At 60.7% G+C, this 55730-nt stretch carries 60 protein-coding genes and 1 pseudogene (1 of these 61 running past the window's edge); 45 read left to right on the top strand and 16 right to left on the bottom strand.

All coding sequences use genetic code 11. The features are described 5' to 3' along the window. Positions 1-830, bottom strand: the 5' portion of a protein-coding gene (locus tag P1U48_RS13375) for a recombinase family protein (protein ID WP_090271131.1). The gene continues 55 nt to the left of window position 1, outside the view; the window shows 830 of its 885 coding nt (coding positions 1-830); it begins with the start codon at positions 828-830; its stop codon lies off the left edge, out of view. Between the two features lie 244 nt (positions 831-1074). Between P1U48_RS13375 and P1U48_RS13370 the strand changes: the two genes are divergently transcribed. Next, positions 1075-2124 carry a hypothetical protein gene (locus tag P1U48_RS13370; protein WP_008282910.1) on the top strand — a complete coding sequence of 350 codons (1050 nt, stop codon included), beginning with the start codon at positions 1075-1077 and terminating at the stop codon, positions 2122-2124. Positions 2125-2297: 173 nt separating this feature from the next. Here the strand turns inward: P1U48_RS13370 and P1U48_RS13365 are convergent, their stop codons facing one another. Both P1U48_RS13365 and P1U48_RS13360 read right to left on the bottom strand, forming a co-directional pair. Beyond that, on the bottom strand, positions 2298-3617 hold the full coding sequence (locus P1U48_RS13365) for an MFS transporter (RefSeq protein WP_301069564.1): 1320 nt from the start codon (positions 3615-3617) through the stop codon (positions 2298-2300). An 8-nt stretch (positions 3618-3625) separates the two neighbouring features. Next, a complete protein-coding gene (locus P1U48_RS13360) occupies positions 3626-3886 on the bottom strand; it encodes a metal-sensing transcriptional repressor (protein ID WP_007120627.1) in 261 nt (86 codons plus the stop codon). A 501-nt stretch (positions 3887-4387) separates the two neighbouring features. On the opposite strand from P1U48_RS13360, the gene P1U48_RS13355 reads away from it, so the two are divergent. The 12 genes from P1U48_RS13355 (at position 4388) to P1U48_RS13300 (ending at position 12533) form a co-directional block, all read left to right on the top strand. After that, positions 4388-5116 (top strand): HupE/UreJ family protein, encoded by a 729-nt coding sequence (locus P1U48_RS13355; protein ID WP_301069562.1) that lies wholly within the window; start codon positions 4388-4390, stop codon positions 5114-5116. A gap of 17 nt (positions 5117-5133) precedes the next feature. Next, entirely contained in the window at positions 5134-5757 is a 624-nt protein-coding gene (locus P1U48_RS13350) for a hypothetical protein (protein ID WP_007121517.1), read from the top strand. A 655-nt stretch (positions 5758-6412) separates the two neighbouring features. Then, the gene (locus P1U48_RS13345) at positions 6413-7852 is read left to right on the top strand and encodes a multicopper oxidase family protein (protein ID WP_301069561.1); all 1440 of its coding nucleotides are present in this window, start codon (positions 6413-6415) and stop codon (positions 7850-7852) included. A gap of 40 nt (positions 7853-7892) precedes the next feature. Further along, positions 7893-8348 carry a DUF411 domain-containing protein gene (locus P1U48_RS13340; protein WP_301069560.1) on the top strand — a complete coding sequence of 152 codons (456 nt, stop codon included), beginning with the start codon at positions 7893-7895 and terminating at the stop codon, positions 8346-8348. A 66-nt stretch (positions 8349-8414) separates the two neighbouring features. After that, positions 8415-8549, top strand: a complete 135-nt coding sequence (locus P1U48_RS13335) for a hypothetical protein (RefSeq protein WP_301069559.1) — start codon at positions 8415-8417, stop codon at positions 8547-8549. Positions 8550-8703: 154 nt separating this feature from the next. Continuing rightward, positions 8704-9129, top strand: coding sequence for a cytochrome c (locus P1U48_RS13330; RefSeq protein ID WP_037929512.1), 426 nt, complete (start codon positions 8704-8706; stop codon positions 9127-9129). Continuing rightward, positions 9126-9722 carry a DsbE family thiol:disulfide interchange protein gene (locus P1U48_RS13325; protein ID WP_301069557.1) on the top strand — a complete coding sequence of 199 codons (597 nt, stop codon included), beginning with the start codon at positions 9126-9128 and terminating at the stop codon, positions 9720-9722. Before P1U48_RS13330 ends, P1U48_RS13325 begins: the two co-directional genes overlap by 4 nt. Continuing rightward, a complete protein-coding gene (locus tag P1U48_RS13320; RefSeq protein WP_301069556.1) occupies positions 9719-10231 on the top strand; it encodes a TlpA disulfide reductase family protein in 513 nt (170 codons plus the stop codon). The genes P1U48_RS13325 and P1U48_RS13320 overlap by 4 nt, the downstream gene beginning before the upstream one ends. Positions 10232-10313: 82 nt before the next feature. Beyond that, positions 10314-10604 carry a hypothetical protein gene (locus P1U48_RS13315; protein WP_301069555.1) on the top strand — a complete coding sequence of 97 codons (291 nt, stop codon included), beginning with the start codon at positions 10314-10316 and terminating at the stop codon, positions 10602-10604. Then, positions 10604-11308 (top strand): SCO family protein, encoded by a 705-nt coding sequence (locus P1U48_RS13310; protein ID WP_301069554.1) that lies wholly within the window; start codon positions 10604-10606, stop codon positions 11306-11308. The genes P1U48_RS13315 and P1U48_RS13310 overlap by 1 nt, the downstream gene beginning before the upstream one ends. After that, positions 11305-11796: a hypothetical protein gene (locus tag P1U48_RS13305; protein ID WP_301069553.1), complete on the top strand. Its 492-nt coding sequence runs from the start codon at positions 11305-11307 to the stop codon at positions 11794-11796. The genes P1U48_RS13310 and P1U48_RS13305 overlap by 4 nt, the downstream gene beginning before the upstream one ends. Beyond that, complete coding sequence (locus tag P1U48_RS13300; protein WP_301069552.1) at positions 11793-12533, top strand: cytochrome c biogenesis protein CcdA; 741 nt, start codon at positions 11793-11795, stop codon at positions 12531-12533. Before P1U48_RS13305 ends, P1U48_RS13300 begins: the two co-directional genes overlap by 4 nt. On the opposite strand, the gene P1U48_RS13295 is transcribed toward P1U48_RS13300, so the two are convergent. The 7 genes from P1U48_RS13295 to P1U48_RS13265 all read right to left on the bottom strand — a co-directional run bounded on the left by P1U48_RS13295 (position 12530) and on the right by P1U48_RS13265 (position 18852). Next, on the bottom strand, positions 12530-12826 hold the full coding sequence (locus P1U48_RS13295) for a hypothetical protein (RefSeq protein ID WP_301069551.1): 297 nt from the start codon (positions 12824-12826) through the stop codon (positions 12530-12532). The two genes, P1U48_RS13300 and P1U48_RS13295, sit on opposite strands and share 4 nt — an antisense overlap. Before the next feature lie 116 nt (positions 12827-12942). Next, positions 12943-13599, bottom strand: coding sequence for a permease (locus P1U48_RS13290; protein ID WP_301069550.1), 657 nt, complete (start codon positions 13597-13599; stop codon positions 12943-12945). 125 nt (positions 13600-13724) lie between these two features. Beyond that, entirely contained in the window at positions 13725-14498 is a 774-nt protein-coding gene (locus P1U48_RS13285; protein ID WP_301069549.1) for a glutaredoxin, read from the bottom strand. Between the two features lies 1 nt (position 14499). Beyond that, complete coding sequence (locus tag P1U48_RS13280) at positions 14500-15369, bottom strand: DUF305 domain-containing protein (RefSeq protein ID WP_301069548.1); 870 nt, start codon at positions 15367-15369, stop codon at positions 14500-14502. A gap of 99 nt (positions 15370-15468) precedes the next feature. Beyond that, complete coding sequence (locus P1U48_RS13275) at positions 15469-15885, bottom strand: ion channel (RefSeq protein ID WP_301069547.1); 417 nt, start codon at positions 15883-15885, stop codon at positions 15469-15471. Between the two features lie 11 nt (positions 15886-15896). After that, entirely contained in the window at positions 15897-16319 is a 423-nt protein-coding gene (gene cueR / locus P1U48_RS13270; RefSeq protein WP_114276286.1) for a Cu(I)-responsive transcriptional regulator, read from the bottom strand. Between the two features lie 13 nt (positions 16320-16332). Then, positions 16333-18852: a heavy metal translocating P-type ATPase gene (locus P1U48_RS13265; RefSeq protein WP_301069546.1), complete on the bottom strand. Its 2520-nt coding sequence runs from the start codon at positions 18850-18852 to the stop codon at positions 16333-16335. 138 nt (positions 18853-18990) lie between these two features. On the opposite strand from P1U48_RS13265, the gene P1U48_RS13260 reads away from it, so the two are divergent. Then, a complete protein-coding gene (locus P1U48_RS13260; protein WP_301069545.1) occupies positions 18991-19197 on the top strand; it encodes a cation transporter in 207 nt (68 codons plus the stop codon). 203 nt (positions 19198-19400) lie between these two features. On the opposite strand, the pseudogene P1U48_RS13255 reads toward P1U48_RS13260, so the two are convergent. Together P1U48_RS13255 and P1U48_RS13250 are read right to left on the bottom strand one after the other, a co-directional pair. Next, positions 19401-19724 (bottom strand): annotated as a pseudogene (locus P1U48_RS13255) (cytochrome c); the annotation flags it as partial. Between the two features lie 35 nt (positions 19725-19759). Continuing rightward, positions 19760-20886 (bottom strand): IS3 family transposase gene (locus tag P1U48_RS13250; RefSeq protein WP_301069544.1). Its coding sequence is split into 2 segments (ribosomal slippage): positions 19760-20622 and positions 20622-20886, totalling 1128 coding nucleotides; the frame shifts between segments, so codons are not numbered across the junction. 154 nt (positions 20887-21040) lie between these two features. Here P1U48_RS13250 and P1U48_RS13245 point away from each other — a divergent pair. The 6 genes from P1U48_RS13245 to P1U48_RS13220 all read left to right on the top strand — a co-directional run bounded on the left by P1U48_RS13245 (position 21041) and on the right by P1U48_RS13220 (position 26019). After that, positions 21041-22075 (top strand): IS110 family transposase, encoded by a 1035-nt coding sequence (locus tag P1U48_RS13245; protein WP_301069543.1) that lies wholly within the window; start codon positions 21041-21043, stop codon positions 22073-22075. 485 nt (positions 22076-22560) lie between these two features. Beyond that, a complete protein-coding gene (locus P1U48_RS13240) occupies positions 22561-23145 on the top strand; it encodes an EF-hand domain-containing protein (RefSeq protein ID WP_301069541.1) in 585 nt (194 codons plus the stop codon). 147 nt (positions 23146-23292) lie between these two features. Continuing rightward, positions 23293-23679 (top strand): DUF302 domain-containing protein, encoded by a 387-nt coding sequence (locus tag P1U48_RS13235; RefSeq protein ID WP_301069580.1) that lies wholly within the window; start codon positions 23293-23295, stop codon positions 23677-23679. Between the two features lie 38 nt (positions 23680-23717). Next, positions 23718-24404, top strand: coding sequence for a VTT domain-containing protein (locus P1U48_RS13230; protein ID WP_009820182.1), 687 nt, complete (start codon positions 23718-23720; stop codon positions 24402-24404). Between the two features lie 96 nt (positions 24405-24500). Then, complete coding sequence (gene lgt, locus P1U48_RS13225; RefSeq protein ID WP_301069540.1) at positions 24501-25424, top strand: prolipoprotein diacylglyceryl transferase; 924 nt, start codon at positions 24501-24503, stop codon at positions 25422-25424. Positions 25425-25455: 31 nt separating this feature from the next. Further along, positions 25456-26019 (top strand): RNA polymerase sigma factor, encoded by a 564-nt coding sequence (locus tag P1U48_RS13220; RefSeq protein ID WP_009820180.1) that lies wholly within the window; start codon positions 25456-25458, stop codon positions 26017-26019. A 46-nt stretch (positions 26020-26065) separates the two neighbouring features. Here P1U48_RS13220 and P1U48_RS13215 read toward each other — a convergent pair whose 3' ends face one another. After that, the gene (locus P1U48_RS13215) at positions 26066-26752 is read right to left on the bottom strand and encodes a DUF6629 family protein (protein ID WP_301069539.1); all 687 of its coding nucleotides are present in this window, start codon (positions 26750-26752) and stop codon (positions 26066-26068) included. 356 nt (positions 26753-27108) lie between these two features. Between P1U48_RS13215 and P1U48_RS13210 the strand changes: the two genes are divergently transcribed. The 6 genes from P1U48_RS13210 to P1U48_RS13185 are packed head-to-tail and all read left to right on the top strand — an operon-like array spanning position 27109 to position 34921. After that, positions 27109-29475, top strand: coding sequence for a heavy metal translocating P-type ATPase (locus P1U48_RS13210; protein WP_301069538.1), 2367 nt, complete (start codon positions 27109-27111; stop codon positions 29473-29475). A gap of 15 nt (positions 29476-29490) precedes the next feature. Then, a complete protein-coding gene (locus tag P1U48_RS13205; RefSeq protein ID WP_301069537.1) occupies positions 29491-30939 on the top strand; it encodes a YfcC family protein in 1449 nt (482 codons plus the stop codon). A 23-nt stretch (positions 30940-30962) separates the two neighbouring features. After that, positions 30963-32192, top strand: a complete 1230-nt coding sequence (locus P1U48_RS13200) for an arginine deiminase (protein WP_301069535.1) — start codon at positions 30963-30965, stop codon at positions 32190-32192. Between the two features lie 23 nt (positions 32193-32215). Then, positions 32216-33217, top strand: coding sequence for an ornithine carbamoyltransferase (gene argF / locus P1U48_RS13195; RefSeq protein WP_301069534.1), 1002 nt, complete (start codon positions 32216-32218; stop codon positions 33215-33217). 3 nt (positions 33218-33220) lie between these two features. Then, a complete protein-coding gene (arcC, locus tag P1U48_RS13190) occupies positions 33221-34132 on the top strand; it encodes a carbamate kinase (RefSeq protein ID WP_301069533.1) in 912 nt (303 codons plus the stop codon). Positions 34133-34150: 18 nt separating this feature from the next. Next, positions 34151-34921 (top strand): SDR family oxidoreductase, encoded by a 771-nt coding sequence (locus P1U48_RS13185; protein WP_301069532.1) that lies wholly within the window; start codon positions 34151-34153, stop codon positions 34919-34921. A 46-nt stretch (positions 34922-34967) separates the two neighbouring features. Here the strand turns inward: P1U48_RS13185 and P1U48_RS13180 are convergent, their stop codons facing one another. From P1U48_RS13180 to P1U48_RS13170, 3 genes are all read right to left on the bottom strand, one after another. Next, positions 34968-36002 (bottom strand): type II glyceraldehyde-3-phosphate dehydrogenase, encoded by a 1035-nt coding sequence (locus P1U48_RS13180; protein ID WP_301069530.1) that lies wholly within the window; start codon positions 36000-36002, stop codon positions 34968-34970. A 5-nt stretch (positions 36003-36007) separates the two neighbouring features. Continuing rightward, positions 36008-37348: a cyclopropane-fatty-acyl-phospholipid synthase family protein gene (locus tag P1U48_RS13175; protein WP_301069528.1), complete on the bottom strand. Its 1341-nt coding sequence runs from the start codon at positions 37346-37348 to the stop codon at positions 36008-36010. A 242-nt stretch (positions 37349-37590) separates the two neighbouring features. Continuing rightward, entirely contained in the window at positions 37591-38532 is a 942-nt protein-coding gene (locus tag P1U48_RS13170; protein WP_301069527.1) for a sigma-70 family RNA polymerase sigma factor, read from the bottom strand. Between P1U48_RS13170 and P1U48_RS13165 the strand changes: the two genes are divergently transcribed. From P1U48_RS13165 to P1U48_RS13075, 19 genes are all read left to right on the top strand, one after another. Next, positions 38516-39406 carry a DMT family transporter gene (locus tag P1U48_RS13165; RefSeq protein ID WP_301069526.1) on the top strand — a complete coding sequence of 297 codons (891 nt, stop codon included), beginning with the start codon at positions 38516-38518 and terminating at the stop codon, positions 39404-39406. The two genes, P1U48_RS13170 and P1U48_RS13165, sit on opposite strands and share 17 nt — an antisense overlap. 220 nt (positions 39407-39626) lie before the next feature. After that, entirely contained in the window at positions 39627-40253 is a 627-nt protein-coding gene (locus P1U48_RS13160) for an RNA polymerase sigma factor (RefSeq protein WP_301069525.1), read from the top strand. 221 nt (positions 40254-40474) lie between these two features. Beyond that, a complete protein-coding gene (locus tag P1U48_RS13155; RefSeq protein ID WP_301069524.1) occupies positions 40475-40678 on the top strand; it encodes a hypothetical protein in 204 nt (67 codons plus the stop codon). A gap of 76 nt (positions 40679-40754) precedes the next feature. Beyond that, complete coding sequence (locus P1U48_RS13150; protein ID WP_301069522.1) at positions 40755-42437, top strand: DUF3141 domain-containing protein; 1683 nt, start codon at positions 40755-40757, stop codon at positions 42435-42437. 6 nt (positions 42438-42443) lie between these two features. Then, positions 42444-42623: a hypothetical protein gene (locus P1U48_RS13145; RefSeq protein ID WP_301069521.1), complete on the top strand. Its 180-nt coding sequence runs from the start codon at positions 42444-42446 to the stop codon at positions 42621-42623. Further along, a complete protein-coding gene (gene fabI, locus P1U48_RS13140; RefSeq protein ID WP_301069520.1) occupies positions 42616-43458 on the top strand; it encodes an enoyl-ACP reductase FabI in 843 nt (280 codons plus the stop codon). The genes P1U48_RS13145 and fabI overlap by 8 nt, the downstream gene beginning before the upstream one ends. Then, positions 43455-44057, top strand: a complete 603-nt coding sequence (gene petA / locus P1U48_RS13135; protein WP_301069519.1) for a ubiquinol-cytochrome c reductase iron-sulfur subunit — start codon at positions 43455-43457, stop codon at positions 44055-44057. Before fabI ends, petA begins: the two co-directional genes overlap by 4 nt. 39 nt (positions 44058-44096) lie before the next feature. Then, positions 44097-44792, top strand: coding sequence for a CBS domain-containing protein (locus P1U48_RS13130; protein ID WP_301069518.1), 696 nt, complete (start codon positions 44097-44099; stop codon positions 44790-44792). A gap of 60 nt (positions 44793-44852) precedes the next feature. Further along, entirely contained in the window at positions 44853-45833 is a 981-nt protein-coding gene (locus tag P1U48_RS13125; protein WP_301069517.1) for an NAD(P)-binding protein, read from the top strand. Positions 45834-45939: 106 nt separating this feature from the next. Further along, complete coding sequence (locus P1U48_RS13120) at positions 45940-47103, top strand: phosphatidylserine/phosphatidylglycerophosphate/cardiolipin synthase family protein (RefSeq protein ID WP_301069516.1); 1164 nt, start codon at positions 45940-45942, stop codon at positions 47101-47103. 184 nt (positions 47104-47287) lie between these two features. Beyond that, the gene (locus tag P1U48_RS13115; RefSeq protein ID WP_301069514.1) at positions 47288-47455 is read left to right on the top strand and encodes a hypothetical protein; all 168 of its coding nucleotides are present in this window, start codon (positions 47288-47290) and stop codon (positions 47453-47455) included. A 113-nt stretch (positions 47456-47568) separates the two neighbouring features. Next, the gene (locus tag P1U48_RS13110; RefSeq protein ID WP_301069513.1) at positions 47569-47934 is read left to right on the top strand and encodes a DUF5676 family membrane protein; all 366 of its coding nucleotides are present in this window, start codon (positions 47569-47571) and stop codon (positions 47932-47934) included. Beyond that, positions 47931-49313: an MBL fold metallo-hydrolase gene (locus P1U48_RS13105; RefSeq protein ID WP_301069511.1), complete on the top strand. Its 1383-nt coding sequence runs from the start codon at positions 47931-47933 to the stop codon at positions 49311-49313. Before P1U48_RS13110 ends, P1U48_RS13105 begins: the two co-directional genes overlap by 4 nt. Beyond that, positions 49310-50818 carry a thymidine phosphorylase family protein gene (locus tag P1U48_RS13100; RefSeq protein WP_301069510.1) on the top strand — a complete coding sequence of 503 codons (1509 nt, stop codon included), beginning with the start codon at positions 49310-49312 and terminating at the stop codon, positions 50816-50818. The genes P1U48_RS13105 and P1U48_RS13100 overlap by 4 nt, the downstream gene beginning before the upstream one ends. Further along, positions 50815-51762: a ribose-phosphate diphosphokinase gene (locus tag P1U48_RS13095; protein ID WP_301069509.1), complete on the top strand. Its 948-nt coding sequence runs from the start codon at positions 50815-50817 to the stop codon at positions 51760-51762. Before P1U48_RS13100 ends, P1U48_RS13095 begins: the two co-directional genes overlap by 4 nt. 56 nt (positions 51763-51818) lie before the next feature. After that, positions 51819-54113 carry a copper-translocating P-type ATPase gene (locus tag P1U48_RS13090; protein WP_366142892.1) on the top strand — a complete coding sequence of 765 codons (2295 nt, stop codon included), beginning with the start codon at positions 51819-51821 and terminating at the stop codon, positions 54111-54113. A gap of 15 nt (positions 54114-54128) precedes the next feature. Further along, positions 54129-54398, top strand: coding sequence for a DUF2933 domain-containing protein (locus P1U48_RS18205; RefSeq protein WP_366142888.1), 270 nt, complete (start codon positions 54129-54131; stop codon positions 54396-54398). Continuing rightward, entirely contained in the window at positions 54398-55051 is a 654-nt protein-coding gene (locus P1U48_RS13080; protein WP_009820154.1) for an isoprenylcysteine carboxylmethyltransferase family protein, read from the top strand. The genes P1U48_RS18205 and P1U48_RS13080 overlap by 1 nt, the downstream gene beginning before the upstream one ends. Positions 55052-55136: 85 nt before the next feature. Next, a partial coding sequence (locus P1U48_RS13075; protein WP_301069504.1) for a ferric reductase-like transmembrane domain-containing protein occupies positions 55137-55730 on the top strand: 594 nt, incomplete at its 3' end.

The raw sequence follows: 55730 nt of genomic DNA, 5'->3' as shown, positions 1-55730 counted from the left end.
GGCTGCCACTTGGACCTTCCGCGCGGTGTCCGCTCACGCATAGTCTCCAGCCGATCACAGATGGCCTGTAGGGTCATGTCGGGTTTGGCGCCCTTGATGCCTGCGACAATGGCGGGCAGGCGATCGTCCGTGTCGCGGCGATTTGCCCGACCGACGACCGTCGTCGGCAGAAAACCGTCGCGGACATAGGCGTTCACGGCGCGCAACAGGCGGCTTTGCGTCCAACGCCGCGCCTCGGGCAAGGGGCCGTTGATGATGCGCAGCACATCCTCCCAAGCCATATCAGGGCGCAGCCGGCGTACATGCGGTACCCAGTCTTGCGCGGTCTCGTTTAGTCGTTCCATATATCCGTCCTGCCGCGCCAGCCGCACCTTGCGCTGTGCGGCAGGGTCTCGCGCGCGCAGGCCCGGATTGCCGCCCACGCGTCCTTTGGTCTTTGCGCTCGCCAAGCCGGCCTTCGTGCGTTCCCGGATCAAGGCACGTTCAAACTCGGCCGCGGCCCCCAGAACCTGCAGCGTGAACTTGCCCTGCGGCGAGGCAGTGTCGATCGGGTCTTGAATGGAGCGAAAGAACACGCCCTTCGCCTCAAGCTGCTCGATCACCTCCAAGAGATGCGACAGCGATCGCGCCAGACGATCAATGCGCACGACAACCAGCGTGTCGCCCTTGGCCACGCGCTCCAACACGCGCGCAAGGACCGGCCGCGCACGATTTCCGCCCGAGGCCTGTTCTTCATGGATCTCGGCGCAACCCGCAGATTTCAGGGCCTGCGACTGGGGCAGGGGGGTTTGATCCTCGGTTGAAACGCGCGCGTAGCCTATCAATGGCATCAAAACAGGCCTTTTGCAGTTTCATATAGCGCCAATAAACGACCGTTTGAAAACGAATGCAAGGGCGTGCACTGTGGCGCTGCTCAGCAGAGAACCCTTGGTTTCCATACGCTGAGCGCGATCAGCGAGCTCTCGCAGACCATCGCGCGCCCGTGCTATATAAGGTGTGCAGGCGCACTCTGACAAAACACTTTGGTAAAATGCAAAAGTGCGGTATTTTGCATACATGAAGACTCAAGTATCTATGCAGTATGATATTTTTTACGATCCTCTTGTGAATGCGGAGGGGCTTGAAGAGACGTCTGAGGACGACCTGTGGTTCCTGCCCGGTCCGATGGACGAGGAGCCAGATTATCTGCCGCCCGGACCTAGGGCAGAGCTTCGTGAAACCGCAGTCCTCGACGATTGGCGGAAGGCAGAGGCGGGCAATGCCGCGCGTCTCGCCCGTGTGGCTGGCCGGATCGGCGCGCTGGACGACCGGCTGCGCCGTGGCCCGAAAGGTTGGCGGCACAGGCTCGCGCTGATGGAGGCGGCAGACCTCAGCTGGTTTGTAGGCGACCGAATTGGCCCGGATCGGCTGGCGCTCTGGAAATCCATGCGCTTGTCCGGCGTGCAGGACGACACCGCGGCGCTCGCGCGTGTCGGATGGGCAGTGCGGCGTCTTACAGGCGGCCTTGGACCGGAAGTGGACCTGTCCGCCTTCCTCGACCGCCGCGACCCCGAGAACCTCGGCGTTGAAGCCGAACCGTTCGCGGAACGCGCGGGCGGTTGGCTCGATCTTATGGCGCAAGCCGCCGATCTTCACCCAGTCACGCGCGCTTGCATGGGCTTCCATCTCTGGAGTCTCGCGGGCCTCGGGCAGCACGGCGACCGGATGGAAGCGGCGGTCACAGCCGCACGGATCGTGGCCAGTGAGGGCAAGGGGGCGCTCTTCGCGCCTTTGGCCATGGGCGGGGCAGGAGGATTGCGCTCCGGTGGCCCACCCGCTGACCGTCTGTCTCGTTGGCTTGACGGGATGGAGACCGCATGCCTGACCGCAATGCGTCACCTCGATGATATCGAGGCATGGTCGGCGAGGGCGGAAGCCGAGATGAGCCCGCTTTCCGGCCGCACGCCCCCGGCCTTGTGCGCGGTACTTACCGAATGGCCGCTCGTGTCCGCTCCGATGGCCGAGGCCCTGATCGGCGCCAGCCGGGCTGCCATCCAGCGCAACCTTGCTTGGATGGAAGCGCGTGGTCTGATCCACGAGATGACGGGGCAGGGGCGGTATCGGATGTGGAGGGTCGCAACTTAAGCCGTGCTCTTTGTCGGGGGGCCGACAGTTTATGTTAGAGTCAACGCTTCTGTCCGCCAAACTTGCAGACAATTCGCGCATCGAGCCCACTTTGATGAATTTTGCTCGAAGCACGAATGTCCGCATGGATGAAAACGAACCGCCCGTGTCCAGTCTTCGTCTCTTGCTGCGGCTTATAAATGCGTGGCCCAGCGAGGATGGCTCTCGTCAATGATCAAGGCATGGCTGTGCCTGCGATGTCCCCTTAGGTGGGGATGGTCGAGTGGCAAATTATCGTGGGTGTGCTCAAGCTCAACGGGATCGCCGGACGGCCAGAGTTTCAGCGCTGCGAGCATTCCGAAGGCGGCGATGAGGGCCAGTCCGATCAGTGCGGGAACGACACCATAGACTGTCAGCAGCCATCCCGACAGCGGATAGGTCACAAGCCAGCAGGCGTGGGACAGCGCGAATTGCGCCGCGAAGAGTGCCGGGCGGTCCCCGGCGTGGGCGGAACGGCGCAGCAGTCGGCCGGAAGGGGTGAGGACAGCGGAATATCCGAGCCCCACCAGCAACCAGGCTGTCAGAAGGATGGACCAGCCAAGGCCCGCTCCAAGGACCGTCAACGCCAGACCGACCAGAGGAGCCACCATCAGCGTGGCTCCGCCGAACATCACGGGCCGGTCCGGCAACACATCGAGAACACGCGGCAGGACCAGCGCGGCGATCATCGACCCTGCGCCGAAGGCGAACATCGTCCAGGCCAGAGCACTTTCCGAAAGGCCGAGCGAGCCGCGCACAAGAACGACGGTATTGACCAGCACCATCGCACCTGCCGCCGCCGCCGCGAGGTTCAATGCCAAGAGCCCGCGCAAGCGGGGCGTGGCCAGATAGATGCGGATGCCGCGCGTAGTGCGGTCATAGACACCGCGCGGCTCGGATGGGCGGGGACTGGGCAGCACGACCGAAACAACCAGAAGGGCCGATGCGGCGAAACCGAGGACCGTGCCGAGGAAAAGCGAATTGTAGGACATCACCGCGAGCAGAAGGGCCGCCAGCGTCGGGCTGACGATGTTTTCCAGATCGTAGGCCAGCCGCGACAGCGACAGCGCGCGGGTATAGCGCGCCTCTTCGGGCAGAACGTCCGGGATCGTCGCCTGAAAGGTCGGCGTGAAGGCGGCGGAAGCCGATTGAAGAAGGAAGATCAGGACGTAGACCTGCCAGACCTCGGTCACGAAGGGCAGTGCGAGCGCGACACCGGCACGCACCAGATCGAGCGTCACCAGAAGCGCGCGGCGCGGCACGCGGTCTGCGAAAGCCCCTGCAATGGGCGCGATGCCCACATAAGCAACCATCTTGATGGTGAAGACTGTGCCGAGGACCAGCGCCGCCCCGTCGCCCGAAAGATCAAAGGCGAGCAGGCCGAGTGCGACTGTGGCGAGTCCGGTACCCAGAAGGGCTACGACCTGTGCCAGAAACAGGTGCCGATAAGTGCGGTCGGAGAGAATATCGAGCATGGTCAGCCTCAGAGATATCGGGCGATCGCCCGCAACTCGGCGCGATCAGTTTCAGAACTTTCAACGTCGATACAATGGTCCATGTGATCATGGATCAGCGCACGCTTGGCGTTCGTCACGGCCTTTTCGACCGCTTGCATCTGCTGAGCAATCTCCAGACAGGGTTTGCCCGCCTCGATCATTTCGATCACGGCGCGCAAATGGCCGTCAGCGCGTTTCAGCCGGGCGACAAGGGCGGGATGGGTTGCATGGACTGGATGTTTTGTCATAAAGTATTTCTATCCCCCCCGGGAGGATAGAACAAGATGGTGCCACGACGCACCACGCTAGAGACGGGCAGACGGGCAGATCCTATGGATACCTTGAGGACAGTTGTAAACGCCGCGTTTGCGACACTCTTATGTTTGGCCGTACTCCTCTGGTCTGTGGTGCCCGCAACCTCGCACGCACCCTCAGTCATCGGCGTCCTTCAAGAGCACGCAGAAATGGTTGCTGAGCACGGTCATTCGCATGGACTGGAAGAAGACCTCGCCTGGGCCATGCATGGACATAGCCATGACAGCATCGATCACGATCACAGTCAGGCGGTCGTGCCTGGCCCCGACCGATCGCCGCACCCGCTCGATATTTATAGAGCCGCATGGCCGTTGAGTTCGGCCACGTCGAACCCCTTGCAGACATACCAAATCGAAAGACCTCCGCGCGTCTGATCGACTGCGTGCCAACAGCGCGCTGCATTCGATCATCAACACATATGCGGAGTTCAATCCATGAATACAGTCCACCAGGGCTGGACCGATCCCGGCATACGCCGGATCGTGATCCTGTCCTTCATTGCCCTTTCGGCGCTCGTCCTGGGTGCGGAAAACGCTCTTGCCCATGCCGTCACAGAAGGTGACGCAGGCTATATCCAGGAAATCTGGGGGGTGAACATCATCCCCTTCATGTATCTCGGCGCCAAACACATGGTCACGGGATACGATCACATCCTGTTCCTGCTCGGCGTCGTCTTCTTCCTCTACAAGATGAAGGATGTAGGCATCTATGTCAGCCTCTTCGCCCTCGGGCACTCGACCACGATGCTGGCCGGTGTCTGGTTCGGCTGGGGCATCAACGCCTACATCATCGACGCGATCATCGGCCTTTCGGTCGTCTACAAGGCGCTCGACAATCTCGGGGCTTATCAGCGCTGGTTTGGGTTCCAGCCGAACACCAAGGCCGCAACGCTGATCTTCGGCTTCTTCCACGGCACGGGCCTGGCCACGAAGATCCTAGACTACGAGATCGCGTCAGAGGGCCTACTGGCCAATCTTCTGGCGTTCAACGTGGGCGTCGAGCTTGGCCAGATCATGGCGCTTGCCGTGATCCTCATCGTCATGGGCTTCTGGCGGAAATCCCCAAGCTTCTTCCGCCAAGCCTACACCGCCAACGTCGTCATGATGTCCATGGGATTCATCCTCATGGACCTGCAAATCACCGGCTACTTCGTAGCCACCTGAGAATTTAGGAGACCAAAATGTTTAACGCAAAAAAACCGAGCCTTGATGAGCTTCCCAGCTCCGCGCAGCTTATCCGTTCCACTGCCATTGCGGCGGCCAGCGCCGTTGCGATCCTTGTGACCGTCGTGCTGCCTGCCGAATACAACATCGACCCGACCGGGATCGGCGGGGTTCTCGGGCTGAGCGAGATGGGTGAGATCAAAGCCCAGCTTGCGGAGGAGGCCGAAGCCGACAGGCTGTTGGAGATCGAAGCCGAAGAGCAGTCGAGCCTTATGAACGATATCTTTGGACTTTTTGTCGGCACGGCATATGCACAGGAGGCCGAAATCTGGCGTGACGAAACCACCTTTACGCTTGCACCCGGCGACAGTGCCGAGTGGAAGCTGGTCATGGAAGAGGGCCAGACGGTGGAATACCGAATGCTGGTCGATGGCGGTCGGGTGAATTTTGACATGCACGGCCACGGCGGCGGCAATTCGGTGACCTATGAAAAGGGCCGCGGTTCGACGGGCGACGAGGGCGAGATCATCGCGGCATTCGACGGCGAACACGGATGGTTCTGGCGGAATCGGGACAGCCAGCCCGCAACCGTGACTGTCCAGGTGCGCGGCGAATACACCGAATTCAAAGACGCAAGTTGACACAAGGGCAGCCACCCGCATGAAAAGATGCGGGTGGTTGCCTGGCTCCGAAACAGACCTTGGATGAGTCCGCAGTCTCGCCTCAGATTTTCCCCCGAAACCAACCTCGGGCATCTTTTGGCCAATCAGTGAGTACCCGCGTGGCAATGTCACGCCTATGTTACGGGATACTTCTTGACCTCCCCCTACTGGAAGCTTGCATAAGGATCGCATGATCTGCGTTTTCCGCCTCATTTTGATTCTTGCATTGAGCTTCGGTGCCGTGGTTGCGCCGGATGTATCGGCAGCGAATGCGGCTGAGGCAGCAATGGCTCAGATGGTGGGCGCTGAAAGCGGGGACGACCATTGCGGCGGATGCGATCCGATCGGATTTGCTGACGGGATAACCTGCGAGGGTGGGTGTACAGTCCCTTGTGGCGCGGGAACTACGGCCGGTATCGTAGCTCGTACGTCAGCGATGACGCTTGAGATGGCCTTCGGTGTTGTCATCCCGGTCGCGGGACCTGTGATCCCGATTGGCGCGGTTCCCTCCCTTGATCCATTTCCTCCCAAGCTGCCTGTCTGAACCTGATAGCGGCCTCGCTTGTTGCGGGGCCTGACCGTTGCCTTGGCCGAAGCTGGCTGAGTGCGACCCTTTCAGATCAAGGCAGAAGTAATGACCCTCAACAGACTGATTTCACGACGGCACGTGCTGCGCACCGGTGCCGCTTTCACGGCCATATCCACTCTGTCACCGGCACGAGTAGCGATGGCAGGTCCGACAGAGGACCCATTCTTGCTACGCGCTGCGGCCGGACAAGCCGCCCTGCGACCGGCACCCTACGGCCCTACCGACGTCTGGAGCTACAACGGATCCCTCCCCGGCCCCGAGATCCGGGTGCGGCAGGGAGACCGAATTCGGGTTCTGGCCCGGAACGGGCTAAATGAAGGGACGACGGTCCACTGGCATGGCATTCGCACACCCAATGCGATGGACGGTGTGCCGTTCCTGACACAGGACCCGATCCCGGTCGGTGGCGAGTTTCTCTACGAATTCGATGCGCTGGACGCAGGTACATTCTGGTATCACCCGCACCAGCGCAGTTCGGAACAGGTCGGGCGCGGGCTTTACGGGCCGCTGATCGTCGAGGAAGCAAACCCGATCCGCGTGGATCGCGATTTGACCTGGATGCTCGATGACTGGCGGATGACCGGCGACGGACAGATTGCGACAGATTTCGGAAGCCGGCACGACGCGATGCACGGCGGTCGTATCGGCAATTCCGTGACGATCAACGGCCAGATCCCTGACCGTATCGCCGTGCGATCCGGAGAACGCATCCGCCTGAGGTTGGTCAACGCAGCCAATGCCCGGATATTCGGGCTGGATTTCGGGGGGCTTGCGCCGGTCGTCGTCGCTCTGGACGGTCAACCCGTGTCACCTCATGTACCAGACGATGACATCGTGGTGGTCGGTCCGGCCATGCGTGTCGATCTGGTGATTGATATGACCGGCAAGCCCGGAGAGAGCCTGACCATCACCGATGTCTTCTACAGGGATCTGGAATACCGTTTGGTCGATCTCGCCTACGGGCCGGATCGGTTACGGGACGCGGTCCCGGACTGGTCGATGGAACTGCCACCCAACCCGCTGGCCGAACCCGATATGCAAGCTGCCACGCGGCATCAGATCATCTTTAATGGCGGCATGATGGGGCAGATGATGATGGGCGGCGGCATGGGGTCCATGATGGAGCAGATGCGCGAAGGCAACATGTGGTTCATCAACGGCAAAGCAGCAACGGGGCACATGATGGATCCATTGCTGGTCCTGCCGCAGGGCACGTCGCATGTGCTGCAGATGGACAATCGCACCGCGTGGCATCACCCGATGCATCTTCATGGACATTCGTTCCGTGTGATCACACGGAACGGGCAACCGACACGGCATCGCGAATGGCAGGACACCGTCCTGATGGCACCGGAGGAACGGGTCGAGATCGCCTTCGTGGCGGACAATCCGGGAGACTGGATGTTCCATTGTCACATCCTGGAGCACCAGGCGGCCGGCATGATGGGCGTCATACGTGTCGATCCCGGCGCGACCAAAACCTGAAACAATCTCACGTATCAATGACCACGAAAGGAAAGAACCGATGAAAAAAATAGTTGGACTTGCCAGTCTTGGCACCGCAGGAGCCGCCGCTGTGTTCGCCATGAGCCTGAATGCCGCGCCTGTCGCAGCGCAAGAGGCCACGCTCTACAAGAACCCGCAATGCGGATGCTGCGAGAGCTATGCGGACTACCTCCGCGAGAACGGCTTCACGGTCGAGGTGAAGCCGACCCACGATCTGGTTCAGATCAGCCGTGATGCAGGTATCCCGGACAGTTTCCAAGGCTGCCATACGACCTTTCTGGGAGACTACGTCGTCAGCGGTCATGTGCCAATCGATGTCGTCAACAAGTTGCTTGATGAGCGCCCGGACATTGCCGGTCTTACACTTCCCGGCATGCCGTTGGGATCGCCGGGTATGGGTGGCGCGAAGCAGGAACCGTTCAAGATTTACACCGTCGAAGAAGATGTGAACCCGACCGTCTATGCGGTCGAATGATCAATCGCGAGGTCTGGTGCGATCCCGTGCCTGACCGGTTTCAAGGGAAAGCAAAGGATGAAGTGCATGATGATGGATGGTGGAATGATGGGTGGCGGCATGATGATCGCGATGGGACTGGTTTGGTTACTCATCGTGGCGGTGCTGGTGCTCGCGGCAATCGCCCTGGTCAAATACATCCGCTCGGACAACGGGAAATAGAAATGCGCCGGGATGCGGAATGAGGGCGCCAACAGTGGCGACAGTTTGTTGTCGATGGGATTGGTCTAGGCGAATTGCGTCCTGCTTGTCGTGGCATCGCTCGTGGCACTCTTCATCCTTTGTATGTGGATCGCAAGAAGAAGGCACAAGCGACATGAAAATTACCATTAGGCTCGCAGCACTTTTGCTGGCTGCAACGGTCTTGCCCGTTTCGGCGCAGGATGACTCGCTCGCGGGCGAACGCCTTTATCAGGAGAATTGCGCCAGTTGCCATGGCGCAAACCTGGAGGGGCAGCCCGATTGGCGCTCCAGATTGCCGAACGGCCGGTTGCCTGCCCCGCCGCATGACGCCTCGGGCCATACTTGGCACCATACGGACCGCGTGCTTTTGGACATCGTGAAGCGCGGAACGGCGGCGATTGTCGGGAATGGCTATGAAAGCGACATGCCCGGTTTCAAGGAGGTGCTGACGGATGAAGAGATCACGGCGATCATCGATTACATCAAGAGCACATGGCCCGATCGGATCCGCGCTTCGCAGGAAAGCCGTACCCTTGCGGATGAGCAGGTGCAGCCATGACGCAAGAGGTCGTCAGCAAAATCGACCCCGTACCGCGGCGCAGGATCTCCGGGTTTGTGCTGGTGCCGCTGATAGCTTTTGCCCTCATGGTCTTGTTCGGCTGGGGGCTTTTCAGGGGCGGCGACGACTTGCCATCGGCGCTTCTCGACAAACCTGTGCCGGAGTTTGCGCTTGCTCCGGTGCTCGGCCGCGAGGAAGGTCTTTCGACGCAGGACCTGATCGGCCATGTCTCGCTGGTGAACGTCTTTGCCTCGTGGTGTGTGCCCTGTCGGGCCGAACACCCGCTGTTCATGGAGCTGAGCGCCACCGGTGAGGTGCCGCTCTACGGGATCAACTACAAGGACCCACCCGAGCAGGCGCGCGCCTGGCTCGACGAATTGGGCGATCCCTACGCGCGCATCGGGGCCGACATCGACGGACGTGCTGGCATCGAATGGGGCGTTTACGGCGTGCCCGAAACCTATGTCATCACGTCCGACGGCACCATCGCCTACCGCCATGTCGGACCGATCACTCGGGCAATCTTGCTCGAAACCCTGTTGCCGATCGTCCGGGATCTGAAAAACCAATCTTTCAAGGAGCCAACGCCATGAAATATCTCAAAACGGCGCTGCTCGTCTGGGCATTGTCCGTCGGCGCGGCGTTTGCCGGGCCGCAAGGCTTCGCACTGCACGACACGCCGCAGCCGGTGATCAATGTGCGATACGAGACCGAAGACGGCAGCCGTGGGGACATGGAGGATTTTCGCGGCAAGGTGATCCTCGTGAATGTTTGGGCAACCTGGTGCGTGCCATGCCGTGAGGAAATGCCGACGCTGGATGCGCTTCAGGCGGAACTTGGCGGCGACCGTTTCGAGGTTGTCGCCCTGTCCATCGACCGGGGCGGATCGCCCGTCGTGCGGCGTTTCTACGACGAGATCGGTGTCACCAATCTCAAGATGTATGTCGACAAGACCATGCTGTCGATGACCGCGCTGCGCACCGTCGGTCTGCCGACAACGATCCTGATCGACGCGCAGGGGCGGGAGCTTGGGAGACTGGTCGGCCCGGCCGAATGGGATGATCCCGAGATGGTCTCCTTCTTGCGAGGCTTTATCGAATAAGCGCCCCTGAAAGAGCGCCGCCCGCCCTTGACCGCCCAGTTATCAGAATGACCAGTACTCAAACTTCAGAAGGATTTTCCGGATGACCGACATATCATCTTCCAACGATGCGGGTGCCGCCGACATCGAAAGCGCAGGCAACTGGCCCCGGTGGTTGACGCGCAGACGATTGCTGTTCGTCGGTGCGGCAACCGTGATGGGCGGCGGCATGGTGCTGAACTGGGGATGGCTCACCGCGATCGGTCTCGCGCCTGTTCTGGTTTCGCTGGCACCCTGTGCCGCGATGTGCGCGCTTGGTCTGTGCATGAAGGGCGGGTCCGGCGGGAAATGCAACGATGCGGGTAGTGGCATGCCCGATCAATCCGAAAGGTGATGCAGTTGATTGTCTGTCTGACCCGGCGCGCCGCCTTGGCGACACTTGCGGCCACGATCTCCTTTCCGGCCTCCGCCGATCATCCGGGTGAAAATCTGGATGCGCGGATGTTCGAGATGGAGCCATACTTCCAGGCCATCGACGCAGCACAGGCCCCGGATTTTGAGTTGCAGGATGCGGAGGGCAATCCTGTGCGCTTGGCGGATTTCAGCGAAAGGGTCGTCATCTTGCATTTCATCTACGCCAACTGCCAGGATATCTGCCCGCTCCATGCGGAAAAGATCGCGGCGGTCCAGGCTTCGATCAACGACGGGCCGATGAGCGATCTGGTGCAATTCATCTCGATCACGGCCGATCCCGTGAATGACACGCCGGACGTTCTGCGCGACTACGCGGACCGGCATGGGCTCGATCCGAGCAACTGGGTCATTCTGACCAAACGGCCCGATCAGAGCGACGACGCGACGCGCATTCTGGCGCGGGACTATGGGCTCGAGTTCACCATGACTGCCGACAGCGACATGATGATGCACGGTGCGGTCACCCATGTCGTGGATATCGGGGGGCGGTTCGCCGCAAAATTCCATGGCATGGAATTCAAGAATGTGAATCTGATCCTCTATGTCAGCGAGTTGATCAACAATGCCCAGCACCGACGCCTCGAACGCGGTTGGTGGGATCGGCTGACGGGGGCGTTTCAATGAGCGATATCGCGATTGGCGTCATGCAGTCCGCGCCGGATAGAATTTCCCTGACAGCACTCCGTCGGTATTTTTCGGTGATCATCCCGGCTAATCTGATCTGGGAGTTCGCCCACATGCCGCTCTACACGATCTGGAACGAGGGCACCTGGGGTGAGATCGTCTTCGCTGCGGTTCATTGCACGGGTGGCGACATCCTGATTGCCATGAGCGCGCTGATGCTTGCCTTGATGCTGACCGGACGTGGCTGGCCCTTCGTGGCTCCGACACGAGGCTCGGTGACCGTCCTGACGGTGGTGTTCGGTTTGGGATATACGCTGTTCAGCGAATGGCTTAACATCGTGATCCGCGCGGCTTGGGCCTATTCAGACCTGATGCCGATCATTCCCGTCATTGATGCAGGGCTGTCTCCGGTACTGCAATGGATCGTAATCCCGCTGATTGCCTTCTGGTGGGCATCACGGCCCTTCAGCGGACATGGAAACACATGATGGATATTTCCGGCATCGGCATCTTCGCGGCGTTTCTGGCCGGAGCCATCTCGTTCCTGTCTCCCTGCGTCCTGCCGCTGGTGCCGGGCTATGTCTCCTATATTGCTGGCCAGCCGGATTTGCGAACGGAGCGATCGGTCGGCCTGCGGGCGCGCGCCAACGCACTTGGGCTAAGCGCCTGTTTCGTTTTGGGATTTTCCACGATCTTTGTCGCGTTGGGGGCCGGGGCTAGCGCGCTCGGATCGCTGCTTCTGACCTGGCGCACTGAACTCAACTATCTGGGCGGGGCGATCATCATCCTGTTCGGACTGGTTATGCTTGGTGTCTTCCGTCTGGAAGCGTTCTCGCGTGACACCCGCTTCACACTCGACATTCCGGGGGGTCGCCCGCTTGGAGCCTACGTCCTGGGTTTGGCCTTCGCCTTTGGTTGGACCCCCTGCATCGGACCGATCCTTGGCGCGATCCTGACACTCAGTTCGACCTCCGGCGGCATGTCGGACGGAATCTGGCTACTGTCGATCTATTCCGCTGGGCTGGGCGTGCCGTTTCTGCTGGCCGCGCTGTTCACCGACGCCATCGCCGCGCGGGTCAGACAGATCGGCAAGGCCGGTCGCTGGCTCTACAAGGGTGCAGGCGTCGCAATGATCATCATGGGCGTTGCCATCATGACCGGCCAATTGTCCCGGTTTGCCTACTGGCTTCTGGGAACGTTTCCATTCCTGGCCTCAATCGGTTAATTTTCCTTTGCATTTTTGAGGTGAAGCCAGATCAGTATTGCCCCGATGACGAGAAAGATCAGGTTGAGAAAGAACGTGTAGTCGATGCTGAACCGGACCATTTCCTGAAGCGACGGCCGCTCGGTCGGGATCATCCCTACGAGAGCGAACAGGTAATGCACCGTAATTCCCGCAGCGACCATGCACAGGTACAGCAAGCCTGAAAGATAGAGCGCATACTGCCAGCCGTAATATTTTGCGTGCACCCAGATCACCGTGGCAGCAACAAGATCGGCGCCGAGAAAGGCGATCACGCCTCCGAACGACGCCTCACGCGACTAGAGCATCGCGGCCAGAGGGCCATTGCCCATCGACCCGATGAAGGTGAAGAAGGCCACGATCGGTGCCACCAGCGCGTTCTCTAGAACGATCAGGAAGCCCGGCGCGTCCTGCGCACCGCCATCTCCGACCAGGAAGACCGCGTTCCAGAAGCTCTGCGCACAAAGACGGAAATGAAACCCGCGACCGTGAAGCCGAAGAGGATCTCCTTCCAGACCATCTTCCATTCCATGAAGAAAGCGCGGGCGATCCGGTCCCATCGTTCGCGCGACAGCAGCCTGTCGCGGAACGATCCCCCCATGGTCTGGTCCATGTCCATACCCTCGTCGGACTGAGCCTTCGCCGCATGCTCTTTTGCGCTTTCGACAAGCGCCCTTGGAAACCATATCAGGGTGAGGGCATAGGCGTAGATCGTCATCAGGACGCCGAGCAGGAAATTCGCCACCATGAATTTCCAGCCCAGCAGGACCAGAAGGACGATTCCAAGCTCGATCACCAGATTTGTCGATGAAATCAGGAAGGCGATCGAATTGACCGGATGCGCACCCTTCACCAGAATCGAACGCGACGCGGCAAGAGCCGCGAAGGAACAGGACGACGACACAAAACCAAAGAAGCCGACAATGCCTGCCTTCCTGGCGCCGCGATCGCCAAGAACACGCGCCATCTGATCCCGTGTCACGAAAATCTGGATGCCTGCGGAGATGATATACCCGAAGATCAGCGCCCAGAGCGCCTTCCAGAGCATGCCGCCCCGGTCGTGAATGCTTCGATTATCTGGTCCATTCAGCTTGACCTTTTTTTGCAGTGATGCCTGATCTGCGCACCTGCCGGGAGAACGAGTCTGAGGGATGTGAAAACGGCATCCGCCTTTCAGCCGATCAGATAGACTCTGATCGGCATCCAAATCCCCATGACCATCATCATCAGATTTTCCGTGAGCGAGACAAAGCCAAGCGGAACATTGCTGTCACCACCGACACAGGCGCACTTCAATTCACGCTTGTCGATATAGACCGCTTTGAAAACCGATACCGCGCCAACAGTGCCGATGAACAAGGCCACCGGTGCCGAAAGCCAGGTCAGCGCCCCGGCGACCATGAGAATACCTGCGAACGCCTCTCCGAACGGATAGATCTTGCCATAACGCACCCACCGACGCGCCAGCAGGTCGTAGTTCAGGAACATGGTCGAGAAGCTCTCGACATCCTGAAGTTTTTGTACCGCCAGAAAGCACATCGAGATCGAAATGAACCATTCCAGCCCGCGCAGGGTGAAAATGGTCTCGAAGCTGTACCACGACAAACCGAGCGCCATCAGGAACGCGACGGCAAAGATCGCGATCACCGGCTGGTAGGATGTGTCCGACCGTTCGTCTTCGGGCGCATCGATGCCGAAATGGACCCGAAGGTCGTCATATCCGCCGATCCGCTCGTCCCCGATCCAGGTTTGCGGTGTGGTTTCGACGCCGTGCTCTTCCATGAACGCGTCGGTTTCCTCACGCGTGGTCAAAGGGTGATCCTCGACCTCATACCCTTGCCTCTCCAGCAAGTCTTTGGACTTCAGACCGTAGGGGCAGAGGTGGCCCGGCATGACCATGCGGTACAGCGTCGCCGACTGCGCTTGTGTGCTTGAATGGTGCTTCATGTCATGCCCCGCAACTGTAGAATCCCCGGAATCCGGCGGTCAGACCGGCATCGAGCTCGATCGTCAGAGTCGCATCGACCGGTTCGGTACCTGCGGTTTCGAGCGCAGCACCGTCTTGGGGAACGCCAAGGCGGATCGACAGGCCTTCTGTGCCCAATTCGCCGACTGCATTCTGTTCGACCCGTACGAGATCGCCGCTCAGCTTGACGAGCCCGACGGCTGCGCCATCGATCTCACCCAATGCCAGTGAGGCCGGACTGCCGGTTGTATAGTTGAATGTGCACGCCGCGCCATTCGGCAGAAGCTGCGCGATATCCTCCTTCGTCAGGAAGCCGGGGTCGAGCACTGCGACGTTTGCTGTTGACAGGGCTTGATCCAAGCTCACAATACGGGGGCTCTCGACACTTGCAGTCTCGGATGTGTCGCCGGATGCATCGATATCGTTGATCAGATAGCGCATCTCCGCGATTTCCTTATCTTGCGCATAGATGATCTCGTCCGCGAGCTTGCGCACGCGCGGATCCGAGATATCGGCGCGGCTCGATGTCATGATCGCGATCGAATGGTGTGGGATCATCGCGCGCATGTAGCTGGTATCGCCCACCGTGACCTGGCTTCGTACGAGCCAGAGCGAGGCGGCGAACACGACGATGGCACCGCTGAAAATAGCGGCATTTACGGTCTTGCTCGAATACATTGAAAGCATGAACGCCAACATGATGATCGCCATCGTCGCACCCATCAACAGCGCCATATAGGCTCGGGTTTCGGACCAGAAAACATGGGTCAGAAGATAGGTGTTGAGATACATCAGCCCGAACATCACGACCGTCGAGGTCGCGATCATGGCGGCAAATCTCCAATATGACATGACGTGCTCCTTTCGCTTGTTCCATCCCCGTTCAGAACATCAACAACCTTCCAGCGATGGAGGGTTCCAACTCTTTTGGGATGAGGTTTTGTGGCGCTCCTAATCCATCTTTCTCGTGACCACGAGGAAGATTGTAGAGGCCGAGCAGCTGATGAGGAGAAAGCCATTCAGGGCCTCGATGCCGGCAAGAAAGCGCAAATGACCCGTGGGATAAATATCGCCAAGCCCCAGAGAGGAGTAATTGACGATGGAAAAGTAGAAAACATCCATGAGTGAATCGACGTTGTCTTGAGCGAAACCGCCAATACCTAAGAACTCGCCGAAACTGAAACCCAGTGCGTAAAGCCCGGCTTCACCTATGTGGGCGGTCGCGAGTGTATAGAGGGCAAATAAGAGGCGGCTTAATTGTGTGAATGGAGTGCGTTTGGTGGCCGTCATGACGAAACTCATCGCACGGACATGCACAAGTCCGCTCAAACCGAAGAGCACAATCGCAAAGAGGATCGCCCAAGCCAAACGCTCGCACCCTACAACGCAGTATTCTTGAGTTGCTCTTCGCCGCGGTGTTTCGTTGCCAAATCGGCGAGGATTGGGCAATCCGGGCGGTGATCCCCGGCACAGGCGTCCACTAGATGTGCTAGCGTCGCGCGCATTTCCTTCAGCTCCGCAATCTTGTCGTCGATCCGTTCAAGATGCTGCTCGGCGATATCCTTGACTTCGGCGCTGGCGCGTTTTTCGTCCTCGTACAGAGCAAGAAGGTTGCGGCAGTCTTCAATGCTGAAGCCGAGCGCCCGGGAACGGCCGAGAAACGCGAGCTTGTGCGCATCGCTTTCACGGAATGTGCGATAGCCGTTCGTGCTGCGAAGAGGCTTCACAAGCCCGACATCCTCGTAGTATCGGATCGTCTTGGCTGGGAGGCCAGAAAGGGCGGCGACATCTCCAATATTCATGATCAGGTTCTCCTTATTCAGCGGCGACAGGGTTAGGGGATAGTAAAGCGGCCTCTTCACCACCGCGCGCTCTGGCTTCTTCCATGATGGGACGGACCCTGCGTAGCCGAAGGGCGTTGGTCAGCACGAAGACCGAACTCAGTGCCATGGCTCCGGCAGCCAGGACTGGCGAGAGCAACAAGCCGAACGTGGGGTAGAGCACACCCGCAGCCACCGGGATCAGCGCGACGTTGTAGCCGAACGCCCAGAACAGGTTCTGACGGATGTTGCGCATCGTGCGGCCTGATACTTCAAAGGCGTTGACCACGCCGCGCAGATCGCCCGACATCAGCACCACATCGGCGGATTCGATGGCCACATCGGTTCCCGTGCCGATGGCGATACCGACATCCGCATGTGCCAGCGCGGGGGCGTCGTTAATGCCGTCGCCGACGAAGGCGATCCGTCGGCCCCCTTGGCGAAGCTCGTTTAGTGCGGCCACCTTTCCATCGGGCAGAACGCCGGCGATCACGTGGTCGATGCCGGTTTCGCGTGCGATGGCATCGGCTGTCTCGCGCTTGTCGCCGGTGATCATAGCGACCTCCAGCCCGAGGCGGTGCAGCGCGCCAATGGCGGCCGCGCTGGCGGGTTTGACCGGATCGGACACGCCGATGACCGCTGCAACCCTGCCATCCACCGCGGCAAACAATGCCGTGCGGCCCAGCACGGCCAAGCGGCCCTCCGCCTCGGCCAGCGACCCGATGCTCAGTCCTTCGCGGACCATCAGGCGATCTGCACCGACAAGCACCTCGTGGCCGGCAACCTTGGCCCGAACGCCGTAGCCCGTGATGGATTCGAAGCTCTCGACGTCGTGACGTGCCGCGTTCTCGGCCTGGGCCGCGCGCACGATGGCTTCGGCGATGGGATGCTCGGACTGCGTCTCGACCGCCGCCACCAGTGCCAGGATGTCGGCCCGGTCGACCCTGTCGGCCAGGACCATATCGGTCAGTTCGGGGCGCCCTTGGGTGACGGTGCCGGTTTTGTCGAGCGCGATAACATTCACCGACGTCAGTTGTTGCAGCGCGTCGCCCTTGCGGAAAAGCACGCCCATCTCGGCTGCGCGCCCAGTACCGACCATGATCGAGGTCGGCGTGGCCAGTCCCATGGCGCAGGGGCAGGCTATGATGAGAACCGAGACCCCGGCCACAAGCGCGTAGGACAGGGAGGGCGAGGGGCCGACCAGCAGCCAGACCAGAACGGTCAACGCGGCCAGTGCCATGACCGCCGGCACGAACCACAGCGTGATCCGGTCCACCAGGCCCTGGATCGGCAACTTGGCGCCTTGCGCCTGCTCCACCATGCGAATGATTTGCGCGAGCGTCGTGTCGGCGCCGACACGTGTGGCGCGGAACTGGAAGCTGCCGGTGCCGTTGACGGTGCCGCCGGTGACCGGATCGCCCTCGGACTTGGAGACGGGAACCGGCTCTCCGGTGATCATGCTCTCGTCGACATGGGCGCTGCCTTGCGTGACCTCCCCATCCACCGCAATGCGTTCGCCGGGACGCACAACGAGGATGTCGCCGGTGCCGATCCGTTCGATGGCGACGTCTTGCGGCTCCCCGTCCACCAGAACCCGCGCGGTGCGGGCCTGAAGGCCAAGAAGCTTCTGGATCGCGGCACCGGTGCGGCCCTTGGCGCGCGCCTCCATCCAGCGGCCCAGAAGGATCAGCACGACGATGACTGCCGCTGCCTCGAAATAAACGGCACGGGACGCCACGGGCAGTAGCGCAGGCGCAAAGAGCGCGGCAAGAGAATAGAGATAGGCTGCGCCGGTGCCAACGGCGACGAGGCTGTTCATGTCGGGCGCGCCCTTCAGAAGCGCGGGGAAGCCCTTGGCGTAAAAGTGGCGTCCGGGCCAGAACAGCACAACTGTCGTCAGTACGAACTGGATCATCCAACTTGTCTGGTGACCGATGGTGCGGCCGATCATCTCGTGCATCCCCGGCACCAGGTGTGCACCCATCTCGAGCAGGAAAACCGGCAGCGCCAATGTTGCCGCGAAGGCGGTCTTACGGGCCAGATCACGCGCTTCGCCTGCCTTGCGGGCGCTGTGCTCCTCGGGCAAGACACTGTCCGCCGGTTGAGCAGGGTAGCCGGCGTCTGTGGCAGCTTTAAGTAGATCGGAGATCTTCATCGCGCCCTCGACATAAGTCACGGTTGCGGTCTCGGAGGCGAGATTGACGTTGACCTCCAGAACGCCAGGCACTGCCGCCAGCGCCTTATCGACACGGCCGACGCAGGACGCGCAGGACATGGACGAGACGTTCAGGCGAATAGTCTGCGTCCGGACGGGATAGCCGGCCCGATCCAGCGCGTCGATCAGCTCCGGTATCCGGGTTTCCGAGTCGATTCGGACCTGCGCAGTTTCGGCCGCAAGGTTCACATTGACCTCTTCGACCCCGGGCAGCGCCGAGAGCGCGCGCTCGACCCGACCGACACATGATGCGCAGGACATGTTCTGGACAGAGACCCGCAGGTCTTGTGTGATTGGCATGAGCGTCTCCTTCGTCTCTGGGTAAGATATCTAGGGCTTCCACTAACTGGAAGGTCAAGCTTTTCAAAGTATTTTTTTTGCCCTTGACCTTCCTCCGCTGGAAGCGCCCACCTGAAGATAAGAGAGAAGGAGACGTATATGAGCAGCTTCATAGTTCCGGGAATGAGTTGCGGGCATTGCACCGCAACAATTGACAAGGCGATTAGGTCTATTGACCCAACTGCGACCGTTTCGTGCGACTTGAGCACGCATACCGTTTCGGTCGAGAGTTTTCTCAGCGTCAGGGCGGTGTCGGAAGCGATCCAAAACGCCGGATACGATGTATCGGCGCCAGCCGCGACCTGAATAACCCTTGGGACTGCAATTACTGGTGCAAAACTTGCCGGATCACGTACCCAGCGTCCTGTCGTGCCAAGTCGATTAAGCGCACTCGACCAAATGGATGTGTCCGTGGATGGGCGGTAACTCGATTGCGCCATACCTTCGCTCGACAACCAGTCCAACTTTTCCTCGACCCAAAGATATTCAGCGCCTTTCTCGGACGCGGTTCAGTTGCCTTCCTGCTGTCGCTGGTCAGCACTTCGTTCGGCTTGAATAGCGCGCTGACGTTCCGGCCACGTTGATTGGATGTAAGCGATGATGTTCCAGATTTCGGCGTCCGACAGCTGGTCGCCGAACCCGGGCATGCCGCTTTCGAACTCGACCCCTTGGAGGGCAAGAGCGGCCTTGCCGCCCAGCTTGGTGTAGTCAAACAGCACGCCATCGGGATGATGCCAGGTATGACCGGTTTCGTCATGCGGCGGTGCAGGCAGGACGCCATCTGGTCCGGCCGACCGCCAATCCGGCTGTCCTTCCAAATCGGCGCCATGGCAGTGGAGTGCCCCCATCCGGTGGTCCAGTTTGAATGTTAGTGCATGGTCGGTCGTTGGTCTATCGGGACGTTGCTTTTGGGCGCTGGTGGCCGGTATCCCAGAGCGCTGTGAGGCCTGACCGTATTGTAGTGACGCCGCCAGCGTTCGATCAGGATCTGGGCCTCGCGTAACGTGGTGAAGACTTCGCCGTTGAGCAGCTCATCCCGGAAACGGGCGTTGAAGCTCTCGCAGTATCCGTTCTCCCACGGTGAGCCGGGTGTGATGAATGCGGTTTTTGCGCCCACAGCACCGATCCAGGCACGCACCTTCTTGGCGATAAATTCTGCGCCATTGTCCGACCTTATGTATTCCGGCGGACCGCGTAGGATGAACAGATCCGTCAAAGCATCGACCACATCCGTTGAATTGAGCCTGCGTTTAACCCGGATCACCAGCGCCTCCTTCGTGAACTCATCGATGATATTCAGCGTGCGGAAGACCCGGCCGTCGTGGGTCCGGTCCTGGACAAAGTCATAGGACCAAACATGGTTCGGACGCTCGGGTCGGAGCCGAACGCAGGAGCCATCATTCAGCCAAAGCCGACCTTTCTTAGGCTGCTTTTGTGGGACTTTAAGCCCTTCCCGCCGCCAGATCCGTTCGACCCTTTTATGGTTCACGTGCCAGCCGCTGTTGTTCAGCAGTCCGGTGATCATGCGATACCCATAGCGGCCGAACTCTTCGGCCAACGCGGTGATGTCCGCGGTCAGCCGTGCTTCGTCCGGCAGACCACAGGGCACCTTGCGCTGCGTTGAGCGATGCTGACCCAATGTGTGGCAAACCCTGCGCTCCGATACGTTTAGGGTTTGCCGCACATGATCAATGCACTGCCTGCGGCGAGAAGGGCTTAGAAGTTTCCCCGTGCAGCCTCGGCCAAGATCATCTTGTCCAGCGTCAGATCCGACACGGCACGTCTGAGCCGGGTATTCTCAGCCTCCAGCTCTTTCAGCCGTTTGAGTTGATCGCGGCTCATGCCGCCATACTCCTTGCGCCACCGATAGTAGGTCTGAACCGTCACACCGATCTGCCGCACGGCCTCCTGAACGGATTTGCCTTGCCCTTGCAGCACTTCAACCTGTCGCAGCTTCAGCACGATATCCTCGGGCTTCTCTCGCTTACCAGCCATCTCGTCGTCCTCCTGAAAACGGGATATTTCTATCCCAAAAGGTGGACCACTTAGCGTAATCGTAGGTGGCGCTTCTTTTCGACCAAGGGCCCCTGCTTCAAACTGATCAAATGAAAACCGATTGGCCAAGGCTCAGATGAAAAGGAGAACTGTCATGCCATGCTTTGCCGCCCTGGATGTCTCGCAGGAGACGACGGCCATCTGCGTTGTTGATGACGAGGGTGCCATTATTGCAGAGACGACGATCGCGACGTGTCCGGACGCGATTACAAGCTTTTTGAGAGACAAAGCACCTAACCTGTCGCGTGTTGGCCTTGAGACAGGCCCTCTTGCTGTATGGCTGTGGAATGCGTTGGCAGCACGTGGACTGCCGGTCCTGTGTATCGATGCGCGCCACGCCAATGCGGCTTTGAAGATGCGGCCGGTAAAAACGGATCGAAACGACGCGGCCGGTTTGGCTCAGATCATGCGCGTCGGTTGGTTCAAACAAGTGCGGATCAAAAGCCATGACTGCTATCAGGTCCGTTCGTTGCTTACGGCGCGTGAGACGCTGGTGCGCATCCGGGTCAAGATCGAGAACGAACTCCGTGGCCTTCTTCGGACTTTTGGAGTTCTGTTTGGCAAGCGCGTGGGCGGCTTCGCAGGGCGCGCCCGTGAGATTATTTGTGGTGAATTGGAAGCGTCGCCAGAAATGCAGATTATTGCGGAAACCTTGATGAACGCCAGAGCGTCCGTCTGCGATCAGATCAAGGCTCTGGACACACGGCTTGCGGCGATTGCCAGAGCGAACCCGACCGCCCAGCTGTTTATGACCGCACCCGGTGTGGGAATCATCACCGCGCTGTCGGTTGTGTCGGCATTCGATGACGCATCACGCTTCAAAAGGTCATCAAGTGCGGGCGCATATCTCGGGCTGACGCCAAGACGATACGAATCCGGTGAAACCAGCAGAAATGGACGCATCTCGAAGCAGGGTGACAAGATGGTCCGAAAGCACCTCTATGAGGCGGCAACAACCTTGCTGACGCGCAACCTGCGATCTTCGCCTCTGAAGATCTGGGGCATGAAATTGGCGAAAGTGTCCGGCTTCAAAAAGGCGCGCATTGCGGTCGCACGAAAACTTGCCGTGGTTCTTCACGCAATGTGGAAAACCGATACGCCATTCCGTTGGACACAGTCGGCAGCATGATTAGGGATAAGTTGCACGACTAAGCCAGCGGACGCGTCCCCGCCGGGACGTATGGCGCGGATCAGACCGTCCCTCTGAATGCACTGCAAAATGAAGCAAGTGCGAGGACCACTTAGGTCGATCCGACCATCCGACGCCAACATGCGGCGATCCGTCGAGGTCGACCGCGGAGAGAACCATGAACCCGGCGCACGCTAAGGCAACAATCAAAGAACTTGACCAATGCGATTAGAGAACTTCAGTGGGGGCATTCCAACGGCATCGCGGATTTCGCGGTGGTCATCGACGACAAGAATGTGTGGCGGTTCGTTCATGACCCTTCCTTTAGATGAATGCCGCGTGTTCTTCCCAAGATATTTGTCACGAATTGTAACAGGCACCGCGATTGTGACCTGCCGATACAAAACGACTGGGTTGTCGGCATTCCGTAGCGAGAGATATTTGCCATATGTTCTGTATCGCAACACTGACACGAGGTGACCTAAATGAAACGCAATACTCTACTCGCTGCAATGACCCTCACTGCAACCGTCCTTGGCGGTGCAGCATTCGCGGAGTCCCACCACGGACACGGCGGAAAATCCGGACCCGGTGCCGCGCAAGGAGGTGCCCCCGGCATGATGGGCATGATGGAGGGCATGGATGGAATGACGGATATGATGCAGCGCATGCATGGCAACATGATGGGCGGCGGCATGATGGGCGGTATGGGCCCGATGGGCGGAGGCATGACGAAGATGCTGGACGCTGATGGCGACGGCAAGGTCACTCCTGAAGAGATGCGCACGCAGCTGCAGGCCAAGCTTGCCGAACATGACAGCGATGGCGACGGCTCCCTCTCGATTGCAGAGTTCGAAACGCTTCACAGCGCGATGATCCGCGAGATGATGGTGGACCGATTCCAACACCTCGATGCCGACGGTGACGGCGCGGTGACGGCGGAAGAGATGGTGGCGCCTGCCGAAATGATGGAACGGATGCAGATGATGCGGTCGAACATGGCGCAGTCGCAGGGTCAGCCCGGCAATGGCCAGGTCATGGGCGACGGAGAGATGATGAACGACAATTGAGAGGTTCGGCGCCAGTTTTGACTGGCGCCGCCTTCCCAAGCGTCGGATCCGCAAGACATCCTGACGCCAACGTCAGACCGCAGCCGGATTTGCCAAATCCAGGCAATGACCAGCAACTACAGAAAAACCGAAAGGGAGAAAATCGAAATGGCCTACACCTATGATCGCGTTTTGAAAGATGTCGCGGTGGACGACGCCGAAATGCTTGTTCGCGACGCATTGGCAGAAAAGGGCTTCGGTGTGCTGACCGAGATCGACGTGAAGGCGACCATGCACGAGAAACTGGGTGTGGAGATGCCGCCCTATCGCATTCTTGGTGCCTGCAATCCGGGCATGGCCCACAAGGCCATCGAAATCGAGCCGCGCATCGGCGCGATGCTGCCCTGCAACGTGATTTTGCGCCAGGTGGACGGAGGCACCGAGATCAGCGCCATTGACCCTGTGGCGTCGATGCAAGCGGTAGAGAACGCCGAGTTGCACGAAGTCGCCGATCAAGTCCGCGATTTGCTCCGGGCCGCTTTGGACGCGGCCTGAAGTCTCTCTCGATGCCCTTGACCTGACATGAGGCGCAGATGAACCGTAACAATACGCTCACACCAACCGTCAAGACCGCCATCGCGCTGGCATTCGCGGCGGCCTTGCTGGTCCTTGCGTTCGGACCGCTGCCCGACACCCTGACCCGCCTGAACGGCGACAGGATCTCTGCTTGGGTCATGGCTGCAGGTATCTGGGGGCCAATTTTAGTCGTCGGACTGATGACGATAGCGATCGTGGCCACGCCGATCCCAAGTGCACCCATCGCACTGGCTGCAGGCGCGGCCTACGGCCACACCGTCGGAACAGTTTACATCGTTCTCGGTGCCGAATTCGGCGCTCTTGCAGCCTTCGTTCTCGCCCGGTTTTTGGGTCGGGACGTATTGCGGCAATGGTTTGGCGATAAGGTCGATGCTGGCTGGCTTGGCTCTCAGAACGCGCTGACATTCACGGTTTTTATCAGTCGGCTGTTACCGTTCGTTTCGTTCGATATCGTCAGCTATGCAGCGGGGCTCAGCCGACTGCATTTCTGGCGCTTCGGACTGGCCACGTTAGCCGGAATTATTCCTGCCAGTTTCGTACTCGCGCATTTCGGCAACGAAGCCGTCAGCGGAGACACCTCCCGTGCTGCCTGGGCTGCAATCGGACTGGGCGCTCTGACCCTGACCCCGCTCGTCTTCATCGGCGTCAGGGACTGGCAAAGATGTAGATTACGCCATGACTGATCATGACGCACACCATCTTCTGAAACTAGCACCATGGATTGAGCGCCAGGGGAATTTCGGTTTTCGGTTCCAAAGCAAAGAACAGGGACTCCCTCAATGTTGACCGCAGCGATACCATTTCCGGACATCGGAACCGATCTGTTCTCGACCGAAATCGGCAGTTTCACATTCGCGCTGCGCTGGTACGCGCTGGCCTATATCGTCGGAATCCTCATCGGATGGCGCATCTGTTTGGCCGCCGTCAACCGCCCGGCACTCTGGCCCCCGTCCGGTCCGCCACTTGATCGCGAGCAGATCGAGAACCTTCTGACATGGATCATACTGGGCGTGATCGTGGGTGGGCGCCTGGGTTTCGTGCTGTTTTATCAGCCCGGCTATTACCTGGCCAACCCGCTGGAAATCCTCAAGGTGTGGCAGGGCGGCATGTCGTTCCACGGCGGTTTTGCGGGTGTAGGGATTGCGGCGCTGATATTCTGTCTTCGTCAGAAAAGATCCCTGCTCAGCACCGCAGACCTGCTTGCGCTGGCAACTCCGCCGGGGCTGTTTCTGGGACGGCTGGCGAATTTCACCAACAACGAGCTTTGGGGGCGGCCTACGGACGTTCCTTGGGCGATAATCTTTCCGGGCGAGGCGGCGCAAGTCTGTGACGGCATCACCGGGCTCTGCGCCCGACACCCTTCGCAGCTATACGAGGCGCTTCTGGAAGGGCTGCTGCTCGGAACACTCCTGCTCTATCTCGCCTGGCGCCGCGGCTGGCTGAAGGCTCCCGGTGCTCTGACCGGGGTTTTCCTTACTGGGTACGGCCTTGCCAGAAGCTTCGTGGAACTGTTCCGGCAGCCGGACATGCAGTTCGTGACCGCCAAGAATCCGATCGGTCACGCGCTTCATTTCGGCGAATGGGGGCTGACGATGGGTCAAGTGCTTTCCGCGCCGATGATCGTGACAGGACTGGCTCTGATTTTTTACTCCTTCAGTCACTTCGGAAGCGCAGCCGACCAGAGGCCAAATACCGTCGTGTGATTAAGTGGAGCCAAGAAAAGGAGGAACTCGAATGAACAGCAATGTGGAAGAACAATACAGTGGAACAGCGACCGAGAACGCACTGGTCGAAGGCCGAAAAGCGTTTCTCGGCTTCCTCGCGAAACGGCTCGGCAACCGCGCGGATTCCGAGGACGTTTTCCAAGAGTTCTGCATTCGGGTGCTGACTCGCAAGGATCAGCTTCGCGACGTGGAACGCATGGATGCATGGCTATACGCGATCCTCCGGTCCACCATGAACGATCATTTTCGCAAAGCCACTCGGCGCAGCCGCTTGGCCGTAGCTGTCGCACGAGACCCACATCAGTTGGTTGCCGATGCGCCGGTGCAGATGGCGCGGCCCTGCACTTGTCCGAGCAGGCTGCTTACCGAGCTTCGTACCGTTGATGCCAAATTGATCCGGCGGATCGATTTCGGTGAAGAGGATCGGAAAATCGTGGCCGCCGATATGGGGTTGAACCGCAATGCCCTTGGCGTTCGGCTGCACAGGGCGCGCGCTGCTCTGCGCGAGGCGATCCAATACCATTGTGGAGCCTGCTGCCTGGAGGATCCCGATGATTGCTACTGCCCAGTCTAGCGCCGAAGCGATCCCCTACTGCGACAAGCAAAGCTAGGCGACGGAATCAGGCGAACAATTCAGGGCATTCACGGGCGCATTTGTTGGTCAAAATGATGTACACCAGATGCAGCGTTGCGAGCCCCGCCAGCAGGCAGAAAAACGAAATGTAGGCAAACTGCAGAAGGGCGATATCGATCACGATCACCGCCACCAGCGTCAGGGCGAAATGGCGCACATGTTTGTAATGCGACAGCGCTGGCGGCAGGGTGATAAGGGTCACATAGATCGTATTGGTCAGCCAGCGTGGCATCATGTAATCAAGCCAAATTGATTTTTCATAGGCCAGCGACTGGTTGTTGATCTCGACCACGACCATGCTGCTGTTCAGCCCGTGCGGGATGTAAAGCAATAGACCGAAGGCCAGTCCGATCAACGCCATGAGGCGGAACAACCGCTTCCGAGGGCTGTCGTCCGGTTCCAGAACGTAGACCGAGTATGGCACCCAGATCGGCCACATGAACCAGGTGAAAAAAATGTACCCCATAGCTCCCCATAAGACCGTCAGGGGATCGTTTCCGTTCATGCCGACCCAGACAAAACCCTCGGTAAACTGTTGCAGTCCGGCAAAAAGCGGCATCAGGGCAAGCGGAAGATACCGTTTGTTTCGCCGCCACGCCACAATTGAAATGGCCGTGCCGCCGCCAACAAGAAAAACGCTGGCGGCAAAGCTGACTTGCGCGGACAAGCACATGGAATTCTTTCTCCGACATATTTTTTTGGGACGGCCCAAAGTGCAAACCTAAGGCACAAACTGGGCGTTGAAAAGCAACCGGCTCATTATGGGAGTCCTATCGGCGCCGCTGACCACCCATTGCGATGGGACGGTCGCGGGCGCAGCTCAGTCGCGATTACCTCCCTGAGCACGAGGCCTCTGCGGAGACTTGGCGCGCCCCGTCGGCAAAGTATTCGAATTGCCGAGTTGAGGAATCGCCAGTGGCTTTCATGCAAATCAATGCCTTTCGGATGGAACTGTAAGGTTTGGAGACCGGCAACGTCTATTCACCAAACGGTCGTTCTCGATCGCAAGGAAAGTGGACAGGAGCCAACATGAAGTCATTGACCCTTGAGGTCCGCGGGCTGTTCGATGAACTCGATCATCTCGCGGTCGAACGCCATTTGTCAGCTCTCGGCGGCGTGCACAGCGCCGAAGCGAACCCGGCATCGGCAAGCGTGACAGTCCACTACGATGAGACGGCAGTGGGCGAGGAAGAGCTGCGCAACACCGTTGAGGCCTGCGGATTCCACTGCGCCGGGGAGCGGGTTCCGAACCATGTCTGCCACGCCGACCATCAAATGTCTGGCGCGGAGGCCCCGGCTGGCCACGACGCGATGGCGCACGAGATGGGCCACGGCGGTGGCATGGACATGGCCAGCATGGTCCGCGACATGCGCAATCGCTTCTGGGTGGCGCTGCTGTTCACCATCCCGATCTTCACTTATTCGCCAATGGGTGGCCTGTTCACGCCACCCGCGCCGCCCTTCGGTCTGGAACTGGATCTGTGGCTGTTCTTCTTGGGTAGTGCCGCGATAATTTGGCCGAGCTGGCCGTTCTTCGTCGCCGCCTGGCGCGCCTTGCGCAACGGCATCTTGAACATGGCGGTGCTGGTCGTGCTGTCGGTTGGCACCGGTTATGTGTTCAGCGTCGGGTCTACCTTCTTCTTTCCGGGCGTGCAATTCTACGAGGCGGTGGCGGTGCTGCTGGTGTTCATCCTGTTGGGTCACTGGCTGGAGATGCGCGCGCGGGCCGGGGCGTCTGCTGCAATCCGCGCACTGCTCGATCTTGCACCGCCGATGGCGACCGTTATCCGCGATGGGCAAGACGTCGAGGTGCCTACCTCCGAAGTCCTTGAGGGCGAGATCGTGCTGATCCGGCCCGGCAACAAGATCCCGGTAGATGGCGAGGTTGTCGAAGGCGCGTCGCTGGTCGACGAATCCATGCTGACAGGCGAGTCCATGCCGGTCAACAAGGCCGTCGGCGACACCGTGATCGGCGCCACCATCAACAAGAGCGGCAGTTTCCGGTACCGCGCCACCAAGGTCGGGGCCGACACCGCGCTGGCGCAGATCGTCAAGCTGGTGCAGGAGGCGCAGAACTCCAAGGCACCCGCCCAGCTTCTGGCCGACAAAGCCTCACAATGGCTGGTGCTGATCGCCGTCGTGATCGGACTTGCAACCTTCGCGGTCTGGTTCTGGTGGATCGGCTCTCCGCTTTTGTTCGCGCTGACGCTGACTATCACCGTCTTCGTCATCGCCTGCCCGGACGCGCTTGGGCTTGCTACGCCGATGGCGGTGATGGTGGGCACAGGGTTAGGGGCGCAGCACGGTATCCTGTTCAAGAATGCCGGTGCGCTGGAAGACGCGACCAAGCTTGACGTGATCATCTTCGACAAGACCGGCACGTTGACGATGGGCGAACCGCGCGTGGTCGAGGTCGTTGCCGCCGAAAACGGCGCGGAGGACGACGCGCTGCGGGCTGCGGCGGCCGTCGATCGCGGCTCGGACCACCCGCTGGCGCTCGCCATTGTCGAACGCGCGGCGGACCTCGACGTCCCGCAGATGGCCGAGTTTCTCAACCTCGAAGGCCGCGGCGCACGCGCCGAAGTCGCAGGCAAGACCGTGCTGGTCGGCAATCGGCGCCTTATGGACGAGGAGGGTATCGACGTCGGCACCCTGACGGCGGAGGCCGAGCGCCTGAAGGGCGAGGGCCGCACGGTTGTGCATGTGGCGCAGGGCGGACGGATGCTGGGCCTGATTGCTATTGCCGATGCACCGCGTCCGAGCGCCAAGGCCACCGTGGCCAAGCTGCGCGCACGCGGCGTCAAGGTGGCGATGCTGACCGGCGACAACGAAGGTACCGCAAGGCGGATCGCGGGCGAGCTGGGCATCGACATTGTGCTGGCAGATGTTCTTCCGGGCCAAAAGGCCGAGAAGGTCAAAGAGCTTCAGGCCCAGGGTAAGAAGGTCGGCATGGTCGGGGACGGTGTCAACGACGCACCCGCGTTGACCCAGGCCGATGTCGGATTTGCCATCGGTGCGGGCACCGACGTGGCGATGGAAAGCGCCGATGTCGTGCTGATGAAAAGCGATCCCTACGATGTCGTGGGGGCCATCGAGCTGTCGCGCGCCACCTTGCGCAAGATGCACCAGAACCTGTTCTGGGCCGTGGCTTACAACGTGGTCGCCTTTCCGATGGCGGCAGGGGTGTTTTATCCGTTGATCATCAGCCCCGCCGTGGCAGCACTTGCCATGTCGGGCAGCTCCGCGCTGGTGGCGGTCAACGCGCTGCTGCTGAAACGAACGCGGCTGGAAGGTATTGGTGCGGGCAAGAGTGGGTCCGCCAGCGGCGGCGGTCAGGGCGATGCGCAGGCAGGCCAGGTGCCGCTTCACGCTGGACACTCGCAGAAATCACATTGAAGAAGGGGACTTGAGATGTCTGACACATCATCAACCAAGACACCGGACGGGCAGGGCATGGCGGCGCGGTTTCCCACCGCCTATTCCATCCTGTTCGGGCTCATCATTGTTGTCGCGGCGCTGACCTGGATTATCCCTGCGGGCCAATATGACCGCGCCATGAACGAAGAGGTCGGGCGCGAGATCGCCGTACCGGGTACGTATCAAACGGTCGAGCCCAATCCACAGGGGGTCATCGACGTCATGCTGGCACCGGTGGCGGGGTTTTATGATCCCGACAGCTATGCCGCAAATGCCATCGACGTGGCGCTGTTCGTACTGCTTTTGGGCGGCTTTCTGGGCGTGGTGAATGCCACGAATGCCATCGACACCGGCATCCAGACGGCGATGGTGCGGCTGAAGGGGCGCGAGATCTGGATGATCCCGATCCTGATGTCACTCTTTGCCCTGGGCGGCACGACCTATGGCATGGCCGAGGAAACGCTGGCCTTTTACGCGCTTCTGATCCCGGTGGTGATCGCGGCGGGGTACGATTCCGTGACCGGCGTGGCGATCATCCTGATCGGTGCCGGGATCGGCACGCTGGGATCGACAATCAACCCCTTCGCCACGGTAATCGCGTCGAACGCGGCGGGCATCCCGTTCACGGATGGTATCGCGCTGCGGCTGGCCCTTCTGCTGGGCGGCCTCGCGATTTGCGTGGCTTATGTGATGCGCTACGCATCAAAGGTCAAAGCCGACCCGGCTCGGTCCGTCGTCGCCGCGCAACGCGACAGCGACCGGCAGTTTTTTCTGAACGAGACGGATGCAACGTTTGAGGAGCCGAAGCTGAGCGGAACTCAGAAGCTGGTCCTGATCCTGTTTTTTGCGACCTTTGCGGTAATGATTTGGGGTGTCTCGAGCCAGGGATGGTGGATGGCCCGGATGGGCGCGCTGTTCTTTGGGATGGCCATTGTCGTCGGACTGGTTGCGCGGATGGGTGAAAAGAAGCTGACGTCGTCCTTTGTGGATGGTGCCAAGGATCTGTTGGGGGTGGCGTTGGTGATCGGTCTGGCGCGCGGCATCGTCGTCATCATGGAGCAGGGTCTGATCGCAGACACGATCCTGAACAGTGCCGCCGATACCCTCGGCGGCCTGCCGGAAGTCGCGTTCATCAACCTGATGCTTTGGATCGAGATCGGGATGAGCTTTCTCGTGCCGTCGTCGTCCGGCCTGGCCGTCCTGTCGATGCCGATCCTTGCCCCGTTGGGGGATTTCGCGGGGGTCGGCCGTGACCTCGTGGTGACGGCCTATCAATCGGCGAGCGGGCTCGTGAATCTGATCACGCCCACCTCTGCGGTTGTGATCGGCGGTCTGGCCATCGGACACGTGTCGTTCGACCGCTGGGTCGTCTTCGTCTGGCCCCTGCTGCTGATCCTCGTCGTCTTCATCTCGGCCGGGATCAGCCTGGCCGCCATTCTCTGATTAGAAAGAAGGAGGCATTCCAGATGTCTGAACCGAAATTGGGCGTCCATTCCGAAGCCGGCACATTGCGGCAGGTGATCGTATCGCCACCCGGCCTGGCGCATCGCCGTCTGACACCGGACAACCGCGAAGACCTGCTGTTCGACGATGTGTTCTGGGTCAAACAGGCGATCAAGGATCACGCCGTCTTTGCCGAAATCATGCGCGGCGAAGGGGTCGAGGTGTTGGATGCGATGGCGCTGCTGGGCGAGACGCTGGACATTTCCGACGCGCGCGCCTGGGTTCTCGACCACCGCATCACCCGCAATGACGTCGGCGTGGGGATGCGGGACGACTTGCGTGCCTGGATGGAGGGTCTGCCCGGCACGGAACTGGCCCGTTTGCTGGTCGGCGGCATCCGGGTGGACGATCTGCCCTTCACGCCCTCCGGCATGTTCGGCAGCTACCTTGGCCCGCACGGTTTTGTGCTGCCGCCGCTGCCAAATTTCATTTTCACGCGGGACAATTCAGCCTGGGTTTATGGCGGCGTGAGCCTGAACCCGATGCATTTCGCGGCACGGCGGCCCGAAACGCTGCTGATGGCAGCAGTCTACCGGTTTTATCCGACATTCGCGGATCGAGTGCGGGTCTGGTTCGGCGATCCGACGCGGGAATTCGGGACGGCCACGCTGGAAGGCGGCGACATCATGCCCATCGGGCACGGTGTCGTCATGGTCGGCATGGGCGAACGATCGACCCCGCAGGCGGTGGGCCAACTGGCCGAGGCGCTGTTCGAGGGTGGCGACGTGACGCGGGTGATCGCCTGCCAGATGCCCAGTTCGCGCGCGGCGATGCATCTGGACACCGTTTTCACCCATTGCGGGGGCGATGTGGTGACCACTTTCAAGGAGGTGGCGGATGCGATCACCTGCTATGACCTGCGCCCTGGTCAGGGCAAGGCCGCGCTCGATATCCGCCGGGATGCGCGCCACATATTCGAGATCACCGCTGAAATTCTGGGCCACAAGAAACTGCATCTAGTGCCCACCGGCGGGGCCGACGCCGCGGAGCAATCGCGCGAACAGTGGAATGATGGCAACAACGTGCTGGCGCTGCGCCCCGGCGTCGTCATCGGCTATGACCGCAACGACGACACCAACGCCGCGCTGAAGGAGGCCGGGATCGAGGTGCTGGCCATCCCCGGTGCCGAACTGGGCCGGGGCAGGGGGGGTAGCCACTGCATGAGTTGCCCGACGATCCGCGACGCAATCTGAACCACCGACGACAAGGAAATCCCATGTCCTACAATCTGAGAAACCGCCATTTCCTGGCCCTGCGCGACTTCACGCCGCAGGAAATCAGCTTCTTGCTGAAACTCTCCGCCGACCTGAAGGCGGCGAAATACGCCGGCACCGAAGTTCCGCGCCTGACCGGCAAGGAAATCGCCCTGATCTTTGAAAAGGACAGCACCCGCACCCGCGTCGGCTTTGAGGTGGCGGCCCACGATCAGGGCGCGCATGTGACCTATCTTGGCCCCTCGGGGTCGCATCTGGGCAAGAAGGAAACCGTCAAGGACACCGCGCGCGTGTTAGGCCGGGTCTATGACGCGATCGAATATCGCGGATTTGGTCACCCTATCGTCGAGACGCTGGCGCAATACGCTGGCGTGCCCGTCTATAACGGGCTGACGGACGAATTCCACCCGACGCAGATCCTTGCCGATTTCCTGACCATGCAGGAACATTCCGACAAGCCGCTGCGCGAGATCGCCTATTGCTTCATGGGCGATGCGGGCAACAACATGGGCGATAGCCTGCTGATCGGCGGGGCCAAAATGGGCATGGATGTGCGCCTGTGCGCGCCCGAAAGCCTGTGGCCGGGTCAGGCGATCCGCGATGAGGCCGATGACGTCGCCGTGCAGACCGGCGCGCGGATCACGATCACCGAGGATGTGGACGCCGCGATGAAAGACGTCGATTTCGTCTATACCGATGTCTGGGTGTCGATGGGTGAGCCCAAGGAAAAATGGGCGGAACGGATCGAGCTGCTGACGCCCTATCAGGTGAATTCCGATGTGATGGCCAAAACCGGCAATCCGAGGGCCAAGTTCATGCACTGCCTGCCCGCCTTCCACAATGCCGAGACCGAAGTCGGCGCCGATATCGAAGAGAAATTCGGCATCACGGCGATGGAAGTCACCGAAGAGGTGTTTGAAAGCCCGGCCTCCATCGTGTTCGATCAGGCCGAGAACCGGCTGCACACGATTAAGGCGGTGCTCGTCGCCACTCTGGGCAATTAGCCTATGCTGGTTGTTGCGGCCCTTGGGGGAAATGCGCTGTTGCAGCGGGGCGAGCCGTTGACGGCACAGAACCAGCGCGCGAACGTGGCCACGGCGGCCAAAGCATTGGCGCAGATCATCGAGGCCGGGCACCGGCTGGTCGTCACCCATGGCAACGGGCCGCAAATCGGCCTGCTTGCATTGCAGGGTGCGGCCTACAAACCCGATGAAGTGTTCCCGCTGGATGTGCTGGGGGCGGAAACCGATGGCATGATCGGTTACATGATCGAGCAGGCGCTTGAAAACGCCCTGGGCCATGACCGCCCGGTCGCGACCCTGCTGACCCAGATCGAGGTCGATCCCAAGGACCCGGCCTTCGCCAAACCCACCAAGTTCATCGGCCCGGTCTATGACAAGGCGGAAGCCGAACGGCTCGCGCAGGCGCGGGGGTGGAGCATTGCCGCGGATGGCGCGCATTGGCGCCGCGTAGTGCCGTCGCCGATGCCGAGTGGCATTCCCGACCTGAAGGTACTGGAACTGCTGCTCGACCAAGACGTGACGCTGATCTGCGCAGGCGGCGGCGGCATTCCGGTCGTCCGGCGTGCCGACGGTTCGCTGATCGGGGTCGAGGCGGTGATCGACAAGGATCACGCGACGGCGCTTCTGGCACACAAGCTGAACGCCGACGCGCTGTTGCTGCTGACTGACGTCGAGGCCGTGTTCCGCGATTTCGGAACCGACGCGCAATCGGCTATAAGGCATTTGTCACCGGAGGACGCGGTCCGCCTGGACTTGCCCGACGGCTCGATGGCGCCGAAGGTGGCCGCCGCCGCGACTTTCGTATCCGATCGCGACCGTTTCGCCTGCGTGGGTCGGCTGGAAGATGCGCTGGCCATGCTGGAAGATCGCGCAGGGACGATGATCGCAAACACATGAAACCAAGGAGGACGATCCATGAAACGTCTGGAAGATAAAGTCGCTTTGATTACCGGCGGTGCGGCAGGCATCGGTCTGGAAACCGCCCAGCTTTTCTTGAGTGAGGGGGCCAAGGTCGCGCTTGTGGACCTCCACGTTGACGACCTGTCGGATGCTGCGCGGGATCTGGGCAATCCGGACGACCTGCTGACAATCGCCGGCGACGTCTCATCGGTCGAAGATTGCAAAAGATACGTCGCGCAGACCGTCGAGACGTTTGGGCGCATCGACGTGTTCTTCAACAACGCCGGAGTCGAAGGCATGGTCGCGCCGCTGGTCGATCAGAAGATCGAGGATTTCGACCGCGTGATGGCGGTCAATGTGCGCGGCGCGTTCCTTGGGTTGCAGCATGTCTTGCCCGTGATGACTGGGCAGCAATCGGGTAGCGTGATCAACATGTCGTCGATCGCGGGCCTCAAGGGCAGCCCGAACGTCGCGCCCTATATCACGTCGAAACATGCCGTTGTCGGTTTGACGCGCGCCGCCGCGATAGAGGTCGCAGGCCACAACGTGCGTGTCAACTCGGTGCATCCCTCGCCGGTCAACACGCGGATGATGCGGTCGCTGGAGGAAGGGTTCAATCCCGGCCACGGCGACGAAGTGAAGCAACAGCTTGCCGGCACGATTCCGCTGGGTCGCTATGGTGAAAGCATAGAAATCGCCAATCTGGTCCTGTTCCTCGCCTCCGACGAGTCCGCCTTCATCACGGGAGCGCAGTATCCCATCGACGGGGGCATGTCGGCGGGCTGATCGGGTCTCTGCCCGTATGGGTTTGGAACCTGTTGCTAGGGGGCTGTCAGGTCGCCGCAAATGTCCCGACCCCAAGCGCCGCGTTCGTACGCGCAATCGACGCCGATCCGTCTCGCTCGGCTTCCGTCAGGGCACGGATCGCGTCGATGGTTTCGGGGATCACGATGGCCTGGTTGTCGACCATGTAGGCATAGAACAATTCGTCGCCCTCGACCTTGAGCATGTCCTCCCACAGAGCCACCTCATAGAGGCTGTCGTTGGGACGCCCGAAATCGGCCATCATCTCCTTGACCGCGTTAAGTGCGCCCAGCCCGTCCGCCATCCGGATCAACGCGATGCGGGAGGAGGCGCGGAACGCTTCCAGTACCTCGTCTTTGGACGCCTTGCGCGGCATCCTGACCGACCAATAATGCAGATGGGCAAGGGTCTGCGGCACCTTCACGGCCATCGTGATCACGTCGAGATCGGGATCGACGCTTTGTGCATCCGGGCCCTGATGGCTGGGAATATCGGGTTCGGGCACAACCGTGTTCATGATTCCACCCAGATGGCTTTCCCACGGGTCGGTGGCGCGCCGCAGGAGCGTTCCGCGCGCTGAGCCAAGAAGCCCTGCAACGTTCAGCGCTGTGAGGGTGCGGACGATCGACGTCGTGTTGCAGGACACCACGCGGGTGCTGTCGCGGCCAAGCGCGCTTGCATAGTTCGCTTCGGCAACAAAGGAATGGCCGGTCACCTCGTGTTTTTCGCCGCCATGAACGATGAACCGGATGCCTCTTTCGCGATAGGTTTCCACATTGCGCACAGCCACTTTCTTGGGCGTGCTGTCCACCACGATGTCTGCGGTAGCAAGCAGGTCGTCGAGCCCTCCGGCCACGTCAAGGCCGGCCTCTCGCATGGCCGGGGTGCGATCCGGGTCGGCGGCATAAAGCGCGAAACCCTTCGCGCGCGCCATGCGGGCGCGCCAGTCGGAGGTGACATCCGCCACGCCAACGAGGTCCATGTCCTCTTGTGCGACCACTGCGTCTGCCACACGTTTGCCGATCACGCCGTATCCGTTTACGGCAACTCTGATAGGTCTCATGTCAGTCATCCCGCTCTCGTGAATTCTGTGCCGGTCGAAATATCCCAGGCGGATTCGCCTGCCTTGACCTTGGCGATATAGTCACGGGTCAGCGGAACCGCATCACGGCGCTTGGCAAGCTGGATCTGGAAGACCATCAACCGCCCATTCCGGAACGCCATTTCGCAGACAGCCAGATAGAATTCCCACATACGGCAGAACCGCTCGTCGTAAAGCATGCGCGCTGTTTCGCGTTCCTGGGCAAATCGTTCGGACCAGTGGCGCAGAGTCTCGGCATAATGCAACCGCAGGACCTCCACATCCGTGACCCACATTCCCGCACGCTCTGCTGCCGCGATGGTTTCGGACAGCGTGGGCAGATAGCCACCTGGGAAGATGTATTTTCGGATCCATGGATCGCTCCCGCCTTTGGGCGCCATCCTGCCGATCGCATGTAGCAGCGCAACACCATCAGGCTTCAGAACCCGCTGCAGAGTGCCGAAAAAGGCATCAAAGCCGGTGCGGCCAACATGCTCGAACATACCTACGGACAAGACGCGATCGTATAGCCCGTGCTCTTCGCGGTAATCGCGCCGTTCGAAGGCCACCCGATCAAACAGGCCGGTTTGCTGGGCACGTTCGCGGGCAGCGGCAATCTGTTCGGCCGAGAGGCTGAGCCCGGTCACGCGCGCCTCGTGTTGCTCAGCAAGCTCCATCGCCAGCCCGCCCCAGCCCGAGCCGATGTCGAGAACCTCCAGACCGGGTCGCATCAACAGCTTTGCTGCGATGTGCTTTTTCTTGAAGGCCTGGGCCTCGTCCAACGTTTCGGTCCCGGTCGGGAAGTAGGCGCAGGAGTATTGTCGATCCGCATCGAGAAAAAGGTCGTAGAGTTCGGTCGAGATGTCGTAGTGATGCGCCACGTTCGCGTGAGACCGGCTGATCGGATTATGATGCAGCCTGCGGCTCAGGAATGCGTCCAGCCAGCGGGTCAATCGTCTGCCAGGCAATGCGTCGATAGTATCTATGTCGGTCATGCAGATCGAGAGGAGGTCGCGCAGGCTGCCAGTTTCAATGCGCAGCGTCCCGTCCATATAAGCCTCGCCAAGCGCAATGCTGGGGTTCACCAGAAGTTGCACAGGCAGCACCTTTTCGGTCAAACGGACGGAAACGGCGGGTTCGCCGCCGGGGCCGAAATGCCACGTCTGGCCGCAGGGATCGTAGATGGTGAGGCGTCCGTTTTGAACGAGGCGTCGCAGCGATTCGGCGAGCAACCACATGGCCGCCCGTCCCGGTGCGAGACGTCCGGTTTCAATCCGGCTACCTTCTTGTTCAAAGCGTTCGTCGGGAGAGGTTTCGCAATTGGACATGATCGCTTGCTCCGTCTTGTTTTTTGTCGGCAGGTGGCGTCAACCGCCGCTTTCTGATTAAACAGACGAAAGACAACACGGTTCATTACAGCGCAGCGCCCTGCCGACACGGTGCCCGCGGTGCACAGGCGTCCGCAGGCAGAACCCTTGGAAAACTGATCGGCGTGTCCTCGCTTGCGGACCATAGAACGCGATCCGTGAATTGCAGACACGCCGGTGAGCGAGGGCCAGCGCATCGGGGCTCAGTCCGTCGTTTTCGCTCCGGCGTCGTCCTTCATCGCTTGAAAACGAGCGCGGGCCTTTTCCGCTGCGTCGCAATCGCAATCGAGAAAGCCATGAACCGGGCAGGTCAGGCACATCTGTTCCAACCTTGTCTTCAACGCCTGCCGACCCCGGTGAAGGCGGACCGTGAGGTTGTTCAAGGTGATGCCAAGGTCTTTGGCGACAGCCTCGCGCGGCTGCTCCTGAAGATCGACGCGCCAGATGACATCGGCATATTCCGGTCTGAGCGTCGGCAACAGCTTGTACAGACAATTGCATATCGCCTCGTCGAGTTCTTCGTCGAACCCGTTTTGGACGCTGTCCAGGTCGGTTGGGGCCATGACCACCTCCCTTTGGCGCCTTCGCGAAACCTTGCGACCGTAGTCGGCGATGGACGACGCCAGAATCTTGCCGAGCCAGCCACGAACGGCGCGCACATCGCGAAGTTGCTCGGAGCGGTCAATGGCTCGCAGCATGAACGTTTGCAGGACATCCTCGGCTGCCTCCGGATCTCCCAGCCGCCGACGCAGGAAATTCAGGATATGCTGCCGACCTTCCAACAGCGAGCGACGGACAGCGATGTCCGCATCCTTGGCGGCTGTGTTTGGCTGATCTGCTGTGGATAACCGATCATTCGGGTCGTGATTCATGTTACACCTCTGAAAAGTATGACGCCGAACCATCGAGAACGTTACACTTTTTCCGGGTGCTTCGGGTGACCTGATTGTTGGTGGTTTTGCTGTTGGGTATGCACAGGCGCGGTCCTTTGGAACCAGGTCCAACACGCGTATGCTCAGGAATGCGTAAGGTTTCGGCTGCCGCAGCGTCTTCTTACTTCGCCCCTGAGTTGGCACATCGGAAAATTTCTCCAATTCCTGCCACTTCTGACTTGGAAAGGAAATCTCGATGTCGCCGACTGTCATAACCAAAATCGTTTTGGCCATGTTCCTGTGGGCGGCGTGCTTTCCTTTGATCACGGCAGGGCTGCAATACTCGCCGCATCTGACTTTTGCGACAATGCGCGCAGTTCTGGCCGGAGCAACTCTAGTGGGGCTGGCCATGATTTTGCGTAGACCATTCCCGCGCGGTTGGCGCACGTGGTTGACCTTGGGGATCGTCGGGATTGGTGCGACAAGTTTGGGATTTCTGGGCATGTTTCATGCAGCAGAATTCGTGTCTCCGGGCCTCGCCACGGTCATCGCGAACGCGCAGCCGCTGCTGGCCGCAATACTGGGTGTTGCATGGCTTGGCGAAAGGCTGCCGAAGGTCGGTTGGGTCGGTCTACTGATCGGATTCATGGGAATCCTCGTGATCGCGCTGCCGCAATTGCTTGATGGAGGGCAAGAGGGGTCGGCCATCGGCTTCGCCTATATCGTATTGGCCGCGGTTGGGGTGACCATCAGCAACGTGGCGATCAAGTCCATCGCTGGCACAGTGGACGGGCTTTTCGCAATGGGGCTACAGTTGCTCATCGGCAGCGTGCCACTTGGGTTGGCAGCCCTCGCGCAGGAAGATCAAAACGCCATTCAATGGAACGCGGTCTTCACGGCATCGCTTTTGGGGCTGGCCCTGTTCGGCTCAGCGCTGGTGTATTGGCTCTGGTTTTCCGTGCTGGAGGCAGTTGAACTGAACCGGGCGATTGTGTTCAGCTTTCTTGTTCCGATCTTCGGTCTTTCAATTGGTGCCTTGTTTTTCGGGGAACGCCTGTCCGGGATTCAATTTTCCGGTATTGCGCTGGTCATTTTGGGGATCGTGTTCGTCAACTTTAAGGGAGCACGGCGGTCTCAAGGTCGATAATACAGAACAACCTGTTAACCTGTTTTCAAACGGTCGTTTTGGCTATTGTCTTCGTCGAAAGCCTGTTTGCTTCGATACGAATGTGTGTTGCTTATTCAGAGTGACGCGCGGAGGGGCAAATTGTTCTTAGAATGACTGCGCGCATTGTACGTTAGAGAGACAATGCTCGAATCAGCGCTGATCGCACCTTCGCAAACCTCTTGGAAAGGGCAGAGACATCATGGCATCGCAAGACAGTGGCAAGCCCGATGTGCCCGACGCTTCGCCGGAACGCGCCCTGTTGGACGGGCGCGGAGCGTTTATGGGATTTCTGGTCAAACGGCTTGGCAACCGCGCAGATGCAGAGGATGTCCTGCAAGACTTCTGCATCCGCGTGCTGTCACGCAAGGATCAGCTCCGAGAGGTCGAACGAATGGATGCGTGGCTCTACACAATCCTGCGGTCCACTTTGAACGATCACTACCGCAAAGGGACCCGGCGTAGCCGGCTGGCGGCGGCGGCGGCGCGCGAACCAGAGGAATGGATTGCCGATGCGCCCTCACAGATGGCACGGCTGTGCACCTGCCATGGCGGGCTGATTTCCGAACTGCGCCCGGCGGATGCCGAACTGATCCGGCGCATCGATTTCGGCGAAGAGGATCGCGAAAGCGTGGCAGCCGATCTGCAGCTTAACCGCAACGCACTTGGTGTCCGGCTACACCGGGCACGCACTGCTTTGCGCGAGGCGCTGACGACGCATTGCGGCAAGTGCTGCCAAGAGGACCGCGACGATTGTTATTGTCCGCCCGAGGGCTGCGAGAATGACACACACCAGACTGACTGCGAAGAAGACGGACAAATATCCTGATCGCCGCGCCGTCAGCTCTGTAACGATTTCCATGATCCAACGTCTTCTTCTGTGACTGTGCCCAAAGGCTCAACCGCAGGAGTAGCCTAATCATGCCACGGAAGACGCCGGATCGGAACGCGGGGGTACCCCGTCAACCATCATCCGATGCTGATCCTCGCGTCTTTTTTTCCCGGATGACCTGCGCATGCGCTGAGACCTCCGCATACGCAGATGCCCCGATGGCACGCGCGTTGTTCAACCGTGTGGAAGTGATGAAACAACCCCCGACGCTTGCGGCACGCGCGCTGGGTATTGCGTCTCGCGATGCGACCTATCTCCTTTCCGGTCTGCGCGAGGATTTGGCGAAGGATTTCGTGCGTGGGATGCTCGCTGGACGACCCTCCATAGACACCACCAATCAAAAGGAAGCTGATGATGAATAAGAGCCTGCGCCTTGCGACAGTGACCCCGGAACAATTTCTTGCACCCGCTTCCGGTAACGCAACGACCGCTAGTAACGTGCCTTACGTCCAAGACGTCTTTGAACGCTGGGTGCTGCTTCTCGACACGCTGCGTGAACGCGCCGACAATATGATCGCGCATGAGCGGCAGGGCATGCCGCCGCTTCTGGATTTCGATTACGAACTGCTGCTGGACGCACGCACCTTTGAGCGGTCGGCCAACTACGCGCTGCTCAGGATCACGCGGGTCGGCGACGATTGCTGGGACGATTGCGTGGACGAGGCCAAGCCGCCCGTGATCGTCATTGATCCGCGCGCCGGGCACGGGCCCGGTATCGGCGGCTTCAAGCGCGACAGCGAGGTCGGCATGGCGATGCACGAGGGCCATCCGGTCTATTTCGTGATCTTCTACCCCGAGCCCATGCCAGGTCAGACGCTGTCGGATGTGCATTATGCCTTGCGCGACTTCGTCTCCGAGGTCGCTCGCCGTCACCCGGACACAGCCCCCGTGCTCTACGGCAATTGCCAGGCCGGTTGGGCGGCCACGCTGCTGGCGGCGGATTGCGACGGTCTGACCGGTCCGATTGTACTGAACGGCTCACCGCTCAGCTACTGGTCGGGCGAGGCGGCAAGCAGCCCGATGCGGATGATGGGCGCACTGTCGGGCGGGGCATGGGCCGCCCATATGATCTCCGATCTGGGGGACGGGCGGTTCGACGGTGCCTGGCTGGCACAGAATTTTGAGACCTTGCAACCCGAAAAGGCGATCTGGGACAAATACGCGAACCTCTTTGCCCATGCCGACACCGAACGCGAGCGGTTCCTTGAGTTCGAACGCTGGTGGAATGGATACTACACGCTCAGCCGCGAGGAAATCCTCGGCATCACGCAGAACCTGTTCATCGGCAACCGGCTGGAACAGGGCGAGATGCAGCTGGATGCGCATTGCACCGTCGATCTTAAGCGCATCAGCAATCCGCTGATCATCTTCGCCTCGGACGGTGACAACATCACGCCGCCCGAACAGGCAATGGGGTGGATTGGCAAGCTTTATCCCGATACCGATGCGCTCAAGGCAGCCGGGCAGCGCATCGTCTATATGACGCATCCGCGTGTCGGGCATCTGGGCATCTTCGTCTCCGGCTCTGTCGCGCGGCTCCAGCATCGTGCGATTCTGGAAAGCCTGGACGATGTCGAGGCCCTTTCCCCGGGTCTCTACGAGATGGTGATCGACAACCCGTCGGGTGACCCGGACTGCGAGACCGGCGATTTTGAGGTGCGATTCGAGCCGCGCGAGGTCGATGATCTGGGCATTGCATCGGACGATGCGGCCTTGAAACAAGTGGCGCAGATATCGCGGATCAACGAGGCGGTCTATTCGACTTTCGTCAGTCCTTGGATCCGCGCCGCGACGACCCCGGCCAGCGCCGAGGCGCTCCGTGCGCTGCACCCCATGCGCTGGACCAGAACGATGTTCTCCGAACAGGTGAACCCGTGGATGGCCCTGATCAAGTCCACCGCCGAAACGCTGCGCGAGACGCGCTCACCATTGCCGGACGACCACCCCGCGATCGTCGCTGAGCGTGCGCTGTCGGCGCGCACCGGCGAGGGTATAGGCGCATGGCGCAAGGGACGCGATGCCTGGATCACCCATGTCTTTGGCGCGATGTTCGGCAATTTCCCGTTCGCCGCAGCAACCACACAGGCGGAAAAACCGTCCGACTCATCAAAAATGGAGTGAACGAATATGGAATGGCTTTTTGAAAACTGGGTTTTGGTTCTCGTCTTCGGCGGAATGGCCGCAATGCACCTTTTCGGGCACGGACATGGCGGACACGAACATAGCAAGTCGACCAAGCGTCATGGTGCGCACGACAAGAAGACCGAAGCTTCCGCCGATACCGAGGCAACGTCCAAAGATGCCTGACTTCGCCGAATGCTGCGATCCTGCGGAACTGCTTGATCTGTCCGGCCGGAAAGGTCTGGTTGTCGGCATCGCCAATGATCGCAGTCTGGCGTGGCCTGCTGCCCTGCATTTCCGTCAAGCGGGTGCCGAGCTCGCCATCACCTATGTCGATGAGCGCACCAAACCTCATGTGGTGCCATTAGCTGCACGTCTCGAAGCGCCGATCCTGCTGCCCTGTGACGTGAATGCGCCGCACGAACTCGACGCTGTCTTCGACGCCATCACGGACCGCTGGGGAAAATTGGATTTCATCCTTCATGCCGTGGGCAGCGTGCCGCCCGGCGACCTTCATGGCCGCCTGACTGACTGTTCGGCTGCAGGGTTTTCCCAAGCGATGCATGTGTCCGTCCATTCGCTGATCCGCATGGCGCATCTGGCTGAGCCCCTGATGAGAGGCAGCGGCAGCCTCATCACGCTCAGTTATCTCGGCGGCGAACGTGTGGTGGAGAATTACAACGTGATGGGGCCGGTGAAGGCGGCGCTTGAGGCCACGGTGCGCTATCTGGCCCACGAACTCGGGCCATCGAACATCCGCGTCAACGCCATTTCGGCGGGACCCGTGATGACCCGCGCGGCGTCCGGGTTGACCGACTTTGCGGGTCTTCTGGACGCGACCGCGCGAGTTGCCCCATTGCGGCGCAACGTCACGGCCGACGAGGTGGGCCGCGCCGCCCTGCTGTTCGCCAGCGACTATACCGGCGGCATCACGGGCGAGGTGCTGCATGTCGATGCGGGTGTTCACGTCGAAAGCCCTGTCGCCGCAGCCAAAATGAACGTCAAATCGGAGGAATCATGATGCGCCAGACCATTGACGAAACCAATCAATTACCCACAACAGAGCGCCGCGATTTCCTGTATTATGCAACGGCCTCAACCGGCGCGATTGCCGCAGGCGCGGCGGTCTGGCCGTTGATCAATTCGATGAACCCCTCTGCGGATGTGACCGCATCCGGCACGGTCAGGGTCGATCTTGCCGGTGTCGAACCGGGCCAACGCATTACGGTGAAGTGGCAGGGGCGCCCGGTCTTCGTCTGGCGCAGGTCACCAGCCGCAATCGAGGCTGCACGAGCCGTCGATCTCGACCAACTTCCCGATCCGGTTGACGAAGCGGGCGAGAATCCGAACGCAAGTGGCGAAGAGCCAGCACTGGATGAAAACCGCGTGGCGGGCGAGGATGGCGAATGGCTGGTCGTTATCGGTGTCTGTACCCATCTCGGCTGTATCCCCTTGGGCCAGGATGGGTCGGCGGTGGGCGAATTCGGCGGTTGGTTCTGCCCGTGCCACGGATCGCATTACGATACCTCGGGCCGGATCCGGAAGGGGCCGGCCCCACGCAACCTCGACATCCCGCCCTATAATCTGGGCGACGACCTGCAACTCGTTATCGGCACCTGACGTGCTGAACCAGCCAAAATTCAAGAAGGAGACTATGACATGCAAGCCAGGGATATCATGACAACATCGGTGATCTCGGTCCCGCTGGAGGGACAAATCGAGGACGCGGTACGCTTGATGCTCGACCACAATATCAGCGCGCTGCCCGTCGTTGACGCCGAAGGCGACCTCAAGGGACTTGTCAGCGAAGGCGACCTCATGCGGCGTGTCCGCGAAACAGACGGACCACGCCGGTCATGGTGGCTCGAGGTGCTTGGCGGGGCAAGCGAATCCGCACAGGATTTCGTGAAGCTCAAAAGCCACCGGGTCGAAGACGTGATGACAAGGGATGTGGTTTCGGTAGAAGAGGATACGAATGTCGCGGAAATCGCGCGTCTTCTGGAAAAGCACCGGATCAAGCGCGTGCCGGTGGTGAGATCCGACAAAGTGGTCGGCATCGTCAGCCGTGCGAACCTGCTCCACGCCTTGTCGGCGCTTCAGGATGGGGCGCTGCCGGAGCCGTCGGAGGACGACCGCGTGCTGCGTGCGAAGATTGAAGAGGCTCTGAAAGAAGTGCCCGGTGCAGCGGTCAACCTCATCAACTACACGGTGGACAAGGGGAATGTCGCCGTCTGGGGTGTCGCCGACAGCGATTTCGAGGAGAATGCGATCCGGGTTGCCGTCGAAAACGTGCCCGGTGTCAGGATGGTTGAGGTCCATATGGGACGACTGCCGGCCTGGGCTTACGGGATCTGACTCACATTGCGCAGATAAACCCGGCCTGTCAGGACGTCGATCGCATCGAGGAGGGTTCGTATGATGGCGCTAACGCCAGGTGCCGCCGACCCTGAAGACAAAACGATTGAAATCGTCGGGGCCGGTCCCGCAGGTCTGGTCTGTGCAATCGTTTTGGCCAAGGCCAATCGTCGGGTCGTGGTGCGAGAATGGCACGAAGATGTCGGCCATCGGTTCCACGACGACTTTCAAGGCCTTGAAAACTGGACCGCCGCCGGGAACGTTCTGGGCGAGTTGGCGGAGGCAGGGGGCGCCGCGGATTTCGATCATCTTGGCGTGACGGAAGGCGTCGTCTTTGACAGCCGCGCCACAGCGCACCGGGTGCATGGATCGAAACCCCTGTTCTACCTGTTGCGACGCGGCAATGCAGCGGGAACGCTCGACAGGGCCTTGCTGGATCAGGCGCGTACGGCGGGGGTAGAGGTGCGATTCAATGATCGCGTGAAGAGAACCGCCGGCAATATGATCCTGGCAGGCGGGCCGCGGCGGGCCGATATCATCGCCGTGGGCTACGTCTTTGACACGACCATGGCCGATGGCACGTGGCTGGCGTTCGGGGCGGAGATTGCCCCGAAGGGCTACGCCTATCTGCTCGTGCGTCAGGGGCGCGGCACGGTGGCCAGTTGCATGTTCTCGGGCTTTCGCGATCAGGCAAAATATCTAGCCGCGACGGTGGCATATTTCGAACGTCACGCCGGGCTGCAAATGCAAAGACCGAGAGGCTTCGGGGGTTTCGGGAATGTCCGATTGCCGCGCACCGCGATGCAGGGCAGAAACCCGGTGATCGGCGAACACGCGGGCCTCGCGGGATCGACTACCTGGTCGGAAAGCTGGGATCAAACGACACGGACGACTCCTTGGGCCAGGCCTACCGGCTGTCATTGCCTAAGCGCCTGCTGCTGCCGCTCGCCCGATTTCGCTATCGCAACCCTTTGCAGGATCGCAGTTGCAGCCACAACAACTGCGATTGTGTCTGGTGCCAGCACGGCGCGCATGAAGTAGCGGACACCTGACGGATGTGCTTCCTTGCGAATTCGCGTTCCAAGCATAGCGCCGACGTCGTGCCGACGATGTTGCGACTGGACCGGTGGGGCGGTAAGCCGCGATTATGAGCAACTCGCACGCACCTCGTCAAATTCCCGTGACCATACGGCAGGCCCGGCAAGCGATCTGTGTGCCAAATCTGGGCGAAGGGCGGGGCGCTTTCCAGCTGTTCGTCGAGGGAGATGCTCTTTTCGATGCGATGCTCGCGGCGATAGAGGGCGCGACCGAAACGATCTGGATGGAATCCTACATCTTTGCCGCCGACGAAGTCGGGGCGCGTTTTGTCGCCTTGCTCGCAGCCAAAGCGCGAACCGGGCTTGACGTGCGGTTGCATCTCGACGCTTTCGGTGCCGGCCAGCGGAATTTCGACAAGTTTCGGCGGGAACTGGAACGCAGCGGCGTGCGGTTTCGCTGGTTTCGTCCCTTTGATCTCCGACACCCGCTGCGATATTTCCAACGCAACCACCGCAAGCTTCTCATTGTGGATGGCCGGGAAGCGTTCCTGGGCGGTTTCAACATCCGCCGGTTGAACTCGCGTCGGCTTCACGGCGAGACTCGCCAGCGCGATACACATGTGCGTGTCCCGGCGCCGTTGGCGACGCTTGCCGAAAGCCACTTCGACCGGCTCTGGCAGGACGCCCGCCCGCTTCCGGCAAACGCCATTCCCGAAGAGGCCGACGCAAGCGAAGGACTGCTGGTGCCGAGCTATTCGCGCAAGTGTCAAAAGAGGCTTGCCTGTCTGCACGCGGGACTGATCGGGATGGCACAGACCTGCGTTTATCTGACGTCGCCCTATTTCGGTCCGGGCACCGTGGTCGACCGGGCGCTGCAGGATGCCGCGCGTCGCGGCGTGGACGTCCGTCTGCTGGTGCCTCGCACGAGCGATCCTATGGTCGCTGGCTGGGCGACGCGGGCGGCATATGCGCAGCTTCTCTCGGCGGGCGTGAGGGTCTACGAGTATCTGCCCCGTCCATTGCATGCCAAGACGTCGGTCGTCGATACAGGCTGGTCGATCATCGGGTCAGCTAACCTCGACTACCGAAGCCTGTTCGTCAATCAGGAGCTGGTTCTGGTCGCACATGACCGCGTGCTGGCAGGGCAGTTGCAGGCCCAATATCTGCAAGATCTTTCGGATGCCCGCGAAGTCACTCTTCGGGCTTGGCATTCCCGCAGCTGGCGCGCGCGAGGTTTCGAGGTGATCGGATGGGCCGCGCGGCGGCTGCTGTAACCTATGGCACCGGTCAGCCGACAGCCTGCCGGGATGCAGTAACTCTGTCTGCAATATCGACGCCTTCCTACGGCAGAGCGATACACTTGCTCCTGTACTAACGAAGACCGACAGGTTGCCAATTTCTGTAATGCTTCCGGTCGGGGCGCGTCTATAGAACGAAACCAAACAAAAGGAGGTCCAGATGGACGACCGATCAACTTCTCAGACGCAAGACACAGCACAGCAAAAACAGGGCGGATGTTGCGGTGGCAAGACCGACGCGCAGCCGAAAGCAAATGTCGAACCGCAAGTCGCGGAACCCGCAAAGGCAAAACCGGCCAAATCCGGCTGCTGCTGCGGCCAGAACTGAGGCGATCCCACGCAGGATGGGCGTCGTGCGCCAGTCGCGCCCATCTTGAACCGATGCCGTCCGGCGGGAGTGTTCGCGCTCCGTGCTGATCCACGACAAGAAAGGAGCAAGCCATGATGCCCATCCTCTACTTCACCGCAGTCGCTGTGATCCTTTTCCTGGCCCTGCGCATGACGTGCGGGGCTTGCGTCATGGGCGGGAATGCCGGGGCAGGGCGTGGGCATCTGCCGATCATGCCTCTGGGCTGGGCGCTGAGCCTGTTTCTGGCGCTGACCTACCTTGTGTGCATCGCCTTCGATCTGATCTTTCCCAGCTATGCAATGTATGAAACCTGGTCCGGTCTGCTGCCCGGTTTCGTCTGGCTGACCCCGGTGGGCTTCATCATCGGGCTGGTCGAGAGCTTCCTCTACGGTTGGTACGCCGCGCTGATCTTCGGCGGCCTTTACAACGCCATCGCGGCAAGAGGAGCAGCAACATGATTCCGACCGAACGTCCGAAACTGCGCTTTCTCGGCGCCGCCGGGACGGTGACAGGATCGCGCTATCTGATCGAAGCCATGGGGCGGCGCATCCTGATCGATTGCGGCCTGTTCCAGGGCTTCAAGCAGTTGCGTGCGCGCAATCGCAAACCGTTCCCTGTGCGCGTCAACACCATCGACACTGTGCTGCTCACCCATGCCCATCTGGACCATTCGGGATATCTGCCGGCACTAATCCGGGCGGGGTTTCGCGGGCGGGTTCTTTGCACAGAGGCAACGGCAGATCTGTGCGGGCTTATTCTGCCCGACAGCGGCCATATCCAGGAAGAAGAGGCGCGCTTTGCCGCGCGGAAGGGATATTCCAAACACAAGAAGCCAAAACCGCTCTATACGCTCAAGGATGCAAAGGCCGCGCTGGACCGCTTTGATCTTCACCCCTTCGACCGGCGAATAGATTTAGGCGACGGCATCGCGGCCCGTTTCATTCCGGCGGGGCATCTGCTCGGGGCGGCGCAGATCCGGCTTGAGGTCGGCGGCAGGGTTGTCCATTTCAGCGGCGATCTGGGCCATGATCCCGATCCGCTGATGCGACCGCCCCAGCCATTCGGCGGAGCAGATGTTCTGGTCTGCGAGTCCACCTATGGCAACCGGTCCCATTCCGACGTGGACCCAGAAGCCGAACTGGCTCCGATCCTCAAACGCACCTTTGCCCGCGGCGGCACGGTGCTGATCCCGTCCTTTGCCGTCGGACGGGCGCAGGGGCTGATGCTGCACATTGCGAGATTGATGGAGCGCGGCGATATTCCCTATGTCCCGGTGTTCCTCAACAGCCCGATGGCGGTGAATGCGACCGAGATCTATCACCGTCATCACGCCGAGCACCACGTCAGCCGCGAAGACTGCATTGCGATGTTCGAGATCGCCAAGAGGGTAAACACGGTCGAGCAATCCAAGGAGCTGAACACGCGCCAGGGCCCGATGATCATCGTCTCCGCCAGCGGAATGCTGACCGGCGGGCGTATCCTGCACCATCTGGCCAGCTTCGGCGGCGATCGGCGGAACGCGATCTTGCTCTCCGGTTTCCAGGCCGGTGGCACGCGCGGCGCGGCGCTGGCCGGAGGCGCGCGGACATTGCGCATGTTCGGACGGGAGTTCCCGATCGAGGCCGAAGTGGTTCAGCTCCAGTCCTTTTCCGGACATGCCGATGCCGATGAGATCCTGCGCTGGATGTCCGCCGGTCCCGCCCCCGAGATGACCTATCTCACCCATGGGGAACCTGTCGCCGCCGATACCCTGCGATTCCGCGTCGAACACGAGCTAGGGCGATCCGCGCGCGTGCCCGAACATCTCGAATCCGTCTACCTGGACAGGCCGCGATGACCGAAACGCTTGCCCTGGTCTCTTCCCGCATCGACACCTACCGGCAGCCGGTCGTCTACATGCATGAAGACTGTCACGTTTGCCGTTCCGAGGGGTTTGCTGCCCAGACACGCATACGGATCGACCTGAAGGACCGCTGGATCATCGCGACCCTGAATGTCGTCGGCCGCGGAGCATGGCTTGCCGTGGACCAGGCGGCATTGTCCGTTTCCGCGTGGGCCGCGCTTGGCGCTGAGATTGGAGACGAAGCCGTTTTCTCGCACCCTGAACCGCCCGCTTCGGCGTCTATGATCCGGGCGAAAGCCTATGGCGAGAGGCTGGACCGGGCCGGGTTCGCGACGATCGTGCACGACACGCTCGACAGCCGGTTATCGGACCTCGACCTTGCCGCCTTCGTGACCGCCTGCGCCGGCGACAGGCTGAACGAGGCCGAAACCGTGGCGCTGACCCGCGCCATGAAGGAAGCAGGGCAGACGCTCGACTGGGGGCAGCACACTGTCCTCGATAAGCATTGCGTCGGCGGATTGCCGGGCAACCGCACGACACCCATCGTCGTCGCCATCGTCGCGGCGGCGGGGCATCTGATCCCCAAGACGTCGAGCCGTGCGATCACATCGCCTGCCGGAACCGCCGACACCATGGAGGTAATGGCGCCCGTCGCGCTTGACGCCGCCGCGCTGCGCCGGGTGGTCGAAGCCGAGGGCGGTTGCCTCGTCTGGGGTGGCGGGCTCGCCCTCAGTCCTGCCGACGATCATTTTATCCGTGTCGAACGCCCCCTCGATTTCGACTCCACCGGTCAACTCGTAGCGAGCGTACTGTCGAAAAAGGCGGCCGCCGGTGCCACCCATGTTCTGATCGACATGCCGGTCGGACCAACGGCCAAGGTGCGGTCTGCCGGAGCGGCGGAGGCTCTCGGGATACGGCTGTCTTCGGTGGGCAAGGCGTTGGGTCTGAACCTGGCGCTACATATCAGCGATGGCGTGGCCCCGGTGGGACGTGGCATGGGCCCGGCGCTGGAGGCGCACGACGTGCTCGCGGTTTTGCGGCGCGCGCCGGATGCACCTGGCGACCTGCGTGCGCGGGCGCTGGATCTGGCCGGGCATCTTCTGGACCTCGCACCGCACGCCGTTGCTGGGCGGGGGCGGGACCGCGCGCAGGCGCTTCTCGATAGTGGTGCAGCGGAGGCAAAGTTCATGGCAATTTGCGCGGCACAGGGCGGTTTCCACGAACCCGACACCGCCGCGCAACGCATCGAGATACTTGCCCCGCATGCGGGCGAACTGACGGCCGTGGACAACCGCCGGATTGCCCGCATCGCCAAACTGGCCGGTGCCCCGCGTCAGAAGAGCGCAGGCATCCGCCTTCTGGTGCGGATCGGGGATTGGGTGGACAAGGGCCAGCCGCTTTATGAGCTTCATGCCGAGACACCAGGCGAACTGGCCTATGCCCTGGCCTATGCCGAGTCCCAGACCGGCGTGCTCACGCTGTCCGAGGCAGTGTCATGATCCTTGTCGCGTTTCCCGAGATGAGGCCGCTTGCCGAAGACCTGGCACCCGCGCTTGGGGCGGACCTGCTCACTCTCGACTGGCACCACTTCCCCGATGGCGAAAGCCTGATTTCGCTGCCCGGCGATCTGGACGGGGCCGATGTGGCATTTCTGGCGACTTTGCGCGATCCCGACCGCCTAGCCCTGCCCTTGCGCTTCGCCGCGGCGACGGCGCGCGAGATGGGCGCGCGTCGCGTCGGATTGATCGCGCCTTATCTTGGCTACATGCGGCAGGACCGCCGCTTCGAGCGCGGGCAGGCGGTCAGCGCGCCGCTCTTTGCGCAATTCCTGGGGGAAAGCTTCGATTGGCTGGTGAGTGTCGATCCGCATCTGCACCGCATCGCCCGGCTGCAGGATGTCTTCCCGATGCCTGCCATTCGCGCCGTATCCGCCCCGCTGCTTGCGACCTGGATCAGCACGAACCTGCCAGACGCCGTTCTTCTGGGCCCTGACAGCGAAAGCCAGCAATGGGTCGCCGAGGTGGCCCGGCTGGCGGGACGGCCCTATGAGGTCTTGCGCAAGGTGAGATCTGGTGACCGAAGTGTCGATGTCAGTGTGCCGGAAAGCGCGGCGCTGCGCGAAGGCACGCCAGTGATCCTCGACGACATCGCATCTTCCGGCGTCACGATGGCACGCGCCGTCGAAAGATTGCTTGCGGCTGGAACCGCCGCGCCTGTCTGCCTGGCTATCCATGCGGTCTTTGCGCACGGCGCTCAGGACGCCATTCTGTCGGCTGGTGCGGCAAGAATCATCACCACCGACACCATACCCCATCCAACGAATGCGATCGGAATTGCCGGTCTATTGGCCGAAGCGATCCTTTCGGTCGTGACAGCCCTTGACCTTCCAGTTGCTGGAACAATTAGGCTGGACCCGAATCCCGCCGAGAGGACAACCGAATGAACGACCAAGTAAGCCATGCTGCACATGAAACCGAATCCAACATTTACGTCTGCCCGATGCACCCTGAGCTACGGCAGAACGGTCCGGGCGATTGCCCGAAATGCGGGATGCATCTTGTGCCCGAGGCGGAGCTCGACAACCATGCCGGGCATGATCACCACGGTCATGACCATCACGCTGGTGCCGCCCCGGCGGACGGCAGATATGATACCGTCCCGGAGGGCTATGACGGCGCTGTCTACACCTGTCCGATGCACCCGCAGGTTCGCCAGGTCGAGCACGGCTCCTGCCCGATCTGCGGAATGGGGTTGGAGCTTGAGTCCGGGGTCCCGATGGACGACGGCCCGAACCCCGAACTGGTGGATTTCACCCGGCGTTTCTGGGTTGGCACGGTACTGACCATTCCGCTTCTGATCCTCACCATGGGTCCCTATCTCGGCTTTCCGGGAGTGCGCGAGATTTTCGGCGAGCGCGCAACCCTCTGGATCGAGTTGGTTTTCGGGACCCCGGTGGTTCTTTGGTGCGGCTGGCCGTTTCTGGTTCGGGGCTGGAATTCGTTCCGGACGATGAATCTCAACATGTTCTCCCTCATCGGTATGGGGGTAATCGCGGCCTGGCTCTTCAGCGTCGTCGCCGTTCTGGCACCCGGCATATTCCCGGACGGATTTCGCGACGCCGAAGGTCATGTCGGCGTCTATTTCGAGGCGGCGGCGGTGATCGTGACGCTCGTGCTGCTTGGCCAGGTGATGGAATTGCGCGCCCGTGAAGGCACCGGCAAGGCGATCCGCGCGCTTCTCGACATGGCGGCCAAGACCGCGAGGGTCATCCGAGACGACGGGTCCGAAGAGGAGATTCCGCTGGAGGACGTACAGGTCGGGGACCGGCTGCGCGTGCGACCCGGTGACAAGGTGCCGGTCGATGGCGTTGTGCTGGACGGCCGGTCCTCGGTCGATGAAAGCATGATCTCAGGTGAACCTGTGCCGGTGGAGAAGACCGAGGGCGACCCGCTGACCGGCGCGACGATCAATGGCACCGGTTCTCTGGTGATGGAGGCGACGCGTGTCGGGTCCGACACGATGCTCGCGCAGATCGTCGAGATGGTGTCGAACGCGCAACGCTCGCGCGCACCGATCCAGAAGTATGCCGACAAGGTGGCGGGATATTTCGTTCCGGCCGTGATCGGTATCGCGGTCCTGTCCTTCATCGCGTGGGCGGTCTGGGGGCCATCCCCGGCGCTGTCCTACGCATTGATCTCGGCTGTCGCCGTGTTGATCATCGCCTGTCCCTGTGCGCTTGGCCTGGCGACACCGATGTCGATCATGACGGCAACGGGGCGGGGGGCCCAGGCCGGGGTGCTGATCAAGAACGCCGAGGCGCTGGAGCGGTTCGAGAAGGTCGATACCTTGATCGTCGACAAGACCGGCACGTTGACGATGGGCAAGCCGCAGCTTGTCGCCGTCCTGCCGCAACCCGGTCACGACGAGGCCGAGGTCCTGCGTCTCGCCGCATCGCTGGAGCGCGGATCGGAACACCCCCTCGCCGAGGCCATCGTGCGCGGCGCGGAAGAGCGCGATGTGAATATGGCGGACGCGGACGACTTCGAGGCGGTCACAGGAAAGGGCGTGAAGGGCGTCGTGGGCGGCAAGGCGGTCGCATTAGGCAACCTGGCGATGATCCGGGACCTTGGCCTTGAGGCCGGCGACCTGACCGCCAAGGCAAATGCCCGTCGCGACGAGGGCGAGACGGTGATGTTCGTGGTGCTGGATGGCGAGATCGCGGGTCTCGTCGCTGTCGCCGATCCGGTGAAGGAGACCACGCCCGCCGCCATCAAGGACCTGCATGCACTGGGATTCCGCGTCATCATGGCCACCGGTGACAACGAGCGCACGGCCAAGGCGATCGGCGCACGTCTCGGCATTGACGAGATCCGGGCCGACGTGCTGCCCGAGGACAAGGCGCGGATCATCAAGGAATTGCAGCAGCAGGGCCGCAAGGTGGCGATGGCCGGCGATGGCGTCAACGACGCGCCGGCCCTGGCCCAGGCCGATGTCGGCATCGCCATGGGCACCGGGGCCGATGTGGCCATCGAAAGCGCGGGCATCACGCTGGTCAAGGGCAACCTCGACGGTATCGTGCGCGCACGGCGGCTCGCACGGGCCACCATGCGTAATATCCGGCAGAACCTGTTCTTCGCACTGATCTACAACGCCTCTGGCGTGCCTGTCGCGGCGGGGGTGCTGTTTCCGTTCTTCGGCATCCTCATCAGCCCGATGTTTGCCGCCTTCGCCATGAGCGCCTCGTCGATATCGGTGGTGCTCAATTCGCTGCGCCTTCGCGGCGCAAAGATCTAGAAAGGAAGCCACAACGTGACCCATCAACCTGATCCATCACATGTTAATCAAAGTCAATCAGAGCATGCCCACCGCCCGCCCTCATTCTGGCGATCACGCGCCGGCATCTATCTGATCGTTGCGCTGGCAGTTGGCGTCCTTCTCCTGGGTTACGAGCACCGGGTGCACATCCTGAGCAGCGGATTGCTGATCTGGCTGCCATTGCTGCTTTGCGTCGGAATGCACTTCTTCATGCACGGCGGTCATGGAGGCCACGGCGGGCACGGAAAGGGAGACGACCAGTAATGACCGATGCAGGTGCTTCCTATGGACTCTGGCTGCTAGTATTTATCAATTCGGCGGTGTTCATCATTTTCGCCTTCAGTTTCTTCAAGCCCCAGACAAAACGCGACTGGCGCAGTTTTGGAGCGTTCAGCGCCTTTGTCGTAGCTCTCTTCACCGAGATGTACGGGTTCCCGTTGACCATCTTCTTTCTTTCCGGCTGGCTGCAATCGACCTGGCCGGAGGTAGACTGGTTTGCCCACGACAGCGGACATCTCCCCGAAATGATGTTCGGCTGGCAATCGAACCCACATTTCGGGCCGTTCCACCTCCTGAGCTTCGTCTTTATCGGCGGCGGCTTCTGGCTCATATCCGTGGCATGGCACCATCTGTGGAATGCGCAGCGTCAGGGGTTGCTTGCGACGACAGGCCCCTATGCCCGCATTCGCCATCCTCAATATGTGGGGTTCGTTCTGATCATGCTTGGTTTTCTCGTGCAATGGCCGACCCTCCTGACGCTGGCCATGTTTCCGGTACTGGTCTGGATGTACGCACGGCTGGCCCGCGGCGAGGAGAAGGACAGCCGAGAACGGTTCGGCGCTGGCTGGGACAGGTATGCCAGCCGGGTTCCCGCTTTCATACCAAACGTTAACACTCTGCAGAATGTTGAACGCTGATTGGAAGCGAAAGCCGATCTGATGTGTTATTTGCCTGCCTAAAACATCTTTGGAAGACTGCAAACATACGGTATCTGAAACCATGATGAAAAAACCCGCCCTTCTGCGGCACGTACTAATCATAGGAACGTCCGTGCTGACGGGATACCTGCTGCTTGCTTCGCGTGCCGAGTGGTCGGAGATGCACCGCTACAACCGAGCGCTGGGGGATCTTTCACTGCTGCTCATCGTTGCTGCAATGGCGATTGGGCCGCTCGCACGCTTGTCGTCTGCGCCCTTTTTACGGAAGCTCATGCCGTACCGACGCGAGCTCGGTATTTATGCGGTTCTGGCGGCGACGGTGCATACCATCATCATACTGATCGGCTGGGTCGAGCTTGATTTTGCACGGCTGTTCGGTTTTGAGTATCACCCCCAGCTGCAACGCTACGTGATGCTTCAGCACGGGTTTGCGCTGGCCAATGTGGTTGGGATCGCGGCACTGCTCTACGGCTTTGTGCTTGCCGGTACGTCGAATAATTTCAGCCAAAGGGTACTTGGCACGTCCGTGTGGAAATACACCCAGCAGGGCGCTTATGTTCTGTGGTGGCTGGCAGTGCTGCACACGGCCTATTTCTTGTTCTTTCATTTTCTTGATTTTCACCGCCAAATGCCTGAGCCGAACTGGGCGCGATGGCCG

Source organism: Pseudooceanicola sp. (genome assembly GCF_029213205.1).
Classification (GTDB): domain Bacteria; phylum Pseudomonadota; class Alphaproteobacteria; order Rhodobacterales; family Rhodobacteraceae; genus Pseudooceanicola.
This window is presented reverse-complemented; position numbering and strand designations above follow the sequence as displayed.

Excerpts from the sequence above, each read along its gene's own strand:
- P1U48_RS13310 (WP_301069554.1), top strand. The coding sequence starts at position 10,604 with ATGCAGTTGATTGTCTGTCTGACCCGGCGCGCCGCCTTGGCGACACTT.
- P1U48_RS13180 (WP_301069530.1), bottom strand. The coding sequence starts at position 36,002 with ATGAGACCTATCAGAGTTGCCGTAAACGGATACGGCGTGATCGGCAAA.
- P1U48_RS13230 (WP_009820182.1), top strand. The coding sequence starts at position 23,718 with ATGAACCGTAACAATACGCTCACACCAACCGTCAAGACCGCCATCGCG.
- P1U48_RS13185 (WP_301069532.1), top strand. The coding sequence starts at position 34,151 with ATGAAACGTCTGGAAGATAAAGTCGCTTTGATTACCGGCGGTGCGGCA.
- P1U48_RS13130 (WP_301069518.1), top strand. The coding sequence starts at position 44,097 with ATGCAAGCCAGGGATATCATGACAACATCGGTGATCTCGGTCCCGCTG.
- P1U48_RS13160 (WP_301069525.1), top strand. The coding sequence starts at position 39,627 with ATGGCATCGCAAGACAGTGGCAAGCCCGATGTGCCCGACGCTTCGCCG.
- P1U48_RS13200 (WP_301069535.1), top strand. The coding sequence starts at position 30,963 with ATGTCTGAACCGAAATTGGGCGTCCATTCCGAAGCCGGCACATTGCGG.
- P1U48_RS13360 (WP_007120627.1), bottom strand. The coding sequence starts at position 3,886 with ATGACAAAACATCCAGTCCATGCAACCCATCCCGCCCTTGTCGCCCGG.
- P1U48_RS13325 (WP_301069557.1), top strand. The coding sequence starts at position 9,126 with ATGACGCAAGAGGTCGTCAGCAAAATCGACCCCGTACCGCGGCGCAGG.
- P1U48_RS13125 (WP_301069517.1), top strand. The coding sequence starts at position 44,853 with ATGATGGCGCTAACGCCAGGTGCCGCCGACCCTGAAGACAAAACGATT.
- P1U48_RS13120 (WP_301069516.1), top strand. The coding sequence starts at position 45,940 with ATGAGCAACTCGCACGCACCTCGTCAAATTCCCGTGACCATACGGCAG.
- P1U48_RS13285 (WP_301069549.1), bottom strand. The coding sequence starts at position 14,498 with ATGAAGCACCATTCAAGCACACAAGCGCAGTCGGCGACGCTGTACCGC.
- P1U48_RS13265 (WP_301069546.1), bottom strand. The coding sequence starts at position 18,852 with ATGCCAATCACACAAGACCTGCGGGTCTCTGTCCAGAACATGTCCTGC.
- P1U48_RS13155 (WP_301069524.1), top strand. The coding sequence starts at position 40,475 with ATGGCACGCGCGTTGTTCAACCGTGTGGAAGTGATGAAACAACCCCCG.
- P1U48_RS13365 (WP_301069564.1), bottom strand. The coding sequence starts at position 3,617 with ATGCTCGATATTCTCTCCGACCGCACTTATCGGCACCTGTTTCTGGCA.
- P1U48_RS13305 (WP_301069553.1), top strand. The coding sequence starts at position 11,305 with ATGAGCGATATCGCGATTGGCGTCATGCAGTCCGCGCCGGATAGAATT.
- arcC (WP_301069533.1), top strand. The coding sequence starts at position 33,221 with ATGCTGGTTGTTGCGGCCCTTGGGGGAAATGCGCTGTTGCAGCGGGGC.
- P1U48_RS13290 (WP_301069550.1), bottom strand. The coding sequence starts at position 13,599 with ATGCTCTGGAAGGCGCTCTGGGCGCTGATCTTCGGGTATATCATCTCC.
- P1U48_RS13090 (WP_366142892.1), top strand. The coding sequence starts at position 51,819 with ATGCACCCTGAGCTACGGCAGAACGGTCCGGGCGATTGCCCGAAATGC.
- P1U48_RS13340 (WP_301069560.1), top strand. The coding sequence starts at position 7,893 with ATGAAAAAAATAGTTGGACTTGCCAGTCTTGGCACCGCAGGAGCCGCC.
- P1U48_RS13370 (WP_008282910.1), top strand. The coding sequence starts at position 1,075 with ATGCAGTATGATATTTTTTACGATCCTCTTGTGAATGCGGAGGGGCTT.
- P1U48_RS13245 (WP_301069543.1), top strand. The coding sequence starts at position 21,041 with ATGCCATGCTTTGCCGCCCTGGATGTCTCGCAGGAGACGACGGCCATC.
- P1U48_RS13210 (WP_301069538.1), top strand. The coding sequence starts at position 27,109 with ATGAAGTCATTGACCCTTGAGGTCCGCGGGCTGTTCGATGAACTCGAT.
- P1U48_RS13165 (WP_301069526.1), top strand. The coding sequence starts at position 38,516 with ATGTCGCCGACTGTCATAACCAAAATCGTTTTGGCCATGTTCCTGTGG.
- P1U48_RS13170 (WP_301069527.1), bottom strand. The coding sequence starts at position 38,532 with ATGACAGTCGGCGACATCGAGATTTCCTTTCCAAGTCAGAAGTGGCAG.
- P1U48_RS13345 (WP_301069561.1), top strand. The coding sequence starts at position 6,413 with ATGACCCTCAACAGACTGATTTCACGACGGCACGTGCTGCGCACCGGT.
- P1U48_RS13115 (WP_301069514.1), top strand. The coding sequence starts at position 47,288 with ATGGACGACCGATCAACTTCTCAGACGCAAGACACAGCACAGCAAAAA.
- P1U48_RS13095 (WP_301069509.1), top strand. The coding sequence starts at position 50,815 with ATGATCCTTGTCGCGTTTCCCGAGATGAGGCCGCTTGCCGAAGACCTG.
- P1U48_RS13080 (WP_009820154.1), top strand. The coding sequence starts at position 54,398 with ATGACCGATGCAGGTGCTTCCTATGGACTCTGGCTGCTAGTATTTATC.
- P1U48_RS13300 (WP_301069552.1), top strand. The coding sequence starts at position 11,793 with ATGATGGATATTTCCGGCATCGGCATCTTCGCGGCGTTTCTGGCCGGA.
- P1U48_RS13350 (WP_007121517.1), top strand. The coding sequence starts at position 5,134 with ATGTTTAACGCAAAAAAACCGAGCCTTGATGAGCTTCCCAGCTCCGCG.
- lgt (WP_301069540.1), top strand. The coding sequence starts at position 24,501 with ATGTTGACCGCAGCGATACCATTTCCGGACATCGGAACCGATCTGTTC.
- P1U48_RS13260 (WP_301069545.1), top strand. The coding sequence starts at position 18,991 with ATGAGCAGCTTCATAGTTCCGGGAATGAGTTGCGGGCATTGCACCGCA.
- P1U48_RS13205 (WP_301069537.1), top strand. The coding sequence starts at position 29,491 with ATGTCTGACACATCATCAACCAAGACACCGGACGGGCAGGGCATGGCG.
- P1U48_RS13110 (WP_301069513.1), top strand. The coding sequence starts at position 47,569 with ATGATGCCCATCCTCTACTTCACCGCAGTCGCTGTGATCCTTTTCCTG.
- fabI (WP_301069520.1), top strand. The coding sequence starts at position 42,616 with ATGCCTGACTTCGCCGAATGCTGCGATCCTGCGGAACTGCTTGATCTG.
- P1U48_RS13280 (WP_301069548.1), bottom strand. The coding sequence starts at position 15,369 with ATGTCATATTGGAGATTTGCCGCCATGATCGCGACCTCGACGGTCGTG.
- P1U48_RS13320 (WP_301069556.1), top strand. The coding sequence starts at position 9,719 with ATGAAATATCTCAAAACGGCGCTGCTCGTCTGGGCATTGTCCGTCGGC.
- cueR (WP_114276286.1), bottom strand. The coding sequence starts at position 16,319 with ATGAATATTGGAGATGTCGCCGCCCTTTCTGGCCTCCCAGCCAAGACG.
- P1U48_RS13335 (WP_301069559.1), top strand. The coding sequence starts at position 8,415 with ATGATGATGGATGGTGGAATGATGGGTGGCGGCATGATGATCGCGATG.
- P1U48_RS13175 (WP_301069528.1), bottom strand. The coding sequence starts at position 37,348 with ATGTCCAATTGCGAAACCTCTCCCGACGAACGCTTTGAACAAGAAGGT.
- P1U48_RS13355 (WP_301069562.1), top strand. The coding sequence starts at position 4,388 with ATGAATACAGTCCACCAGGGCTGGACCGATCCCGGCATACGCCGGATC.
- P1U48_RS13215 (WP_301069539.1), bottom strand. The coding sequence starts at position 26,752 with ATGTGCTTGTCCGCGCAAGTCAGCTTTGCCGCCAGCGTTTTTCTTGTT.
- P1U48_RS13235 (WP_301069580.1), top strand. The coding sequence starts at position 23,293 with ATGGCCTACACCTATGATCGCGTTTTGAAAGATGTCGCGGTGGACGAC.
- P1U48_RS13105 (WP_301069511.1), top strand. The coding sequence starts at position 47,931 with ATGATTCCGACCGAACGTCCGAAACTGCGCTTTCTCGGCGCCGCCGGG.
- P1U48_RS13330 (WP_037929512.1), top strand. The coding sequence starts at position 8,704 with ATGAAAATTACCATTAGGCTCGCAGCACTTTTGCTGGCTGCAACGGTC.
- P1U48_RS13100 (WP_301069510.1), top strand. The coding sequence starts at position 49,310 with ATGACCGAAACGCTTGCCCTGGTCTCTTCCCGCATCGACACCTACCGG.
- P1U48_RS13145 (WP_301069521.1), top strand. The coding sequence starts at position 42,444 with ATGGAATGGCTTTTTGAAAACTGGGTTTTGGTTCTCGTCTTCGGCGGA.
- argF (WP_301069534.1), top strand. The coding sequence starts at position 32,216 with ATGTCCTACAATCTGAGAAACCGCCATTTCCTGGCCCTGCGCGACTTC.
- P1U48_RS13315 (WP_301069555.1), top strand. The coding sequence starts at position 10,314 with ATGACCGACATATCATCTTCCAACGATGCGGGTGCCGCCGACATCGAA.
- P1U48_RS13220 (WP_009820180.1), top strand. The coding sequence starts at position 25,456 with ATGAACAGCAATGTGGAAGAACAATACAGTGGAACAGCGACCGAGAAC.
- P1U48_RS13240 (WP_301069541.1), top strand. The coding sequence starts at position 22,561 with ATGAAACGCAATACTCTACTCGCTGCAATGACCCTCACTGCAACCGTC.
- petA (WP_301069519.1), top strand. The coding sequence starts at position 43,455 with ATGATGCGCCAGACCATTGACGAAACCAATCAATTACCCACAACAGAG.